Origin of the sequence: Geomonas oryzisoli (genome assembly GCF_018986915.1) — a bacterium.
In the GTDB taxonomy this organism is placed as follows: Bacteria; Desulfobacterota; Desulfuromonadia; order Geobacterales; family Geobacteraceae; genus Geomonas; species Geomonas oryzisoli.
In genome coordinates, this window is sequence record NZ_CP076723.1 from 3,018,414 (window position 1) to 3,076,084 (window position 57,671).

A 57,671-nucleotide genomic window follows, 5' to 3' on the forward strand; every position below is an offset into this window, starting at 1 on the left:
AGGCACAGCTGCAATCGGGAGAGTACCGGGTCGATTCCCGGCAGGTGGCGGAGAAGATGCTTTCGACAGGGAGCGGCGTCTGAACGGCAGCCTCCCCTGAAACGCTGGAACGCCAAACGGCGCGTCACCCAACCGGTGACGCGCCGTTGTAATTTGCACAGCCAGGCGTCGACGCCCCGGGCGCTACGGCCCGGAGAGGAGCCTTCCCAGGTCGTATTCGAGGTGCTGGTAATCGGGGAAGCGCCAGCTCCCCCCCCAGGTGAAGCCGCGCTGGCGGAAGGGGGCGACGAGCGGATCCCCCGGCTGCAGCATGCCCGGGCGCTGCTCCTGACGGTCGAGGTGATCGACGGATGAGGCCGGAAGCACGCGGCACAGGGCGGGGTTCCCCAGGCAGAAGTCGCGGGCGGCGGCGCCCCCGGCGATCCCGGCGGCTTTCGGCCGGGCGTCCTCGGTCAGCATCAGGTACGGGTTCTGCCGCGGGTTGATGTCGATTGCGGCGCCGTAGCTGTGCCTGGAGAAGACACCGGGCCTGCCGGGAACCTCGCGGCAGTTGAAGGCGGAGCTGTTGTTGGCATCCATGGAACGGAAGTCGTCGCCGTCATAGGCGTCGATGAGTTCCATCCTCTCGATGGGGAAGCGGCCGTTGTAGGCATGGTGCAGGGAATCCATGAAGAAGGCGGCCAGCGCCTCGTGCACCACCAGTTCGCCGTAGTGCGGTTTACCGTCGAAGCCCCAGAAGGTGGTGACCAGGTAGGCGAGCCGGTCCAGGGGGACCGGGCATTCCGGGCGCCAGGACTTTTTCTCCTGCATCAAGCGCCCCACGCTTTCCGGCAGCGTCACTGCAGCCGCGAAGAAAGCGCCGCTGCCGTGTCTAAGCGCCAAAAGGCGCCCCTCGGTGAGCCTCCCCTTCAGCCCGGCCGGCAGGTCGGCGGGAAGCTGCCCCGCGATGCCGGCGGCTGCGGCCGCGACCGCGGAGGCGCTGCCGATCACCGCCTGCGGGCGCTGCTCCGGGTCGAGCCAGCCGATCAGCTGCACCAACTCCTTTTCCGGCAGCGAGACGCAGCCGGCGGTGCCGGTGTCGGGCCCGCGCTCGACATGAATGAAGATGGCGCTCCCCAGGTCGCGCACCACCGGGTCGCTGTTGTAATCGAGCACCAGGGCGTACCTGTAGAGCGGGTCGGGACGCAGCAGCTCCTCGAAGGAGGCGGCCCTGGTCTCGCCGCGCCAGACCCAGCGGTTGTAGTCGGGGGATTGCGGGTCATCCACCCAGAGGTCCTGGCTGTCGACCCGGCGGTAGGGAAATCTGCCGGGAGAGTCGGCCGGATAGCCGAAGGCGGTGCGCAGCGGGAAGATGCCTGCGGGGGTGCGCCCGTCCCCTTCCCGCTTCTCGAAGGGGGGCGCGACGCCGTTGCGCCCGAGATTCACCGGGACCGGCGGGAAGGCGAGCTCCCACCCCAAAAGGGAGCGCCGTACCGGGTAGAGGGTCGCCTGCGGCTGCCCCGGAGTGCCGGGGTCGACGTAGAGGAACTGGCCGCTTTCGGAGTTGCGGGCGAGGCCGTCCAGGCTCTCGCCGATGCGCCGCGGCAGTTCCCCGCCGGAGCTGCACCCCGCAACGATGCCGATGGTTAGAAGCACAAAGCCCCCGAAGATGGATCGCCACGTCCTTTTCATGCGCCGCTCCTGGTCGTCAGATTAGAGAGGTCTATACGATTTTGGAGCGGGAAAGGCAAGAAAAACTTCCTAAAAAGGCTGCAACCCCACGATCTTCCTCAAGAGCACCAGCAGATCCCCGACGTCGATGACCCCATCCGGGCGGGACACCCCGTTCACCACCGGGGCCAGGTCCCCGTGGGCGAGCGCCGCGGCGTCGGCCGTTTCCGCCCCCAGTGAGATCCGCATCAGCTGCCAGGCATCCCGGATATCGACGCTGCCGTTGCCGTCCAGGTCACCGCCGATCCGCTCGATGCGCACCAGGTTTCTGTGCGCCACGCTGGTGGTCCCGTCGCTTGAGCTGGCGCTTACCGTGATCCGGTTCTCCCCCAGGGCGAGCGGCAGCTGCTGCCGGAACACGCCGGCGACGACCTCGGGGGTGAACACGGTGCCTCCGGCTTCCACCTGCACCGTCCCCGCCGCCGTGTTCCCCGCCGCGCCGCGTATGGTGACCGACACCGCCTCGGTCCTCACATCCTGCACGGGATCGGTCACGGACAAGGCCGGAGCACGCGGGGTGAAGGTGACGCTGCGCTTCACCCGTGAGCTGCGCCCGTCCAGTTCCGCGCTGAGTTCGATGGTATTCACCCCCTCGGCGAGAATGGCGCTCGCCGTGAAGCTCCCGGCGCCGGCCGCCAGGTCCCGCAGCGCCGCGCCGTTTACCGCCATGGTCACCGCGCTCCCCGGGGTCACCGTCCCCGAGACGGCGCAGTCGGCCGCGTCGGTGACGCTGTCGTCCGCAGGAGCCTGCACCGCCAGGGCCGGCGCCAGCGCGTCCAGGGTGACGCTGAAGCTGTGCGTGGTCACGTTTCCGGCACCGTCACGCGCCCTCACCTCAATGGGGTTTTCCCCCTCGGAGAGGACGACCGCCGCACTGAACAGTGCCGCATCGGCGATGCGGTCGCTGCCTGCCACGGTGAGGCCGGCGATGCCCGAGGTGTCGGTCGCCCGCCCCATGATGTTGAGGACGGGATTGGAGGTGCTCGCTCCGGCGTTGAGCGTCGAAAGAAAGAGTAGCGGCGGGATGCCCTCCTGGGCCACGGCGAGGGTCCGCGACACCGGCAGGGCGGCGAGGTAGTCGCCGTTTCCCTCCTGCAGCGCGGTGAGCACCGTGGTCCCGGCGCCGACGATGGTCACCGTGCTCCCCGCCACCGTCGCCACGGCGGCATCGGAGCTGCGGTAGCTGACCGCGAGGCCGCTCGTCGCGCTGCCTGCAAGTTCGAAGGGTGGATCACCCACCACCTTCTGGGCCGGCGACGTGAAGCTCACCTGCTGCCCCCCGCGCAGCACTACGAAGGGCTGCGACTTGTCCGGTGCCCCCTCCAGGTCGCCGCTGCCCTGCTGGCTCGCTGTGATCACGGTGCTCCCCGCCCCGACTATGGTGATGACGTCCCCCTCCACCCGGGCGACGTCCGGGTTGGAGCTCCTGAAGCTAAGCGGGAGGCCGCTGCAGGCGGAGGCGATGATCTCGAAGGGGGGATCGCCGAAGGTCCGCTCCGGGATGGCCGGGAAGGTGATCTCCTGACAGGACCTGTACACGGTGAGCGTGCCGTTGACCGGAACGAGGTCGTAGTTGGCGGCACGCAGGGTTCCCGCCGCGGCGATGATGGGGTAGCTTCCCACGGCGCTGTCAAGGGTCGCCACGGTGGCGAGGAGCGGGGCACCGGTGACGACCGAGACCCCGTCGCCGTAGACGAAGCCCTGGAAGTTCGCGGTGAGCTCGGGGTTCGGTGTCAGGTAGGCGCGGCTTTTGTCATCGGCTACCACCCGCAACGCCGCCCGGGCAACATCCAGGGTCACCCGGACCTCGGGAGCCGGGTCCCAGAACGCGTCTCCCCCCTGCGAGGCGGTAATGACGGTGCTCCCTGTCCCCGCTATGCGGATCTCACCGTTAACCACGACGGCCGCCCCCGGGTTGGAGCTCGCGTAGCTGACCGGCAGACCGCTGTCCGCTCTCGCTCCCGCAGCGAAGGGGGGATCGCCATAGTTCTTGCGCGGAGGCTCTCCGAAGGTGATGAACTGCGGCCGGCCGGTGACGGCGAAGGTGCCGTCGGCGAAGCTGTAGCGATAGTTGGTGCTGGCAATCCCCCCCAGGGCGATGAGGATAGGGTAGCTCCCCCGCCCGGTGCCTGCATCGACGGCGGTGGTGAGCAAGGGGGCTCCGCCCAAGCTGTCCGGCGTGTCCCAGGGTGCGAGAGCGGTGTACCTGGCGGTAAGCGGCGGGTTGGCAGTGCCTGCCGTCTTGGTCTGATCTACGGCGCTGACAAGCAGGTCCGCCGGCGTGATGGTCAGGTTGGCGCCTCGATAGACGATGTCATAGCCGTTGCCAAGGGCGAGGCTTCCCAGGGTGATGGCGTACTCTCCCACGTCCCTGCCGGGGACCCGGGCCAGCCCCCCGGTGAACTGGTCGCCCCCGTTCAGTGGCGGAGAGAAGGTGTAGGTAAGCGGCGGGTCGTCCTGCCCGTACACCTTGCTGCGGGCATCGGCGCTGACCGTGATGGTGATGGTCGGCGGCTTTAGGTAATAAAGGCGCACCGACTCGACCAGGGAGCCGAGGGTGCCGCGCTCGGAGGCCACGTATCCCCTGGCACGGACGTAGCGGTTCACGCCGGTGCCCAGGTGCGCCAGGTCGAGACCATCCAGTTCCCACCTCCCCGCGACCCAGCGCGCGTTCCCCAGCGGGACCCAGACCGGCACGGCCGCGCCGGGGTTCTCCGAATACTCGAAGCTCACCCGCCACAGCTGCGGCGATGTCCCGGTACGCAGCCAGCTCACCCTGTCGCCGGCATCGGACACGGTGAGCTCCTCGGAACTCCAGCCGTTGGAGAATCGGATCAGCTTCTTCCTCCCGTTCACGCCGGTGAAATCGCCGCCTATGATCAACTTGCCGTCCCCCTGCAGGTTGGCGGTCTCGATCTGGCTGACGGGGGTCCCGCTGACAAAGGGGAAGGTGCCAAGGTCGAAGTCCGGGTCGAGGTGCCCGTCCGGCGTTACCCGGGCGGCGTAGTCGCGGTGCATGACGGCGCCGAAGCCGTCCCGGATCTCGTCGAAAACGCCGTAGATGATGACGCTGCCGTCGGATTGCAGGGTGGCGCCGACGACATGGCTGTCGAAGGTGGCGTCATAGGTGTACCGCCCCGCGATCACGAACCCTTCGTCGACGGTACCGTCGCTGCTGAGGCGCAGCAGGTTCCTCGTTACCGGGACCGTCGCCCCGCTCACCGCATCGACCACGCTCCCGGGACGCAGGGTGAACCCCGAAACAAGGATCCGCCCGTCCGGCAGCAGCACCAGATGGTCGACCTTCCCCCCCAGTTGTAAGGGGGTACCGCCATGCCAGGCCGGATCGAGGAGGCCGCCCGGCGTGATCCGCAGCACTTTCCCCGTGTCGGTGGTGACGAGGAGCAGACCGTCGGGCTGGATGGCGAGGGCAGTAACCATGCCATCCACCTCGGCTGGCGCAACGAAGCCCAGATCGAGCTCCCCGGTGCTCGAGAGCCGGGACAGGTAACGATAGGGGGTCGGGTCGAGGTTGTCCCCCCCGAGGTAGATCATGCCGTCCGCGGCAAGGGTTACTGCGTTGAGAACCCCGAATATCTGCCGGTACCCGCTGACCAGGGTGTTGAAGGTGGCAGGGCCCGGGACCCCGGCGCCGTCGAGGCGCACCATTTGAAACTGGAAGGACCAGTTGACGGTCAGGAATTCCCCAGCCATGAGGAGTGCGTCATCGGGTAGGGGCACCAAGCTGAAGCAGGACTGCCCAAGGGCGAGGTTGGGATCGTAGCCGGGGTCCAAGGACCAGTCCCCCCTGAGCCGTGCGATGTGCTGCCGCCCCGCCCCCAGCACCTGCTCGAAGAGGCCGGTCATCGTGATCCGGCCATCCGGGAGGAAGGAAAGCCTGTTGACCAACCCGGTGCCCCCGACAACCTGCGGCAGGTCGTCGTCCAGGGCTCCGTGCGGGTAGAAGCGGGCAAGGGAGGTGCGAGTCGCGCTACCGACGCTGCCAAAACCGCCGCCGGCAATGAGGCCGCCGTCGCCTTGCCGGGCCAGCACCCGGACCGGGGCGTCGGCGGCGGGAAAAACGGTTTCGGCGAGGGCCCCGTCGATCCTGAAGCGGGCCAGGTTGATGCGCTGTGCGGGGGGGGAGGCGGCAGTGAAGCCCCCCCCCGCGACGATGCCCCCGTCCGGCTCGACGACGAGTGCGAAAACCCCTGCACCGGGGGCGGTGGCCAAACCCGGATCGAAAGAGTCGAGAGTCCCGTCCCGGTTCAGCCGCGCCAGGTAGTTACGGGACAGCCCTCCGCCGGAGAACTCCCCCCCGAGGAGGATCTTGCCATCGGCCTGCACGGCCAGGGCGCGCACGGCACCATTTGGGGAGACCGGCCTGAAGCTCGCGTCGTAGGTGCCCGCGGCCGAGAACCGGGCGATGTTGGCCGACCAGGCGGTGGCGAATTCCCCCCCGACCACGACGGCGCCCTGCTGCAGCGCTATGGCGTGGACCGCCACGTTGCCGCCGTCGTCGTTGAGCCCGCCGGTGTAGGTCCAGTTCAGGGCTCCGCTGGCCGCCCCGGCCACCGCGAGCCCGGCCAGGTTCCTGGTGGGGACCCCCGCCTTGATCTCCGGGAATTCCCCTCCCACCAGGATGCCGGCGTCTGCCGGCAGCAGGACGAGCGAGCGCACGGTCACCGGCGCGAGGGTGCTGGTGACCGGGTCGAGCGGGTCGAGCGCACCGGCGGCACCCATGAGCCGCGCGAGCCCCTTGCGGTTGGTCCCCCCGACGCGGGTAAAGCTCCCGCCGATCCAGATATGATCGGGGTTTCCGGGCGTGACCGGGTCGGGCTGGAGCGCCATGGCATAGACCGGGCCGTCGGGCGGCGGCGGCTGGAATGAGTCGTCCAGGGTGCCGTCGTGGTTGAGCCTGGCCAGGTTGGTCCGCGTCGACACGGGGCTGCCGCCGGTCAAGGTGAAATCCCCGGCGATCAGGATCTTCGCGTCCAGGCGCTGCACCGCGACGGCATGCACGACCCCGGTGATAGCCACGCTCCCGCCGGGATAAATGTCGAAACCGTCCAGGGTCCAGGCCGCAGCCTGCGCCCGCGGGGCCATGGCGCACAGCACCAGGAGCAGGATTGCTGCTGCCGCCAGAACGACGCTCCGTCCTGCTGCCGGGTCGATCCGTCTCATGCCTTAGCGCTCCTGTATGTGGATGATCTTCCGCAACGGCTTTAGTCCGCTGTTGGTGACCAGTCGGGGCTTCACCCCCTTTCCGGTCCGGGGAGGGCTGCGCCGGTTGTCGCGGTCGCTCAGCCCCCCCGCGTCCAAGGTAGGGATGCCGCCGTTGGAGAGCGGCATCAGGGCCTGGGCAGACACCGACCTAGCCGGACCGCCGGTGCTGTAATGCACCCCCCACAGGTAGGATAGCCCTTCCTGGCAGGGCTCCAGGGAAGGCCGGTAGGTGGTGAAGAAGACGACACCCCCGGTGAGGGTGCTCGGGCTGTCAACAGAGCGCTCGCTGCCAAGGGTGCCCGAGGCCGCATCGAGGTCGATGCGCCATCCCCGGTAGTTACTCCCCTGGTCCCTGGGCTGCACCACCCGCACAACGTCGGTGACGTCGACCAAATCGGACCGGAGCACCGGCTGGCCGCTGCAGGAAGCCACTTCTTCGTCGTCCTTGCGGAAGGTATTGCGCTCGGCGTCGTAGCATGGCTCGCGGACACCGTAGAGCGAACGCGCAGCCGAGAGGTCGTCCTGCCTGTTGAAGTACCTCCCCGCTCCGAAATAGAGCCACAGGCGCTTGTACTGCCGGTCCTGGAGTTTGCCGATGGCACCGGTGACCGGACCGGTGTCGTCTATGACTATGCTCGCCTTCCATTTGGCGGGGTCTGGGTCCTCCCCGGTAAACAGCCTCAGGACCCCGCCGGTCCACCCTCCCCCCGCAGCCGCCCTGGTATAACCGACGTACAGCGCATCGTCCTCGTAATTCCCCGCCGATGATGGGCTCCACTTGTCGGCATCGATCCCCGCGCCGGCCATGCTGCCGCCGAAGGCGTTGGGAATGCCGGTGTCGATGACCCAGTAGTTGCCCCCCTGGGTGAGCGGCGGCACGGCGTTCAGGTCCACCACGAACAGCTTCAGGTTCTGATCGGAGACCGCGGTGAACTGGCGCGTTTTCCTGTCGACGGCTCCGGTTGGCCCCGAGGCGAAAACGGCGAACCAGCGCCCGTTCTTGTCGCGATCGGAAATCTGCTGATTTTGAGCGTTGATGGTGCGCGCGTTGACGCGGATTATGGCAGCGCCGGAGGTGGCAAAGCCCAAGTTCGGGTGGGAGAACTCCCACAGGAACCTGGGGGTACCGGTGCCATCGGCCGCCTGGGTAGTGACATCCAGTGCGAAGTAGGAGGAGAGACCACCGACGCCGGCAGCCGGGGCCTTGACGCAGGTCGCCGAGGCGCCCTCGTCGCAGGCGGGGCCGTCGGGGAGCCTGCTGGCGCCACCAAGTCCCATGCCGCCGATCAGGACCGTACGCCAGTTGCTCCCGGTGCTGTTGTCCCTGGTGCAGTTCCAGTACCCATCGCGGCTGCAGAGGGCGGGGTCGCCGATGCTTGCGTCGAGCAGGGTGACGGCGCCGTCGACGTAGTAAAGGTGCAGGTAGAGGGGCTCCTTCAGGTACCTGAGGTAAGGAAGCGCGTTCTTGGGGACGAAGCCCCACTCCTCCTTGCCGAGATCGGTCCCGTCCAGAACAGCCTTCCGGGTGCCGGGCCAGACCTCCTGGTCGACCGGGTGCACCCGGCTTTGTCCCAGCCTGAAGGCATGCAGCATCCCGTCGTTTGCCCCGGCATACACGGTGCCGCGGCCGGCGTACGCCCCACGGACATCGACGAATTTGCGGTACGAGGGGTCGCCGTAGCCGACCGGCGCCGAGAGGTGATAGCTCCCCAGGGGGGCAGCCGACTGCAGTGCCGGTGTCGAGGAGATGATGTCGCCGAGCTTCCAGACCTTTTTCTCCGACCCGCCATAGGCCGTGAGGCTGCGATCCCTGGTGGCGCCACCGCTGCCGCCGTGGGTGTCGTCGCTGCCTTTCACGAAGGCCACGATCTGGTTCGCCTCCGCCTGGTCCCGCGCCAGGAGCAACTGGCGGTTCACCGCAGTGGAGGTGTCGAGGAGGGGAACCAGGGACGTGCCGCCGGTCTGGGTGTAGATGGTCCTGGTAACGGGGGATCGTTCCCAGAGCTGGCGCCCCGCTCGCCACAGGCTGTGCACCGCCTCCGGCAGGACCGTCAGCGGGTATCCCGCCGGCTGGACCGAGTCTGCGTTGCCGTCGCCATCCGCATCGACGAGGAGCCTGGCGCGACTTTCCTGCAAGACAGGATCCTCCACGACGAACTCCACCACCCGGTCCAGTTCCAGATCCAGGGTCTTTCTCTGCTGGGTATCCTCCCTGATGCGGCTTGCCGACCCGCTGCCGCCGCCCATGAAGTTGTCGATGTAGTACCAGAGCGCCTGCAATTCTCCCATCCAGATCCCGGACGTTTTGCCGCCGTCGAAACTCTTGTGCGGATAAAACTGCGGCTGCAGGAACAGGGCACCGTTTCCCTCCCCGGTTGCCAGTAACGAACTGCTGGTGCCGGTGTTGAAGCCTCCGGCGATCTGGAGGAAGACCTTGGCGAGGGCCCCCTGCAGGCCGGCGGGGTTGTAGACACTGTTGATGCTGCCTCCCCCTTTGGCCGCGGCCAACTGCATCAGCTTCTCCGGTTTTCCCTCGTCCGAGGTGGTGCAACTCCCTTCGCTGTCGTAGCCTGCCCGGCTGCCGGGATCGCCGCAGGGGGGACCGGTATAGATGACATGGGTGGTGATGTAATCCTTGTGCCGCGCTACGGGCTGGGCAGGATCGAAGATGTTCTTGTGCCGGGCGATCCAGGCCAGGTCGTCCAGGTTGTAACTACCCAGGTTCACGGGGGGAGAGCCGACGGGGGTGCTCGCGGTGGTGATGAGGCCGGCGGGCATGCCGTCGACGGGATTCACCCAGGCTGCTGCCGCCGCTGCCACATAACTGTTAACCGCAGGGGCACGGTCCGCCGTAGACATGCCGTCGGTGAGGACGAGGACGTTGTTTCTTTGGCAGGTGTACCTCGACGGTGGGTAGGCGGGATCGAAGTCGGCGGACTGGAAACGGAAGGATGGTTTTTCGCCAAAGTACCCGATCGCCTCGTAGAAAGCCTCGGCCAGCGGCGTCCAGGACGTCCCCCTGATGGCGTCGACGGCTGCGATGAGTCCCTTGTCATGGTTGCCGATCTCCCCGTAGTTGAGGTAAGAGATGATCCTGCCGCCGTCGTTGCGGGTGTCCTCGCTGCAGGTCCCCGAGCCGCAGTCGCCGTCGACGTAGCACTCCCTGCGGGGGACGGGATCGCTGCTGCAGTGCTTCACGCAGGGGATGACAGCACCGCACTCGGAGCCGGCCCCGTTGTCGTTGAAGACCATGGCGCCGAAGTTGATGTCGTCGGCGAACTGCTGGATCAGCCCCGTCGGTGCCGCGGCCGATGCGACGCGTACCTGGAGCGTTGCCGCGACCTTGCCGAGGTTGGTGATCCCCGCGTCCAGGATGAAGGACGGGAGGCTTGAGTTGGTGGCCGCCTGGGCGGCGTTGGCCGAGGGATCGATCAGCCACGGCTTCTCCACCTCTGCACAAAAATCCTTGGTCTGGTTGACCGAGCATCCCTCCGGGAACCCCTGGGCGTAGCATTGCCCGAGATAGCCTTGGATGGTCGGGGCGCCGTCATGAAACAGCAGGTTGTGGAAAAGCTCTTTGCCGCAGACGTCGTCCCCCACGTTTTTGGGTATCTTGCTTGCGTCACCACTGTAGAAAAAGAGGGTGCGTTTGCGGCAGTCGAGCAGCAGGTCCTTGGACAGGTCGGTGTAAAGGATCTCGGTGCCGGCCAGGTACTTGTAGCAGTAGCTCATGATCTCCGCGAAGACCTTTCCGGCGGTCGGTACTCCGACCGGGTCCTCCAGTTTCCCCATGCAGCTGGCAGCGGCGTTGGCCACCTCGCTGGCAGGTGCCCCCTCCTGCCACTTCCGCACCGCCAAGAGGCACTCACTGGTGTTGTATCTGGCAGGATAGACGTCGATCCTGCTCGGGCCGCCGTGGTTCGCCTGCTGAACGTAACCGGACTCGGAAGGGATCGGGCCGCGCACCCCGAAGGTGACCGGGAGAGGGGTACCGCTGGCGTCGTTGACGATCTTCACGTAGCGCTTCCCCTGGCAACCGCGCGATTCCGCCTGCAGGAAGCCGGTGTCGGGGTTGCCGCTGGGAGGGATGATGTACTTGCCGCCGGTCAGGGCCAGCTTTTCCAGGTCCTGCTTGCTCATGGCGAGCCAGTTGAGGAACTTGCCGGTGGCGAGGAAGTTGTCGAGTTTCTTGCTGTTGTTGTTGAGGTTGACACAGAGATAGGCGGCCCTCGCCTGGTTGCAGGTGCTGCTCTCGATGCTGGCCCCGGGCGCGGCCACGAAGCGGTCGGTGACCGTGGAATATTGATAGACCGTGGCCGCCTCGAAATAACCCGGGTATTCGGCTGCGGGGTTGAAACTGTCGTCAAGACAGAAGGTCTGTGGGTTGGTGTAGGCAAGGTCGTACATGCTGGCGGAGTTATCCAGCAAAAGAAGCAGGTTGGGCTTCACCCCGGTAAGCGGAGGGACACTGCAGTAGGCCTGCATCTCCGCGGCCGCGTCGGCTTGGGCCTGGTGCGCTGCAGTAAACACGATGAAGACTATCAGGCAAAAAACAAGGACGCCGGCGTGCACGGAGGCCGGCACTCTAAACGTTCCCATGTTGGCTCCTCTCACATTAAGTTCCGACAGCACAGGCGGGTTTATAGGAGAAAATATTAGAAAGTTTCAATAAAAGAGTATAGCCTGGCAATCGTGAAAAAAAAGTCCCTTTTGGGATTGAGGAGTTTGGGGCTCTTTAGCAAGCTTCGGGTTCATTGACATCAATTCTGGCGATGCTAATGTTTTCCTGACACTTCATTGGAAAGGACCGGCGGCGCCACCAATGTGCCGAGGCAGTTCTCTCTCACACGTCCTCCCTCCCCGAGGGAAGGGAAAGGAGCCGGAGAACGGAGATGAAAGATCCCCAGGAAGGTGGCTGGACAAGCGGTGAAACGTTCGAGGAGTTCCTGACCAGGCGCGGCGTCACCCGGCGCGAGTTTCTCTCCTTTTGCAGCAGGGTGGCGGCCTGCTTCGCCGCCGCGACCCTGCCGGGCGCCTCCGGCGCACTGGCACAGGAGATGGCGCAGAAGCTCTCCGGCGCCGGACGCCCCAGCGTCATCTACCTGCAGCTGCAGGAATGCACCGGCTGCCTGGAAAGCCTGCTCCGTTCCGGGAGCAGCCCGATCGACCGGCTGATCCTGGAACACGTCTCGCTGGACTACAACGAGCTGCTGATGGCCCCCTCGGGGAGCGCCGCCGAGGAGGTCCTGCAGAAAGCGGCCGCGAGTCCGCACCTGCTCTTGGTGAACGGCTCGGTCCCCCTCAGGGACGACGGCGCCTACTGCACCATCGGCGGCGACTCCGCCGCGAACCTCCTGAAGCGCGCGGCACAAAAGGCGAGCGCCATCATGGCCGTCGGAGCCTGCGCCGAATACGGCTGCGTCCAGGCCGCCTCCCCCAACCTCACCGGCGCCGTCGGCGTCTCCGACGTCATCACCGACCGCCCCGTGGTCAACATCAGCGGCTGCCCCCCCATCGCGGAAACCATCACCGCCACCCTCACCTACTACCTCGCCTACGGACATCCCCCGCCCCTGGACGGCATGGGGCGTCCACTCTTCGCCTACGGCCAACGGATCCACGACAAGTGTCCGCGCCGGGCCAGCTTCGATGCCGGCCAGTTCGCCGAGCGTTTCGACGACGAGAACGCCCGCCGGGGATACTGCCTGTACCGCCTCGGCTGCAAGGGGCCCGCTACCTTCGCCCCCTGCGCGACCGTGGAATGGAACCTCGGGCAGAGCTTTCCCATCAAGGCGGGGCATCCCTGTCTGGGGTGCACCGAGCGCCACTTCTACGACCGGATGACCCCCTTCTACCGCAGGCTCCCCGGTTTCGTGGTCCCGGGCCTCGGGGTGGAGGCTACCGCCAACACCGTCGGCGCCGCCGCCGTGGCGGCCTCGGTGGGGGGCGTGGTGGTCCATTCGGCCGCCACCGTGATCGCGCGAAAGAGGTCGAAAAAGGCCCAGCCGGAGACCCTCCCGCTCGCGGTACTCGGGGACACCGAACCGCCGACGCGGGACGAAGATCAAAAGACGTAATGCGAAGACGCGGTGGCGCCAAGGCGCAAAGAAAAGCGCGAACAGAAGGGAAAAACCATTTGCCCTGTTTGCTTTTCCTAGCGTCCCAGCGCCTTTGCGCCTTTGCGTTAAAGGTTTGGGAGTTTAAAGGAGGTCACCATGGCAGGCGAGCGAATCGTCATCGACCCCATCACCCGGATCGAGGGGCACCTGCGCATCGAGCTGGAGACCGAGGGAGGGAGGGTCGCCAATGCCTGGGCCTGCGCCACCCAGTTCAGGGGGATCGAGAGGGTACTGCAGGGGCGCGACCCGCGCGACGCCTGGGCCTTCGCCCAGCGCATCTGCGGCGTCTGCACCGGCGTGCATGCCATCGCCTCCGTGCGCGCCGTCGAGGATGCCGTGAAGTGCAGGATCCCACCCTGCGCCGAACTGATCCGCAGCCTGGTTTCGGGCATGGCCACCCTGCAGGACCACGTCATGCACTTCTACCACCTGCATGCACTGGACTGGGTCGACGTGATGAGCGCGCTGAAGGCCGACCCCGCCGCCACCGCCCGCCTGGCCGCCTCGCTCTCCCCCTGGCCCAACAACTCCGCCACCTGGTACCGGGAGGTGCAAAAACGGGTGGCCGATTCGGCCGGCGGGGGGCTCGGCATCTTCGCGGGCGGCTACTGGGGCCACCCCGCCTACCGGCTTCCCCCCGAGGCCAACCTGATGGCGCTCGCCCACTACCTGGAGGCGCTCTCCTGGCAGCGCGAGATCATCCGCCTGCACACCATCTTCGCCGGCAAGAACCCGCACCCGAACTACCTGGTGGGGGGGATGGCCTGCTCCATCAACCTCGACAACCAGATCGCCATCAACCGGGTGCGCCTGGACGAGATCGCCGGGATGATCGACCAGGCCCGGCGCTTCGTGCTGGAGGTCTACTACCCGGACGTCCTCGCCATCGCCTCCTTCTACCCGGAGTACGCGGCCATCGGCGCTTCCTCCCCCACCCTGTTCGCCACCGGGGAGAGTGCCTACTCCTGCTCCGGCGACCCGGCCGGGGGCGTGGTCCCCGCGGGAGTGGTGCTGGACGGCGACTACGGCACGGCGCACCCGTTCGATCCCCGGAAGGTCGCCGAGTTCATCTCCTCGGCCTGGTACAGCCAGCCCGAGGGGGACCGACAGGGTCTGCATCCCTGGCAGGGGCGCACCGACCCGCACTACACCGGACCAAAGCCCCCCTTCAAACAGCTCTCCGACCAGGCCAAGTACACCTGGTGCAAGGCACCTCGCTACGACGGCCGTGCCGTGCAGGTGGGCCCCAACGCCCGCATCATGCTCGCCCTGGCGCAGGGGCATGCCGAGACGGCCCAGCTCGCCGGGGAGGGGCTGGGGAGACTGAACGCCGGGGTCGGCGCGCTCAACTCGACGCTTGGGCGCACCTACTGCCGTGCACTGGAATCGGTGCTCCTGGCCCGGCGCATGGACCAGTGGTTCGGCCAGTTGAACGAGAGGATCCGCGCAGGTGACGTCGCCACCTTCAACCCGGAGCTGTGGGAGCCCTCGAGCTGGCCCAGGCAGGCCCAGGGGATGGGGTTCATGGAGGCGGCCCGCGGCACCCTGTCGCACTGGGTCGAGATCGAAAACGGGCGCATCTCGCGCTACCAGGCCGTGGTCCCCAGCACCTGGAACAGCTCCGGCCGCGACCCCGGCGGCCAGATGGGCCCCTTCGAGCAGGCCCTGGCCGGCGACGGTAAGCATCCGCTCTCCGACCCCAAGCGCCCCATCGAGGTGCTGCGCACCATCCATTCCTTCGACCCGTGCGAATCCTGCGCCGTCCACCTCCTGGTACCCGGTGGCGGCGGCGTGGAGGTGAAGGTGCAATGAGCCTGTACCAGATTCCGGAATCCGAGATCCGCATCGAGCTGGGGGACCCGGTCCCCTTTGCCGGAAGGAAGCGGCGCGAACTGCTGATCGCCGCCGCCCTGGGAGCTCCCTTCGGGACCAGGGACCCGGTCGACCTGGCGCTTTTGAGCGCCGCGTCCCGGAAGGAGGACCTGCGCCACTACGAACAGACCGGCTTCACCCCGCTGGAGCCGCGCCTGGCCCGGAGCGTGGCACGGGTGCGGCGGGTGGACAACAGGGAGGAGGCGCTCATCGCCCGGGGCGAGGTGGACAGCATCCTCTACCTTTGCCATCCGGACGAGGCGACCCGTTATCGTGCCGAGCTTCAGGCGGAGATGCAGATGACCCACGGCTTCCGGGCGCTGGGCGTGGGGAGGGGGAGCATAGGGGCGGACGGCGGCGAGCGATGGGAGTTCCTGGGGTACATCCCGGTTCGGGCCACCAGGCAGAAGAGCCGGCGCAGCGACGAGCCGGGGGATTTCTACTATGTGCCGGTGTGGGACTGGCAGCTGCGCGTGCTGCACTGGCTGGCGGTAGTGCTGATCGTCGTCCTCTCCCTGACCGGCCTGCTTATGGGGAGCAGCCGGTTCATCTACGGGGTGACCGACGGATACTCCAACTACTTGAGCTGGCTGAGGCTTACCCACTTCGTGGCCGGGTGGCTCCTTTTGTGCGCCGCCATCCTGCGCATCGCCGGCCTTTTCCTCGCATCGAACCGGTTCCAGCGCTGGGACGCCCTGTTCCCGGTGCGGCTGCGCGACCTGAAGAACCTGCTCCAGGTGGCGCAGAACTATCTCTTCTGCCGTTTCGACCGCCCGCCGCACTACATCGGGCACAACCCGCTGCAGCAGGTCGCCTACACCGCCATCTTCGCGGTGGGACTGCTGGCGCTGCTCACCGGTTTCGCCCTGTACGCGCTCTACGATCCCGAGAACTGGTTTTTCGGCTACCTGGTCCGGTTGGACGAGCTCATCGGGGTGCAGTACCTGCGCCTGGCCCATCAGCTGGTGATGTGGATCTTCCTCGCCTTCATACCGATCCACGTCTACCTTTCGGTCCGCGCCGACACGGTCGAACGCGAAGGCGCCCTCTCCTCCATCGTGAGCGGCGGCCGCTGGTGCAGGAAGGGGACCCGGTTCGAGGACGGGGAGGCAATCGACAATTGACAATGGACAATTGACAACGGCGCCGTCCATGCCCGCGTCCTTCCCTTTGCAAAAAAGAGGGGAACGCGGGTTCACCTGCAGCGCTTCGCGGGCTACGAACCACCTTCCGCAAAATCCTCCGATCAACAAACAAAAAGGCCGCGCCTGTTGAGGGCGCGGCCTTTATTGCGTGCATCTTTTGGTCGTGTCAGCGCCAGTGGATGCAGCTCACGGGGCAGACATCGATGGCGTTACGTTGAATCTCGTCCTCGGATGCGCCGGCCGGATCGTAGGCTTCCGCCTTGCCGTTGTCGGCGAACCGGAACACCTCCGGCACGTTGTCGGTGCAAAGACCGCAGCTGATGCAGACGTCTTGGTCGACCCAGGGTTCTTTTGCCATGGTAATACCTCCAGTTTTTGTGTTGGGAAGCGTCGAACGTTAGATGCTATCGGCAAGCCTTTTCCTTTGCTCTTCCAGTTTTTCCTGTGCCTTCTCCAGCGCGGCCAGCAACATCTTCTTGGACTCCTTGGTGAGCCCTTCCTTTTCCTTGAGGAAGTCGGAGGCACGGTCGCTGGCCCGGTCCACGAACTCGGAAACCGTTTCCGCGAAGTCACTGACGGCCTCGTTGGCCTTGTCGCCCACCTCTCCAGCCAGCGACGCAAGGTACTTGCGCGTCTTCTTGCCGGCCTGGGGAGCGAGTAACAGAGCGAGCCCGGCTCCGATCAGTCCGCCCACCACGAGCTTCACCATACACCCTCCTTCGCAGCACTCTTTGTGTCCCATACCGTCTCCTCCGTCTGCTGGTTTTGACAACAGCCGTAATACTACCAATAAAATTAGCTTCGTCCAATTTACAAAAAAAACATTGGGATAAGGACTGACATAAATGCAGATCCCCCTGTCCCCGTTCGCAAAGGCAGCGGAAGGGACTGGCTCCGTCAGGTGCCTGTCCCCTCCTTCGGTGCAAGGAGTATCCAGCCGGATTTTCTCCGTGGCCAATGGTTTTAATTTTGTGTAAGATGGCGAATCGACACAGTTACAACGGCAAGGAAGGACGCGACATGAACGTGGAGCAGATGAAAATCGTGGTGAAGGAGATCCTCTCCAAGACCGACCTCACCCCCTGCGTGGTGGGACACCGCGGCGTGGGCAAGAGTGCGGGCATCCTCCAGGCCTGCCGCGAGCTGGACCGGCGCTACGTTTCGCTGCGCCTGGGACAGATGGAGGTGGGCGACCTGGTCGGCATCCCGTTCCGAAGCGGCGAGGTGATGCAGTGGTCGCGCCCTTCGTGGCTCCCCGGCGAGGAGGACGCTCCCACCGTGATCCACTGCGACGAGCTGAACCGGGCCCAGCAGGAGGACACGCTGCAGGCGATCTTCCAGTTCGTGGAGCCGCCGGCCGATGGGGTGCTGCGCGCCATCCACACCCATACCCTTTCCCGCCGCCACAAGGTGGTGGTCAGCATCAACCCTCCCGACGGGAGCTACCAGGTGGCAACCCTGGACCGCGCACTCATCGACCGCATGGTGATGCTCTTCGTCGAGACCGATTACCAGTGCTGGGCCCGCTACGCCCAAAAGCGCGAGTTCGCCGGCGAGGTGCGCCAGTTCCTGGCCGGAAACCACGGTTTGCTCGCCAAGCAGGGGATGCCGATGGAGATGCAGGTGGAGCCGAGCGAGCGCGCCTGGGAGATGGTGAGCGTGCTCAAGAAGAACTGCCGCTTCCCGGCCGAACTGGAGATGGAGGTCTACTCCGGGATCGTCGGCAAGGAGGCCGCCATCGCCTTCATGCGCTGGCTCTCGGACCGCAAGGGACGGCCGGTGACGGCGGACGAGGTGCTGAACGACTGGCCGAGCGTGGCCGGGCGGGCCGAGGCGCAGCGCGACGACGTGCAGGCGGCGACCATCAACGACCTCTCGGCGCTGCTCCAGGTATCCCCCGAGCTCAGCCAGGATCAGGAGGACAACCTGGTCTCGTACATCGCCGTGCTGCCGCGCGACCTCCGCTTCGGCTTCGTGAAGTCGCTGCTGAAGATCCCCCATGTCGCCCTTTTGCTGGTGAAAGACAAGCACGACGCGGTCATCTTCGACGCCATGCAGGCGATCAGCGAGCAGGCGGGGTAAGCGGTGTCACCGGGGACGCTGCAAAACGCGGTGGTGCGGCTTTTAAAGGAGCGCCCCTTCTACGGCCACTTCCTGCTCAACCTGCGCCGGGAGGAGCGCCCCCTCTCCGGTAAGCCGGCCGGCGTCACCATCCGTAACGGCACTCCGACCCTCGCCGTCGATCCCGCTTCATTTTCCCTCCTCGCCGCCGTCGAGCAGCAGGCGCTGCTCGAGCACCTGGTGAAGCACCTTCTGCACCTGCACATGCTGCGCGGCAAGGGGAAGAACTCGCACGACTGGGACCTCTGCTGCGACCTGGCCATCAATCCCGACACCCCGGGCCTCCCCGAGGATGCGATCTACCCGAACCAGTTCGACCTCCCCGACGGGCTCGCCGCCGAAGAGTATTACCGGCTGCTGGTGCGCCCCTTCGATGTCGGCAACCTCGCCGGGAGCGGTTTCGGTGACGAGGCGCAGGAGGCACAAGGTGCCTCGGGAGCGGGGAGGGACCCGGCTGCGGCCTCCACGCTCGACGATCACGCCATCTGGAGCGACGCCGACAGCACCCCGCTGCCACTGGCCGAGGAGATGTTGCGCGCGGTGACCCGGGAGAGTCTGCGCGGCAGCGACGGCGAGGCCCCCGCCGAGGTGAGGGCGGTGGTCGACGCCATCCTGCGCCCCTCACCCATCCCCTGGCGCCAGGTGCTCCGGCAGTTCGTCGCCACCGCGGGCAGAATCGGCAAGAAGAGCACCTGGATGCGGGAGCACCGCCGCTTCGAGCACGACACGCCGGGGTCGCGCAAGCGGCACCGCCTGACGCTTCTGGTCGGCATCGACGTAAGCGACTCCACCAACATCGTGGAGCTGAGGGAGGCTTTCGCCACGGAGTTGCTGCAGATCGCACGCGGCCGCGATGCCGCCATCACCGTGCTCTACGCCAACAGCAGGATCCAGCAGGTGGAGGCGTTCAAGGGAAGCGCCTTCGTGCCGGAGCGTTACGACGGCGGCGGGTTCACCGACCTGCGCCCCGTCTTCGAGTACGCAAAGACCATGCATCCCCCGCCCGCCGCCGTGATCTACCTCACCGACGGCATCGGGCCGGTACCGGAGCAGATGGAACTGCCGACCCTGTGGGTCCTGACCGCGGAGGGGGAGAAGCCGGCCCCGTGGGGCATCGAACTGAGACTGGAGGTTTGAACAATATGGAAGAAACGACTTCGACGCCGATGACGGCCGAATCGGTGGGAGAGATATTGAGGGAAGCGGGCGCCCAGGTGATGGTCCGCTCCGGGCGCAGCGAGAACTACAGCGCCCCCAGGGAATTTTCCTTCGAGGTGAAGGCGATTTTCGAAAACGGGATGGGTCTGCACGTGGTCGCGCGCCAGTTCAACTACCGCGACCCGTGGGAGGCCGAGGGGAGGGTCAACGACCTGGTGGACGTGATGCTTTTGCGCGACGGCGCGCTTACCCCGCTCCCCAAGGGGTTCCCCTACTTCCAGGGGATCGACGAGGAGTGCGGCCTGAACGAGGCGATGCTGCGCGAGGTGATCGATTGCGTGCGCAAGGTGAACCCGAAGTTGTACCTGTTGCAGGAGATGACGGGCGACCTCTGAAACCTCACCATTACCGGCAAAGACCGATCAGCCCCATTGATTACTGAAGTTGTGCTGCTAAACTTCCGATAATGTTTCGGGAAGTATCAGCATCTTCTGTCAAAGCTCGTGTGTTGTTCACTATCGGAGCGGGCCCAGATTCATGGCGTCAAACGGCAGGTCCAGTAGAAGATAGCAGGAGGCACGTGATGAAAATGTTGGTAGTCATTGTCGCCCTGGTCTACCCTCTTCTGGGTGCAGGCCTGACAGCATCGTCTGCCGAGGAGTTGAAGTTCGGCGTCGCGGCCATGATATCACCGCAGGAAACCATCAAGTACTACCGGCAGACCATCGATTACGTCGGCAAGAAACTGGGGCGGCCGGTCGAAATGGTGCAAAAGCACAGCTACGACGAGACGGACAAGTTGCTGGAGAAGGGGGAGCTGAAGGTCGCCTTCGTCTGCTCCGGTCCGTACGTCGTCGACAAGGAGAAGTTCGGCGCCGAGCTCCTGGTCGCCCCCCAGTCCTACGGGGAGCCCTTTTACTACGCCTACATCATCGCGCACAAAAACAGCGGCGTCACCGACCTCTCCCAGCTCAAGGGAAAAAGCTTCGCTTTCACCGATCCCAAGTCCAACACCGGCAGACTCGTCCCCGCCTACATGATCGGCAAAAGGTTCAACACCACGCCGGAGAAGTTCTTCGGCCGGATCATCTACACAAAGACCCACGACAAGGCCATCGAAGCCGTCGCCAAAAAGATCGTCGATGGAGCCAGCGTCGACAGCCTGATCTACAACTACGCCGCCAGCAAGGATCCCCGTTTCACCAGCCAGACCAGGATCATCGCGAAGTCACCTCGTTACGGCATCCCCCCCATCGTCACCCGCAAGGACCTCGACCCGACCCTGAAAGCGCGCCTGCGCGACATCTTCCTGAACATGCACAAGGATCCCGAAGGCAGGGCGATCCTGGCAGGCATCAAGGTAGACCGGTTCATCGTCCCGAAAGACTCGGACTACGACTCGGTGCGGGAGATGGAGAAGTGGCTCAGGATGAACATCAAGTAGGCATGCGCCCGCGAGGGAACCCGCTCCGCGAACCGCGTGGGCGCCGCCAGGGGAAGGCAGGTATTCATGGGCAGGTGGCAGATCCAAAATCTGAGTCTGCAGCGGAGGTTTTTCCTCCTCTCCTTCAGCATCATCCTCATCTTTTCCGTCGCGGTGACGGCAACCTTGTTCGTCGCCCAGAAGAACAAGCTGGAACAGTCGCTGCTGAACAAGGGGGCAGGGTTCGCGAGGTATGTCTCGTCGGTCTGCACGGACGCCCTGATCTTGAAGGATACCCTGCAGCTTGATGCCCTGGTCGCCGAGGTGCACGACGAAGAGATCATCTACACCGTAATCGAGGATGACCAGGGAAACGCCCTCACCACCACCGTCGCCAGCCTGAACAGCTCCAAAGCAAAACTCAAGCCTTACCTGGACAAACTCCCGCCCGACGCTCCCGTGGGCACCGTGATCCAGGCCCTGAAAAAGGAGCTGGATGTCGTCGAGGTCTCCCAGAGGATCACGGTCGACTCATCGGTCCAGGGGGCGGTGCGTGTCGGGCTGAGCAAGCACAACATCCGCACGCAACTGCTGCGGCAGATGGCGATCATCCTGGTGGGGATGCTCTTCATGTCGCTCACCCTCGCCATCACCCTGAACATCGCCACCAACCGGCTGGTGCTGCGCCCGGTCAGCGAACTGGCCCGGGTCGCCGACCAGCTCACGGCGGGGAACATGGCCGCCCGGGTTACCTCCTCCTCGATCGGCGAGATCGAGACCGTGTGCAGGAGCTTCAACCTGATGGCGCAGCGCCTTGAGGGGGACATCGCCGAGCTAAAGCAAGCCGAGGCGAGCGTGCGCCTCGCCCAGGAGTCCCAGGAGGCGATCCTCAACTCGATGCCGGACCTCATGTTCCGGACCGACCGGGACGGCGTCATCGTCGAATTTCACTCTTCGCAGATGAGCCTGCTGTACCTCCCGCCTGAGCGGTTCATGGGGAAGAGAATTCCCGAGGTTCTGCCCGAAGAGCCGGCACGGATTATCATGGAGGCCTTGGCAGAGGCGGAGAAAACCGGCGCGCACAGGGGTGCGGTGTATTCCCTTGCCATGCCGCAGGGAGAGATGTGGTTCGAACTGGCGGTGACCGCGATGGGGCAGCCCTGCACGGGCTTCATCCTGCTGGTCCGCGACATCACCCAGCGCAAAGAGCTGGAGGAAGAACGGCAGCGATTCGAAAAGCAACTGCTGCATGCCCAGAAGCTGGAAAGCCTCGGGGTGCTGGCGGGGGGCATCGCCCACGACTTCAACAACATCCTGATGGCCATCATGGGGAACGCCGAACTGGCCCTGATGCGCATCAACAAGGAATCACCGGCGATCGTGAACCTGCGCAGCATAGAGCAGGCCTCCGCCCGGGCCGCAGATCTCGCGGCACAGATGCTCGCCTATTCGGGCAAGGGGAAGTTCATCATCGAAAACCTGGACCTCAATCGCCTGCTGCAAGAGATGCTGCACATGCTCGAGGTTTCCATATCGAAGAAAGCGCAGCTCAGCTTCAAACTCGCCGAGTCGCTCCCGCTTATAGAGGGCGACGCGACCCAGATGCGCCAGGTCGTCATGAACCTGGTCATCAACGCTTCCGAAGCGTTGGGAGAACGCAACGGGACCATCTCGATCAAGACCGGCAGCATGGAGTGCGACCGCAGCTATCTGAACAATGTATGGCAGAACGAGGAACTTGCAGAGGGGCACTATGTCTATCTGGAAATAGCCGACACCGGCTGTGGCATGGATCAGGACACGCTGGCGAGGATGTTCGATCCCTTTTTCACCACCAAGTTCACCGGCCGCGGCTTGGGGATGGCGGCGGTACTCGGCATCATCAGGGGGCACAACGGGGCCCTGGTCGTGGACAGCGAACCGGGCGTAGGGACCACCATCAAGATACTCATTCCGGCGAGCGAACAGCAACCCGATGTCCAACAGCCCCCCTCCCCGCCCGAGCGGGAGGATTGGGAAGGCGCGGGATACGTCCTTCTCGTCGACGATGAGGAGACTGTGCGCAACATCGGCGCCGAGATGCTCAGAGAGCTCGGTTTTTCGCCGATGACCGCCAGCGAGGGGAGCGAAGCTCTCGAGCTGTACAAGGCCGTCCCCGGTATCCGGGTGGTGATCCTGGACCTGACCATGCCGCACATGGATGGTGACCAGTGCCTGAGCGAGCTGAAGAAGATCGATCCCCACGTGCAGGTCGTCATGTCCAGCGGCTACAGCGAACTCGAGTTACAGCGGAAATTTTCCGGCCGGCAAGTCGCGGGGTTCATCCAGAAGCCCTACACCCTCTCGGCCCTCAGGCAGGTAATGAGAGGCATCAATCCAGACACCTGAACACCCCCGAACTCCACAGGCAGCTGCCGCAGGGCTCGGCGTTGACGTAGCAGTCCTGGTCGAAACACTCCGCCTGCACGAGGTCGCAGGGCGAGGTGTTGCACTCGGCGCAGGACGGGTAATCGTGACGCACGACGTTCTGCCGGTAACCGCGGAACTTGGGACTGTTCCAGATATCCAGCACGCCGCGGTCCTTCACGTTGCCGAACACCCACGGTGTCACCGGGTGCAGCCAGCCGTTGGCGTAGGAGCGGCAGCTGTGCCACAGGTGGTAGCAGGGATGCATGCCGCCATCCCAGGAGATGAAGGCGCTTCCCTTCTCGACGAAGCTGCAGCCGCGCTTCTCGCGCCGGGCGATCTCCGGCAACCGCAGGTCGATCCCCGTCCGGCGCGCCACCTGCGCCGCCTCCTCGAAGATATCCTGGCTGTGATGGATCTTCGGCATGTCCAGCGCGAAAAGCCTCTTCAGGTCCAGAGTTATCCCACGCTGCTGCGCATCGGACTTCATGGCCGCCACGAAATCGATGATCTGCCGGTCCTTGTCGGTCTTGTGGTAATTCCAGAGCACCTGGAAATAGCGGCGGATATCGACCCCTTTGAGGTCGGCCTTGCTCTTCCAGCTCTGGAACAGGGTGATCGCCTCGTCGGTGCAGATGTCGTAACTGCACTGCTGCAGGTGCGGCTCGTCGAAGGGGTGCAGATGGGAGACCAGCGCGAAGCTGACGCCGAACTCGGCCGCCCAGGAGAGCGCCGCGGGGAGCTGACTCAGGTTGTCGCGCATCACCACGAACTCGACGCCGATCTCCATCTCGGGACGGTGGCAGGCGATCTTGGCGGCGCCCAGGGCGTTCAGGGCGTGCTCCAGGTCGACCAGCTGGCTTCCGGAGCGGATGGAGCTGAAGGTGGTGGCGTCGACACCGTCCATCGACAGGCAGATCCGGTCCACGCCCGCGTTCAGCAGCGACACCGCGCGCAGGTGCGACAGGAGCAGGCCGTTACTCTGGAAGCCGACCCAGCTCCCGGCGGGCATGAGCTTCTTGGCGCGGCTGACGAAGTGCTCCAGGCGGGTGTTCAGTAACGGCTCGCCCACGCCGTTCAGCACCAGCGCTTCCAGGTTGGGCAACGCCGGTTCCAGTTCGCTGAAGGTGGCGAGGTCGAGGTCGCCGTCCTTGGTCCGGCTGCCGTCCGCGTTCTGCTTCATGCACATGACGCAGTTCAGATTGCAGCGGCTGGTGGTTTCCACGAACAGCTTGGAAGGGTATTCCAGGAAGGCCGGTTCGTTGACCGGCATGAATTCGGACAGCGCCGCTGCATTGCTTTGCATCTTTCGGTCCTCGTTTTTGGCGTGCGTCGTTCCCGCGAAGCGGGAGGAGGTTCACTACCCCCTCGCCCCCGGGAGCCGGCCGGACAGGGGAGGTGCCGCCCCAATCAAGACGTCCCGTCCGTCCGTTCCCGGGAGGCGAAGAGTTCCTATGGAGCCGGCACCGGCCCCTAGTCCCTGCCTTTCAGCCCCTCGGCCACCAGCTCGGCGATGTCCTTCACGTTGGTGCCGCCGCTGGAGCGATCCTTCAGGCCGTCTTCCATCATGGTCATGCAGTAGGGGCAGGTGGTGCAGATGGTGCCGGGCTTGCCAGCGAGCGCCTCGTTGACCCGGTTCAGGTTGATCCTCTCGCCGAGATGCTCCTCCATCCACATGCGTCCGCCGCCGGCCCCGCAGCAGAACGAATTCTGACGGTTTCTCTCCATCTCCGCCGGAGCGCTCCCGGTCGCCTGCGCGATGACGGTGCGCGGCGCCTGGTAGACCCCGTTGTGGCGCCCAAGGTAGCAGGAATCGTGGAAAACGATGTTGCCGCCCTTCTTCTCGTGGTGGTCGAGCTTCAGCTTCCCCTGGGCCAGCAGCGACTCGATGAACTCGGCGTGCGGAATCACCTCCAGCTCGAGGCCGTACTGCCGGTAATCGTTCTTCAGCGTCGTGAAGCAGTGCGGGCACTGGGTGACCACCTTGGTGACCCCCTTCTCCTGGAACATGGCCACGTTCTCCCTGGCCATCTTGTCGAAGAGGTATTCGTTCCCCAGCCGGCGCAGGCTGTCGCCGCAGCACTTCTCCTCCTTGCCGAGGATGCCGTAGGAAACGCCCGCGGCCTCCATGATCCGGGTCATGGCCAGGGTCACCTGCTTGCTGCGCGAATCGAAGGAGCCCGCGCACCCCACGAAGTAAAGGTACTCCGTCTTGCCCGCCTCGAACTGCTGCACGTCGCGGCCGCCGGCCCACTTGCCGCGCTCGCCCGGAGCGATGCCCCAGGGGTTGGAGCGCTGCTCCATGTTCTCGAAAAGGTTCAGGAGCTCCTCGGGGAAATCGGCTTCCATCTGCACCAGGTGCCGGCGCATCTTGGTGATCTTGGGCATCTGCTCGATGAAGACCGGGCAGGCGGCCAGGCAGGCGCCGCAGCTGGTGCAGGACCAGAGGGCGTCGGGCTTGATGCTCCCCTCCGCCTCGCCGATGACCGGCACGGTGGGCTCGCCGCCGCGCTGCAGGAGATCGCCGTTGGCCAGCAGGTTCATCTTGATGTCGTGCATCACCAGGCGCGGGTTGAGCGGTTTGCCGGTGGCGGCGGCCGGGCAGGACTTCTCGCAGCGGCCGCACTCGGTGCAGGAGAAGGAGTCGAAGAGGTCTTTCCAGGTGAAGCGGTCGATGCTCCCGGCGCCGTACACGTTCCCCTCGACGAACTCCTCGCGCGGTTGCGTGTTGGGCGTGTCGAGCCCCTTGAAGAAGCAGTTCGGGATGGCGGCCAGGATGTGCATGTGCTTGCTGTACGGGAGGTAGTTCAGGAAGAACAGGAGCACCCCGGCGTGCAGCCACCAGGAAACCTGTGCCACGCTCTCAAGCGTTGCGCTCCCCTGCCCTGCCAGCAGCGACGAAAGCGCCAGGGAAACCGGCATGGACTGGGCGGCGCCTTCAGCTCCCAGGGCGATCTCCGCCGCATGGAGCCCAAAGTAGGCGACCATCAGCGTGCCGATCATGGAGAGGATGCCGAAGGCTTCGCCGGTGCGAGCACCCTGGTAGGGAGGCGCCACGGCCCTTCTCACCAGGGCGATCACCACCGCGGTCAGGGCACACAGGGAAACGACGTCGAACACGAAGACCAGCGGCAGGTAGAGCGCCTGCGGCAGGAGCCGCGACAGCTTCGCCGCCGGGAATACCCCGGCCACCAGGAACTCGGTGTTGGCGACGGCCAGGATCAGGAACGACCAGAAGATGAAGAGATGGTTGATACCGAAGGGACGGCTCACCACCCTCTTCTGGAGGAAGGCGAACTCGAACATCCCCTGCAGCCGTTCCGGCAGGCTCGAGAAACGGTCCTCGGACGCGCCGACGGCGACGAGGCTGAAACGGCGGTAGCAGCTCCAGGCGAAGATAAGGCAGGCTGCCGCCAGAAGCGGTGCGAAGATGACAGGATCAGGTTGCATAGTAAGTGCTCCGGTTCCTTCGCCCTGCGGGAGAGGGAGAGGATGAGGGCGTTTCCTCAACCCCACGTTGACGCGCTCCTCAATAAGCAGCGCCCCCAGCCCGACCCTCTCCCGGAGGGCGAAGGAAGAAGTATGATGCTAAGTCGAATCGCTCCTGCCGGTGACCCGGGGAACGGATGTTTCGGAGATCACAGCGTCCAGCGTGGAGCCCCCGGCTCCCCTTACGCCGCCTTGCTGTCCTTGACCTCGGCGCTCCCCTTGCACGCCTTCATCTCGCGCAGGGCGGCGATGAGGGCCGGGACCACGTCGAAGAGGTCGCCCACGATGCCGTAGTTGGCCACCTCGAAGATGGGGGCTTCCTTGTCGCGGTTGATGGCGACGATCAGGTCGGAGTCCTGCATGCCGACCAGGTGCTGAATGGCGCCGGAGATGCCGCAGGCGATGTAGATCTTGGGACGCACGGTCTTGCCGGTCTGGCCGACCTGGCGGTCGCCCGGCATCCACCCGGCGTCGACGGCGCTGCGCGAAGCCCCCACGACGCCGCCCAATTCATCCGCGAGTTCCTGCAGGATGGCGAAGTTCTCCTTGGCCATCATGCCGCGGCCGCCCGAAACGATGAACTCCGCGCCGGCGATGTCCACGTCACCCGCCTTCTTGTCGCGGATCACCTGGAGCACCTTGGTGAAGATGTCCGCCTCGGAGATGGGGAGGCTGACCGGGACGATCTTGCCGGTCCGACCCGGCATCTGCGCCGGCATCGGCATCACGTGGGAGCGCACCGTCGCCATCTGGGGGCGGAACCGGTCGCACATGATGGTCGCCATGATGTTGCCGCCGAAGGCCGGGCGGGTCTGCATCAGGTTGCGCTTCGCGTCGATATCCAGCCCGGTGCAGTCCGCGGTGAGACCGGTCTTGACGCGCGTCGCCACGGCTCCGGCCAGGTCACGGCCCATGCCGGTTGCGCCCATGAGGACGATCTCCGGCTTGAACTTGTCGATCAGGTGGCACAGGGCATCCAGGTACGGGTAGGTACGGTAGTGCTGCAGCACCGGCTGATCCATGAGGTACGCCTTGTCCGCGCCGTAGCTGAACGCCTCGTGGCACAGGTGCTCCACCTGGTCCCCCATCACCACCGCGCAGAGCTCGACGCCCAGCTTGGCGGCGAGTTCCTTCCCCTTACCCATGAGCTCCCAGGATACGCGGGCCGCCTCACCCTCGGTCTGCTCCACGAAGACCCAGACCCCGCGGTAGGCCGCCACCAGCTCGCGGCGCGCCAGCTCCTCCGGGTCGGCATCCTCGTCCGCCAGGTCCTGCTGTCCGGCAAGCTGCGCCAGGATCTCCAGTTCCTCCGGCGTATAGAAGATCTCCAGGGCCGAGCCAGGGCAGGCCTTCACGCACTTGAGGCAGCCTATGCACTTGGAGAGCTCGATGTGCGGCTCACCCGCATCGCTCATCTGGATGCCGTCCACCGGGCAGCTGCTCTGGCAGCGTGCGCCGCAGGCGATGCACTTCCCCTCGATGAGCCTCACCTTCCCCCGCGGCTTTTTCAGTTTGGTTGTAGCTTCAGCCATCCGCTCCGTCCTCTCGTTATTAAATTGCACAAGCTCCGACAGATCATGGTTCCCTCCCCCGGAGGGGGAGGGTTAGGGAGGGGGCATCCGTTGTTCCGATAGCCCCCCTCCCAACCTCCCCCCTCCGGGGGGAGGAGCTAGTCTTGCGTCCCCCCCGGAGGGGGGAGTGGTTGCTCCTCCGGCTGGTTATGTGGACTACACCGCCAGCATGTCGCTCGCCACCAGCTTCTCCAAGAGCAGCCGTGCGGTGCCCGCCGGGTCGCCCATGCCGTCGCCGATGATCTCGCCCGCGGCACGTTGCGGCGAGAAGATCCTGCTCACCCAGGTGGGCGAGCCCTTCAGACCGACGCTGTTCGGGTCCAGTTGGAGTTCCTTGTTGTCCCAGACCTTCACCTCGGTCTTGGCCGCCTTGAGCCGCATGGGGACTGTCGGGTAGCGCGGGCGGTTCAACTCCCGCACCACGGTGATCATGGCCGGCAGCTTCGCCTCCACGATCTCGTAGCGCCCTTCCAACTTGCGCCGGACCCGAATCTTCTTGGCCAGGAAGTCCAGGTGTTCGATGCGGTCCACCAGCGTAAGCTGCGAGAAACCGAGGCGGATGGCGATGCCGGGTCCCACCTGGGCCGTGTCGCCGTCGATGGTCTGCTTGCCGCAGAACACGATGCCGACCTCGTCCTCCTGGGCCAGTTTCCTGATCGCCGCGGCCAATACGTTACTGGTGGAGAGCGTGTCCGCCCCGCCGAAGGCGCGGTCCGAGCAGAGGATCGCTTCATCGACTCCCAGCGCCAGCGCCTTTCTCAGGGTCGCCTCCGTGTTGGGCGGTCCCATGGAGAGGGCGGCCGCCTTGAATCCGTAGCGGGCCTTCATGCGCAGGCTTTCCTCGAGGGCATGAGTGTCGTAAGGGTTGACGATGAAGGGAATGCCATCGCGCACCAGCGTATTGGTGACCGGGTCGATCTGCACCTGCGTCGTATCCGGCACCTGTTTAATGCAAGCCACCACGTACATATATAAGGTCCTTTCCTGTACCAGCAGTTTCAAGCTTTCAGCCACAGTCCATCGGGTCCACCAAGGTTTTGGTGGCTTTGGTGGCTAATGGCTCGCCCTGGACAGCTCCCACTGCTCCCTGAACAGAGCGAACGCCTCGCGCATGATGAAGGAAGCCTTCTTCCCCCTCTTGTCCATCAGCTTCTGGATTGCGTCGCGCTCGTCGTCGCTCATACGGATCGAGATGATGTTCACTTTTTTCTGGCTTCTGTCCTTCATGACTTCTCCCCTTCTATCTGTCCTGAAAATATGCTGCGTTTAAAGCAGCTCGATCTCATCGTCGGGGCGCACCACCCCACCACTTACCACCGTGGCAAAGACACCTTCTTTGGGCATGACGCAGTCGCCGGCCTGGTAGTAGATGGCGCAGCGGGTGTGGCACTCCTTGCCGATCTGGGAGATCTCCAGTACCACCGGGCCGATGCCGAGCCGCGCGCCGACCGGGAGGTGCATGAGGTCGATGCCCCGCGTCGTGATGTTTTCGGCAAAGTCCCCGGCGCCTACCGAGAGCCCCAGCTGCACCATCTTATCTATGCTCTCCTGGGCTAAGAGGCTCACCTGGCGGTGCCAGTCCCCCGCGTGCCCGTCACCGATGATGCCGAAGTTCTCCCTCAGGTGCACCTCCGGCGCCGCCTTCTTCCTCTCGCCCTTATTGCGGCTTATGTTGACCGCCACTACCGATGCGCTCATGAAATCCTCCGTTAGGGTTACAGCTCCGTTAGGGGGACAGGCACCTGCGGAGCCAGTCCCCTTGTCGGCTTTCCTCGCCGGTGTTAGGGGGACAGGCACCTGGCGGAGCCAGTCCCCTATCCGCCGATCCTCGACATGTTCACCACCGCCTGCTCGGCCCCTTCCTCGGCGATGTGGTGCCTGCCAGGCTTCTGGGTCACGATCCGGCGCAGGGTCTGCTCCAGCGCCTCGGGGTCCTCTGAGGCCAAAAGCGGCTTCAGGTCCGTCCCCTGGTCCGAGAAGAGGCAGCCGCGCACCCGGCCGGTCGCCGTGATCCTGATCCTGTTGCAGCTTTCGCAGAAGTGGCCGGAGACCGGGGTGATGATCCCGATGGCGCCCGCCGCTCCCTGTATCTTATAGTTCCTGGCCGGTCCCGCCATCTCCGAGCTGACCAGCGGCAGCAGCGGATAACGCTCGCCGATGGCAGCGAGGATCTCGCTCCCCGGCATGCTCTGCGCGCCCCATCCCTCGTCCTGCAAGGTCGGCATGTACTCTATGAAACGGACCGTGTACGGCTTTTCCAGGGTGAGCGCAGCGAAGTCCAGGATCTCCTGGTCGTTCACCCCGCGCATCACCACCATGTTGATCTTGAGCGGACCGAAGCCCGCCTTCTGTGCTGCATCTATCCCCGCCAGCACCCTTTTCAGGTCGGCGCCTCGGGTGACCCGGGCGAAGGTTTCCGGCTGCAGGGAGTCGAGGCTGATGTTGAGCCTGGCCACCCCGGCATCCTTAAGGGGCCGGGCCAGCTCCTCGAGCAGCAGGCCGTTGGTGGTCAGCACCAGCTCCTTCAGCCCCGGCAGGGCCGAAAGACGCCCCAGGAAATCGACCAGCCCCCTGCGCACCAGCGGTTCCCCGCCGGTCACCCTGATCTTCTCTATCCCCTGCGCCACGCACGCGGCGGAGACCCGGTACAGCTCCTCGTAGCTGAGCATCTCTTTATGCTCGAGCTTCGCCACCCCCTGCGCCGGCATGCAGTAACAGCAGCGCATGTTGCAGCGGTCGGTGACCGAGAGTCTTAAGTAGTTGATCCGCCTGCCGTAGGTATCGATCAGTGCCATGTCTTACTCCCTTCGGAAACACGCCTCGCCGTATACAAAGGCAATATCGATACCAATTGTCCCGATTCGGAGCAAAAAGCCGGATCAGCCACTAATGAGGGAGGAACTAAGCTGGTGAATACATGGGAAACGAACCGATTTTTGTCTTTCTGAATTCAACAAACGTGCGGGGAGCGTGACGGCGGTTGGCAGAGCAAAACGGCCGTTCCACAAAGGAGCAAATGTTCCATTGTGGAACGTCGCAACTGTTCGATTTGAGGACGCAACCTTGGAGGGGGGTGAGCGGGAGGTAAACACAGCGATTGTTAAGTATACGGTATCCTGTGAATATTATTCGATATCCCGAAAAATTGTGTTTACGGCAAATTCTGGTACGGCCTTTGCGAGAGCGTAGAAAACCGTTTTAGGAAAGTGTATGCAGCATCGCACCACTATCTTAAAAACAAAAAGAACCGGGGCAAGCCCGGAAAATCAACAGGGGGAAATGAAAATGGCATTAGGAGAGCAGACTTACGGTTTCTTCATCCCGACGGTATCGCTGATGGGCGTTGGTTCCGCTAAGGAAACCGGCGAGCAGGTCAAGGCACTGGGCGCATCCAAAGCGCTGATCGTCACCGACAAAGGCCTCTCGGCCATGGGCGTTGCCGACAAGATCAAGGAGCAGGTTGAAGCTGCCGGCGTTAAAGCCGTTATCTTCGACGGCGCCGAGCCGAACCCGACCGACATCAACGTACACGACGGCGTGAAGGTATACCAGGAAAACGGTTGCGACGCGATCATCTCCCTGGGCGGCGGTTCCTCCCACGACTGCGGTAAGGGCATCGGCCTGGTCATCGGCAACGGCGGCCACATCCGCGACTTCGAAGGCGTGAACAAGTCCACCAAATCCATGCCGGCATTCGTTGCTATCAACACCACCGCCGGTACCGCTTCCGAAATGACCCGCTTCTGCATCATCACCAACACCGACACCCACGTAAAGATGGCTATCGTCGACTGGCGCTGCACTCCGAACATCGCCATCAACGACCCGCTGCTCATGGTCGGCAAGCCGGCAGCTCTGACCGCTGCCACCGGTATGGACGCCCTGACCCACGCGGTTGAGGCATACGTCTCCACCATCGCCACCCCGATCACCGACGCCTGTGCCATCAAAGCCATCGAGCTGATCGCCGAGTTCCTCTCCAAGGCTGTCGCCAACGGCGAAGACCTCGAGGCACGCGACAGGATGGCTTACGCCGAGTACCTGGCCGGCATGGCGTTCAACAACGCATCGCTTGGCTACGTTCACTCCATGGCTCACCAGCTGGGCGGCTTCTACAACCTGCCGCACGGCGTCTGCAACGCCATCCTGCTGCCGGCCGTCAGCCAGTACAACCTGATCGCCTGCCCGAAGCGTTTCGCTGACATCGCCAAGGCTCTGGGCGAGAACGTCGACGGCCTCTCCGTGACCGAAGCCGGCCAGAAGGCGATCGACAGGATCCGCACCCTCTCCGCTTCCATCGGCATCCCGACCGGCCTCAAGGCCCTCAATGTCAAGGAAGAGGATCTGGCCATCATGGCAGAGAACGCGAAGAAGGACGCTTGCCAGTTCACCAACCCGCGCAAAGCGACCCTCGAGCAGGTCATCCAGATCTTCAAGGATGCAATGTAGTAGTCACTCGCCCCAACGTCCCCTCCCCCCTTGCGGGGGAGGGACAGGGTGAGGGGGAAGACGCCACCGAATTGGTGATGGCAACTTCACCCACTGCAGCATAATCCCCTCCCCCGGAGGGGGAGGGTTAGGGAGGGGGGGCCTTGTTCACAGACTGCGGCATCCCCCCTCCCAACCTCCCCCCTCCGGGGGGAGGAGCATAATGAAGCCTTTCCTCCTTTGCGAAAGGGGGAAGCTTAAGGCCGTAGCGCCCCGCAGTACCCCAGCACACGCAACAGATGCGTAAGCGGTGTCGGGTCAGTCACGCATCAAAAATCTCCGAGCCGTCGCAGCCTAAAAGGGATCATCCCTCATGGCTCCAGGCCAACGGGTTTCGCTGGAAACGGCGGAGCCTCCCTCTTGGAAAGGAGTCCCGGCGGTAGCTACTGCCGGTAGAACTAAATAAAAACAGGGAGCTTGAAAAGCATGGATAAGATTTTTCGCGTCAACATGACCGACCTCACCACCAAGATCGAAGAAGTTCCGGCAGCATGGGCAGGCCTGGGTGGCCGTGGCCTCACCTCCACCATCGTGGCCGCCGAAGTACCGCCGACTTGCCACGCGCTTTCCCCCGAGAACAAGCTCGTCTTCGCACCGGGCCTGCTGACCGGCACCGCGGCAGCCAACTCCGGCCGTCTCTCCGCAGGCGCCAAGAGCCCGCTCACCGGCGGCATCAAAGAGTCCAACGCAGGCGGCACCGCAGCTCAGATGCTGGCCAAACTGGGCATCAAAGCGATCATCATCGAAGGCGCACCGAAAACCGGCGCCTGGTACAACCTGGCCGTGAGCGCGAACGGCGTCACCATCAACGAGGAGAAAGAACTGCTCGGTCTTGGTAACTTCGCCGTCATCGACGCAGTCGAGACCCGCCTGGGCAAGAAGACCGGCGTACTCACCATCGGCCCGGCCGGCGAGCTGAAAATGACCGCCGCCAACATCTCCGTCAAGGACCCGGACAGCAAGATCCGCAGCCACGGCCGTGGCGGCCTGGGCGCGGTCATGGGCTCCAAGCAGATTAAGTTCATCTCCATCGACAGCGAAGGCGCGAAAGCCGTGACCATCGCGGATCCGGAGAAATTCAAGACCGCAGCAAGGGCGTTCTCCAAGGCGCTGCTCGACCACCCGGTCTCCGGCGAAGGCCTGCCGACCTACGGCACCAACGTCCTGGTCAACATCCTCAACGAAGCAGGCGGCCTGCCGACCAAGAACTTCACCGTCGGCCAGTTCGAAGGGCACGACAAGATTTCCGGTGAGACCATGCACGACACCATCGTGGCGCGCGGCGGCAAGCCGAAACACGGCTGCCACGCCGGCTGCATCATCCAGTGCTCGCAGGTCTACCACGACAAGGAAGGCAAGTACGTCACCTCCGGCTTCGAGTATGAGACCATCTGGGGCCTGGGCGCCGACTGCTGCATCGACAACCTGGACGACATCGCCCGCGCCGACAACCTGATGGACGACATCGGGATCGACTCCATCGAGACCGCCGTCATGTTCGGCGTGGCCATGGAGGCCGGCATCCTCAAGTGGGGCGACTCCAAGGAAATGCTTCGCCTGCTGACCGACGAAATCGCCAAGGGCACCGCTTTGGGCCGCGTGCTGGGCGGCGGCGCCGCATCCGTTGGCCGCACCTACGGCGTGACCCGCGTACCGGTGGTCAAGAACCAGGGCATCCCGGCGTACGACCCGCGCTCCGTCAAGGGCATCGGCATCACCTACGCCACCTCCACCATGGGCGCCGACCACACCTCCGGCTACACCATCGCCACCAACATCCTGAACGTCGGCGGCTACGTCGATCCGCTCAAGAAGGACGGCCAGGTCGAGCTCTCCCGTAACCTGCAGATCGCGACCGCCGCGGTTGACTCCACCGGTATGTGCATCTTCGTCGCCTTCCCGGCGCTGGACATCCCGGAGTGCCTGCCGGCCCTCATCGACATGATCAATGCCCGCTTCGGCATCGCCCTCACCGGCGACGACGTCAACAACCTGGGCAAGTACATCCTGAAGACCGAGCGCGAGTTCAACCAGAAAGCCGGTCTCACCAACGTCCACGACCGCCTGCCGGACTTCTTCAAGACCGAGCCGGTCGCACCGCACAACGCGGTGTGGGACTTCACCGACGAGGAAATCGACGAGTTCTGGAACTTCTAGGAACCACCTCTACCCGGCGTGACGGAAGTCACGCCGGGTTTTTCCGTTTAAGCCAAACACGCAGGTGCCGTTATGCAGATCACACTCAAGCTTTTCGCCACATTCAGAAACGGCAGGTTCAAGGTCGCCGAGCAGGAGCTCGCCGAGGGGTGCGACGTGCGCCAGGTGGTGCTCTCCCTCGGACTCACCGAAGAGGAGATCGGCATCGTCATGCTGAACGGCCGGCACGGCGAACTCGACAGCAAACTGAGCCACGGCGACACGCTTTCACTCTTTCCCCTGGTCGGAGGAGGCTGATATGCGCAAGGTCATCACTTTTCTGAAAGATCAGACCAAGGACGGACTGCTTTCCTGGAGCGCCCAGGACGCCACCGCGAAGCAATTCAAGCTGAGCCACGCGGCGGTCGAGCTCATCGCCCTGCAAAACGGCCTCTTCCCGGCGCGCTACCAGCGCAACCGGAACATGATCCAGGTCGATGAGCAGCTGCGCCTGTTCCAAAGCCGCGTCGCCGTGATCGGCTGCGGCGGCCTGGGCGGCTACGTCCTGGAAGAGCTGGCGCGCCTCGGGGTCGGACAGATTATCGCCGTCGACCCGGACATCTTCGAGGAGCACAACCTGAACCGGCAGATTCTCTCCTCGCCCGCCCTGCTCGGACAACCCAAGGCGGCGGTAGCTGCGGAGCGGCTGGCACAGGTGAATCCCGCCGTCACGGTCACCGCCATCCAGGACTACTTCTGCCTGGCCAACGGCTTCGAGCTGCTGGCGGGAGCGCAGGTCGCGGTGGACGCGCTGGACAGCATCTCGTACCGGCTGCAGCTGGCCGAGTATTGCAACCTGGCCGGCATCCCCATGGTGCACGGCGCCATCGGCGGCTGGTACGGCCACGTCGCCTCCCAGTTCCCCGGCGAGACCACCGTGCAGCAGATCTACCGCCACTGGGTGGCGGGCAAGGGGATCGAGCAGCAGCTCGGCAACCCCTCTTTCACCCCGGCCGTCGTGGCGAGCCTGGAAGTCGCCGAGGTCTGCAAGATCCTGCTCGGCAAGGGTGAGCCGCTCAGAAACCGCAAGCTCGCCATCGACCTCCTGGAAATGGAGATGCAGGAGATCTCCTACGCTCCGGTCCCGGTCACCCTGGTCGACGCGGCTTAGCTCTTCCCCTTGCTGCATGGGGCGAGGAAAGCGCTGTAAAGCGGCAACGCTGCCGCTAAAAAAACAAGCGACGCCGTCGACGACGCCGCAGAGAGCACCGAGGTGCATCATGCCAAGCTTTGAAGAAGCTCGAGGCATCATACTGGGCCACGTCGCCCCGCTTGGAGAGGAAAACGTACTGCTGTCCGACGCACTGGGGCGCGTGGTGAGCAGGGACATCATGGCCCCGTGGGACCTGCCCCAATACGACAATTCGGCCATGGACGGCTATGCCGTGCACGCCGCCGATTGCACCTCGGTCCCCAGCCGGCTCCTCATCACCGGATTTCTCCCGGCCGGCGGCGAAGAGTGCGCCGCCGTAACCGTCGGCTGTGCGGTGCGCATCATGACCGGCGCCCCCATTCCCCCCGGATGCAACGCGGTGGTCCCCATCGAGGACACGGAACAGGACGGGGACCAGGTCGTCATCAACCAGAGGGTGCTCCCCAAGCAGCACGTACGGGTCAAGGGAAGCGACGTTGCCTCGGGCACCCAGGTCCTTCCTGCCGGCAGCCAGGTCCGCCCCGCCGAGATCGGCATGCTGGCCGCCATGGGGCAGGCGCTGGTACCGGTGCACCGCAAGGTGCGGGTGGCCATCCTCTCCACAGGAGACGAGCTCATCGAACTGGGCGAAAGCCCGAGGGCCGGCAAGGTGATCAACTCCAACGCCCTGTCACTCGCCGCCGCGGTGCGCGAGGCGGGAGCGGAACCGGTGCTGCTCGGCATCGCGCGGGACAACCTGGAAAGTCACCGGGATAAGATGCAGGAAGGCCTTTGCTGCGACGCCCTGATCACCTCGGCCGGCGTCTCCGCCGGTGACCGCGACCTGGTCCGGGAGGTTGCCGCGAGCCTCGGCGCCGACGAGCTGTTCTGGAAGATAGGGATGAAGCCGGGCGGCCCCACCGCCTTCTCGGTCTGGCAGGGAAAGCCGATCTTCTCGCTTCCCGGTAACCCCGTCTCCACCATGGTGACCTTCGAGCTGCTGGTGAAGCCCGCCCTTCTGAAGATGATGGGGCACCACCGGGTGCTCCCCCCCTTCGTCAAAGGGATACTGGCCGAAGATGCACACAAGAAGGCCGGCAAGCTGCACTTCATCCGGGTCACGGTGAAGAAGCGCCACGGCAGGCACGTCGCCTACTGTGCCGGTGAGCAGCACACCGCGATACTCAGCACCATGACCAGGTGCGATGCCCTGGCCGCCCTCCCCTGTGACGCCACCTTCATCCCCGCCGGGAGCGAAGTCGATCTGGCGCTGATGAGGGAAGTGGATCTGCTGAGCGAGGCCGAAGTCGGCATAAGGTGCTGTGCCTGAAGCAGAATCAAAGCTGAACGGGTCATAATAATAATTAATTTGGTATATTTTCTTTCCCGAATATGCGATAAAGCGGATGGTAGGATTCGGGAGGTGAAATATGCAAGAGATGTTGATTTTAGGTGGGATCGTCGTGGGGTGGATCGTGTTGCAGCGCTTCATCCTGCCCAGCATGGGGATCGAGACTTGAATGTCTCCCGCATGCACCTCCGGTCGGGGGAAGAAGAAAGAAGCAGAGAAAGAGCAGCAAGGATAAGAAAGGGCGCCGCTAAAAGCAGGCGCCCTTTCTTTTTGTTGCGATGATAGTCCTTTCGTACCAACCGTGATCTCGTTCCCAAGGTCCGCCTTGGGAACGCAAAGCCTCTCCGAAGCTCCAACTTCCCTCGGATGCAAAGCTGGAGCTTTGCGCCGAATGGGGTTCCCAAGCTGGAGCTTGGGAACCAGGAAGTTCGCACCAACCGTATGGGCGAATAATCATTCGCCCTCACCCCCGCCCCTCTCCCGGAGGGAGGGGGGGGATGGATGAAAGGTTGAAACGTAGAACCTAGAACATAGAACCTAGAACCTAGAACGGCCGTTCGCCGTTTAGTACCTGTAATGCTCCGACTTGTACGGCCCTTCCTTCTTGACGCCGATGTACGCCGCCTGGGCGTCGGTCAGCTCGGTCAGCATGGCGCCCAGGGTCTTCAGCTGCAGGCGCGCCACCTTCTCGTCCAGTTCCTTGGGGAGAATGTAGACGCCCACCGGATACTTGCCGGGGTTGCAGAAGATCTCCATCTGCGCCAGGGTCTGGTTGGCGAAGGAGGAGGACATGACGTAGGAGGGGTGACCGGTGGCGCAGCCCAGGTTAACCAGACGCCCTTCCGCCAGCAGGATGATGCGCTTGCCGTCCGGGAAGATGACGTGGTCGACCTGCGGCTTGATGTTCTCCCACTTGTACTGCTTGAGTTTCGCCACCTCGATCTCGTTGTCGAAATGCCCGATGTTGCAGACGATGGCGTTGTGCTTCATCGCCTTCATGTGATCGTGGGTGATGACGTCGATGTTGCCGGTGGTGGTGACGAAGATGTCCGCCTTGTCCGCCGCCCACTCCATGGTGACCACCTTGTACCCTTCCATGGCCGCCTGCAGCGCGCAGATCGGGTCGACCTCGGTGACCCAGACCTGGGCCTGAAGCCCGCGCATCGCCTGGGCGCACCCCTTGCCCACGTCGCCGTAACCGCAGATGACCGCCACCTTGCCGGCCACCATGACATCGGTGGCGCGCTTGATGCCGTCCATGAGGGACTCGCGGCAGCCGTAGATGTTGTCGAACTTGGACTTGGTGACCGAGTCGTTAACGTTGATGGCCGGGAACTTGAGCGTCCCCTTCTCGTACATCTGGTACAGGCGGTGCACGCCGGTGGTGGTCTCCTCGGTCACGCCCTTGATGCAGGCCGCCGTCTTGGAGTACCAGTCCGGCTGCTCGGCGAGGCGCTTCTTGATGGCCGCGAACAGGAACTGCTCCTCCTCGCAGGTCGGGTTGGCGATGACAGAGGGATCCTTCTCCGCGTCGGAGCCCAGGTGCAGCAGCAGGGTCGCATCGCCGCCGTCGTCGAGGATCATGTTCGGGGCGCCGCCGTCGTGCCACTCGAAGATCTTGTGGGTGTAGTCCCAGTACTCCGCCAGCGTCTCGCCCTTGTGTGCGAAGACCGGGATGCCTGCGGCGGCGATGGCCGCGGCGGCGTGGTCCTGGGTGGAGAATATGTTGCAGGACGCCCAACGGACCTCGGCGCCCAGGGCGGTCAGCGTCTCGATGAGCATGGCGGTCTGGATGGTCATGTGCAGCGAGCCCGCGATGCGCGCCCCCTTGAGCGGCTGGGCCGCGGCGTACTCCTCGCGGATCGCCATGAGACCCGGCATTTCGGTTTCCGCGATGATCATCTCTTTACGGCCCCAATCGGCCAGCGACATATCCTTTACGATGTAATCCTTGGTCACGTTGTTTCTCCTTTTGATGAGTTAACTTACACGCTTAGTGTTGTTTTTTCAGACTCCCCTCGCCCTCCGGGAGAGGGGCAGGGGTGAGGGCGTTGTAACCAGCGGTAGAGCCGCCATCTCCCTCACCCGCCCTGTCGGGCACCCTCTCCCGGAGGGAGAGGGACTAACGTTTCACGGCTTTCACCAGCAGCACATCTTCCACACCGTTCGGGGCGGTGACGCGCTCTATGGTGACCTCGGAAAGCCCCGCCCCTTCCAACCACACCTTGAGTTCATCTTCTTCGAACCCCAACCACTGGTCTGCCAGTTGCTCACGGGCCCACTCACGCTCGTGGCGCGCCAGGTCGGCCAGCACCAACGTCCCCTGTAGCTGCAGCACCCGAACGATCTCGGTCAGCACCGCCTGCGGATCGGGGGCATGATGCAGCACCATGTTGGCCACGACGCATCCCGCTCCCCCATTGGCGATGGGAAGATGGGTCATCTCGCCGAGCCGCAGTTCGGCACCCGGGACATCGTCCTGAACCAGGCGCCGCCGCGCCTCCACCAGCATGGCAGGAGAATGGTCGACACCGATCACCTGCTTTGCCTTTCTGGCCAGTTCAGCCAGCAGGATCCCGGTGCCCACCCCGATTTCCAGCAGCACGGCGACCTCAGGAACCAGCGCCAGCAGGGCATCCTGGTACTCCGGCACCGGCAGCAGGGTACGTGACAGATCGTCCCACTGGGCCGCGTGCTGGTCGAAGAACTCCTGGCTGCGCTTGCGACGTGCTTCCAGCGCCTGCGCCACGGCAGCAAGATCGTTGCGGCGCTCGGGAAGCTGCTCCAGTGCGCGCTCGAACTCCGGCCTTATGGCAGTGAAAAAGGTGTTTTGCTCACCCGCGCGGTAGTAGCTCCAGGTCCCCTGACGCTTTACCGAGAGCACACCCGCCTCCGCGAGGATCTTCAGGTGTCGGGAGATGCGCGACTGCCCCATCCCCATGATCTGGGTGAGTTCCTGGACGGTGAGCTCCGATTTGAGCAGCACGGCCAGCAACCGCAGCCGGCACGGATCGGCCAGCGCTTTGAAAAGTTCCAGCATAGGTATATCAACCTTGGTGATTATCTTAAATCAAGTTTTCTTGATATACCATGAGCCGCGGCTGCTGGCAAGTCGAAAAGCATATTATTTCCGGCTCATTGGGGACCGGCTCCGCCAGGTGCCTATCCCCTTAGTGCAGGAGGGGACTGGCTCCGTAGGTGCCTGTCCCCTTTGCTTCGAAAAGCTGGTTGAGCTGAAAGGAGCGTTCCGCTAAAGGGACAGGCACCTGACGGAGCCTGTCCCTTCTGCAGCGCCCCCTCTCTCGTTTTCAAAACGAAAATCCCCCTGCAGCTAAGCCACAGGGGGATGGAAAATCAGGTGTAATGATGTGCTGTCAGGCCGCCCGGTCCTCGGCGACGGCCCCGGTCTCGGCGAAGATTTCGTCGAAGATCTCCTGCACCGTCTCGATGCGAGTCGCTTTCCAGGCGTTGGTGCCGCAGAAGATGAGACCCGAGTCGACCTCGCCGCGCTGGGCGCGGTCCAGCGACTTCACGATGCAGAAGCGCTCGCCGCTCTCCTTGTAGGAGCACTTCTTCAGGCAACCATGCGAGCAGACCGAGGCATGGTCGCGGTCGTAGGCCATGATCCCTTCCTGGTTGGTGAGGATGGCGCGGCCGGGCAGACCGGCAGGACTCATGATCAGGCCAATGTCCTCTTTCTTGCAATTGAGATAGGCCTGCTTGAAGGCGTCATCGGCGTCGCACTCGACGGTGGTGACGAAACGGCTCGCCATCTGCACCCCGTCGGCACCTTCGGCCAGGGCGTGGAGCACGTCGGCGCGGTCCCAGATGCCACCGGCTGCGATCACAGGAATATCGAGGCCGTACTCGCTGCGGAAGAACTCCTTCACGCCGCGCACGGTCTCGTACTGGTCGTATTCGCCGGTGCCGATGTTCTCCATCTTTTCACCGAGGTGTCCGCCTGCGGTGTCCGGGTCCTCGACCACGACGGCATCGGGGAGACGGTTGTAGGCCTTGTCCCACTTCTTGGCGATCAGCTGTGCGGCACGCACGGAAGAGACGATGGGCACCAGCGCGACATCGGGCGCGTGAGCGGTCAGGCCGGGCAGGGTCATGGGGAGCCCCGCGCCGCAGACCAGCACCTTGGCTCCCGCCTCGACCGAAGCGACCACCAGCTCCTCGAAATCGGACAGGGCGACCATCACGTTGACCCCGATGATGCCGTCCGGGGCGATCTCGTACGCCTTGCGGATCTCTTCTTTAAGCGCCAGACAGTTGCTTTTCAGGTAGTTCTTGCCGTTGAAAAACTCGCTGTTCAAGGTTATGCCGGGGGAAGCCACCAGCCCGACGCCGCCGCACTTTGCAACGTGCCCTGCCAGAGATCCTGCGGAAATCCTCACCCCCATGCCGCCCTGGATCAGCGGGTAACGTGCCTCGTGTTTGCCAATGCGCAACGGTTTGAACATATGCTCCTCCTGACTGTCTGACTGCACCGTAAACACATTAACAGAGAACCTCAAACTCTTTTGTAATAGTACTGTAAAACAAAGGGGCCTATGTTCCGCAGATACCCCTTGCAAAAAGCCGGCGGCGGTGCTACCAGTGGGGCATGAAAATGAACCGGAAACTATCCAACCCGTTGATTGCACTGATAGGGATCCAGCTGATCTGGGTGGTCATGGTCATCTCCTGGATCTACTGGTTCATCGGCAGGAGCAAAGAGTTCCGCAACCTGGCTCTGCGTTACAAACCGGAGCTGCTCACCCAGGGGATGGAGTGGATCGTCCTGGTCGAGGGTCTGTTGATGGCAATCGCCATCCTCGCCGGCGTCTATGTCATCTTTCTCTACTGGCGCCGCCAGGCCAAGCTCTACCTGCAGCAGCGCACCTACATCTCCCAGTTGACCCATGAGCTCAAGTCGCCGCTCACCTCCATCCAGTTGCACCTGGAGACGGTGAAGATGAGGGACCTCCCCAAGGAAAAACTGGACGGATTCATCGACACCATGCTCTCGGATACCGACCGGCTCAACATCCTGACCAGCAACCTGCTCATGGCCACCAGGATCGAGTTCCGGCAACTGGGCGAAAAGGCCAAGAAGATCGATTTCTCCGAGTTCGTCACCAACTATTTGCAGGGCAAGAGCAGCGACCTCCCCGAAGGAGGAAAGCTCACCCTGGAGATCGAACCCAACATCAACGCGACCATCGACGTCGAGGGTATGGAGATGGCGCTCAGGAACCTCTTCGAGAACGCCCTGCTCTATTCACCGGTTTCGCCCGAGATCAGGGTCTCGCTCAAACGCAGCATAAGCGGCAGACAGTGCCTGCTGGAGTTCCAGGACAACGGCAAGGGGCTCAAGAAGAACGAGCTGGAGAAGATCTTCGAGATGTTCTACCGCGTGCGCACACCGGGTGAGAACATCAGGGGGACCGGCCTGGGGCTCTACATCGTCAGGTCCGTGGTGAACGCGCACGGCGGCAAGATTTCCGTCGAGAGCCCGGGACTGGGCAAAGGCTGCACCTTCCACATCACCCTGCCGCTTCAGGGCAGGCAGCAAAGAGGTTAGGCATGTCCGGTGAAAGACCGCACATACTGCTTGTCGAGGACGAGATGCATCTCGCGCGCGGCATCACCTTCAACCTGGAACAGGAAGGGTACCTGGTGAGCCACGTGGAGAGCGGCGAGGAGGCGCTCGACAAGGTAACCATGGAGAAATTCGACCTCATCATCCTGGACGTGATGCTCCCGGGCATCGGCGGCTTCGAGGTCTGCCAGAAGATCCGGGGGCTCGACTCGAGGGTACCGGTGCTGATGCTCACCGCGCGCTCCGCCGAGAGCGACCGGATCTCCGGGCTCGCCGCCGGCGCCGATGATTACCTGGTCAAGCCTTTCAACCTGAAGGAGTTCCTGCTCAGGGTTTCCGGGATGTTGCGGCGCAGCGCGTGGTATCGGCCGGAACCGGTGGAGGAGGGATATCGCTTCGGGGACAACGAGGTGTTCCTGCTTTCCTATCGCGCCAGGACCAGGCAGGGGGAAATCGACCTCACCGACCTGGAAGTGCGCATGCTGTCGCTGTTCTTCCATCGCGAAGGAGAGGCCATACCGCGCGGCGAGATCCTGGAGAGCGTCTGGGGCTACGCCACCGATGCCGAAACAAGGACGCTGGACAACTTCATCGTGCGGCTCAGGAAGTACTTCGAGCCCGAGCCCTCGCGCCCCGTGTTCTTCCAGACCGTGCGCGGGGTTGGGTATCGGTTCAGCAGGAAAAGCTAACAGCCGTTCAACGTTCAACGTTCAACGTTCAACGTTCAAGGTTGGAAACGGGTTTACCTGCATGTGGCGCCATATAGCTACGGCCACATTGGCAACAATAAGAAAAGGCCTTCTGGATCACCAGAAGGCCTTTTGCTTTTAACATCGAACGTTGAACGTTGAACGGGTTTCTTAGAGTCCCGCCTTCTCCCTGATGAGGGCGGCCTTGTCGGTGCGCTCCCAGGTGAACTCGGGGAGCTCGCGGCCGAAGTGGCCGTAAGCTGCGGTCTTCTTGTAGATCGGACGCAGCAGGTCAAGCTGCTCGATGATGGCGCGCGGACGCAGGTCGAACACCTCGCGCACGATCTCGGAGATGCGCTTGCTCGGGATCTTGCCGGTGCCGTTGCAGTCGACCATGACCGAGACCGGCTCGGCGACGCCGATGGCATAGGCCACCTGCACTTCGCAACGCTCGCAGATGCCGGAAGCAACCAGGTTCTTCGCTACGTAGCGCCCCATGTAGGCCGCGGAACGGTCCACCTTGGAGGGGTCTTTGCCGGAGAACGCGCCGCCGCCGTGGGCACCGTGCCCGCCGTAGCTGTCCACGATGATCTTGCGGCCGGTGAGACCGCAGTCGCCCATCGGCCCGCCGATGACGAAACGACCGGTCGGGTTGATCAGGAACTTGGTCTTGGCGTCCATCAGGTTGGCCGGGATGATCTTCTTGATGACTTCCTCGATGATCCCTTCCTTGATCATCTCGTAGGAGACCTCGGGGGTGTGCTGCGAGGAGATGACGATGGTGTCGACGTGGACCGGCTTGTCATCGATGTACTGGATGGAAACCTGGGACTTGGAGTCCGGACGGAGGAAGTCGAGCACGCCGGTCTTTCTCACGTCGGCAAGCCTGGAAACCAGCTTGTGCGCCATGAGGATCGACATCGGCATCAGCTCCGGGGTCTCGTTGCAGGCGAAGCCGAACATGAGCCCCTGGTCGCCGGCGCCCTGCTCCTTGAACATCCCCTCGCCTTCGGTGACGCCCTGGGCGATGTCGGGGGACTGCTTGTCGATGGAGGTCAGCACCGCGCAGGTCTCCCAGTCGAAGCCCATGGCGGAATCATGGTAGCCGATTTCGCGGATGGTCTCGCGGGCGATCTTCGGATAATCGATGATGGCGTTGGTGGTGATTTCACCGGCGATGACCGCCATACCGGTGGTCACCAGCGTTTCACAGGCCACGCGGGATTTGGGATCCTGGGCCAGGATCGCATCGAGGATCGCATCGGATATCTGGTCGGCAACCTTGTCCGGATGCCCCTCAGAAACAGACTCGGACGTAAAGATAAAGTCCTTCATTTCCATAAGGTAAAACCCCCTAACGAAGTGTGTAGCAGGTAGCGTAAAGCTTGCAGATTGTATAGTTGGCGATCACCTTTGTCAATAATTAAATGCGACCAATATCAAACAGTTCCGCCACCGCACACCCCAATACCTAAGCTGCATGCGGATAATTAGTTGATTCAAATAAAATGCCCGATACACTCTTTTCCGTCGCATCACGTGCCACCCTGAGCGCCGGGATCACAGGTCACCTGAAGCAGGTTCACGATGTCCTTTCAGAGGAGGAGCACAATGAGATTGCTTTGGTTGGCAATGTTGTGCCTGCTTCTTGCCGCTTGCGGCGGAGGCTCCGGCTCGAGCGGCGCTCCCGGCGACGACGGCAACGTACTGACACCGGAACCCGCCGCAGGTACAGCGCGACTCACCGTCGGCACCCAGGGACCTGCCGCGGACTCCGTCTTTTATGCCGCACAGTTCACTCTGCGTCTCCCCGCGGGGGCATCGCTCCCGGTCGCCACCGGCAGCACCCTGCTCCCTGAAGGGGCGCTGGTCCCTGCCGTCAGCGGCAGTTACAGCGGAGCCAATATCCTGGAGCCCGCCGGCACGGCTTCGGGACCGCTACTGTTGGTAAACATCGCCCATCCCGGCGGGCTCACCGTCGGTCCCCTGGCCACCCTCACCTGTCAGGTCGCGGCGGGCGTGACACCTGCGGCCGCAGCCTTCACCCTGGACGGCTTCTCCGCCCGCGACGCCAACGGCGCCGTAATACCAGGCATCACCGCGCGTCTTACCCTGCAAACGCAATGAGCGGTTGACGGATACTCCGCCAACCGCTCACCTGTTCGCATTCCCCCGTCGGGGGAACAACCTTTCTTCCTACTCGACCAGCTTGACGGAGTTGATGAAGACCGGCTCCACCGGGACATCCTGGTGGCCTGCCTTGTTGCCGGTTTTTACGTCACGGATGGCGTCGACCACATCCATGCCTTCTATCACCTGCCCGAAAACCGCATAGCCGAAACGATCCGGGGTCTTGCCGGCGTGGTCGAGGAACGCGTTGTCCACGACGTTGATGAAGAACTGGGAGGTGGCGCTGTCCACCACGGCGGTACGTGCCATGGCGAGGGTGCCGCGCACGTTCTTCAGGCCGTTGGTGGCTTCGTTCTTGATGGCGAACTTGGTCTTCTTCGGCTGCATGTTCTCATCCAGCCCGCCCCCCTGGACCATGAAATTCTTGATGACACGGTGGAAGATGGTGCCGTCGTAGTAGGCATCCTTGACGTAGGAAAGGAAGTTGCGCACGGAGATGGGAGCCTTGTCCTTGAAGAGCTCGATCTTAACGGTGCCCATCGAGGTCTCCATGACGACTACAGGATTTTTTTCTTCAGTCATTATGTTGCTCCTTTATATTGGTCTTGATACACCTTTTCGGGTTGCAGCGGTCTTCAATACCACACAAACAACTGTCTGGGAAGTTTTTACTGGTTGCAGCCGTGCAGCTACGGTATCATGTACAGCCAGTGATTGTACCAGAAACGGCTTTGTAATGCAGCCATGCATTAGATTATTCACAGGAGAGCACGCATGAAAGTATCAACCATCACCCTGCTGGCGGCACTGACACTCTCAACTTTCACCACTGCCCTGCCCGTAGCGGCATCGGACGTGCAGCAGGTCGCCAAGGTAGGAGAACCCGCCCCCAACTTCAGGCTCGACGCCTGGGTCAGCACCGCATCCGGCAAGGAGTTCAAGCAGATCTCCCTCGACGACTATCGCGGCAAGTGGGTACTGCTCTTTTTCTACCCGATGGACTTCACCTTCGTCTGCCCCACCGAGATCAAGGGGTTCAACCAGGCGCTCCCCGAATTCCAGAAGCTTAACACCGTCGTTCTCGGCGCCTCCACCGACAGCAAGTACTCGCACCTGGCCTGGGTGCAGCGCGGCGACCTGGGCAACCTGCAGTATCCCCTGCTTTCCGACATCAAGAAGGAGGTGGCCGAGAAATACGGCGCCCTGGACGAGAAGGAAGGGGTGGCCCTGCGGGCCCTTTTCATCATCGACCCGGACGGCGTGCTCCAGTACCAGGTGGTGCACAACCTCGACGTGGGCAGGAGCGTCGAGGAGACCCTGCGCGTCCTCGAGGCGCTGCAGACCGGCTCGCTCTGCCCCCTGGGGTGGAAGCCGGGCCAGAAGACCCTGGGCAAACCGTAATTGCACAAACACCAAGCGGGAAGCACTAAGGGGACAGGCACCTGGCGGAGCCAGTCCCCTACCCCCTACCCCATCATCGCCTTCATCTTGGCGAAGAAATCCTCCGCTGTCTTTTCCGCCTCCTCCGGCGTCACTTCCTTGGCCACCCCGGTTTGCTGCACGTTCAGCACCGTACCCGGGATCTCCTCCAAAAAGCGCGACGGGACCCGTTCCTCCATCTTGCCGTACTTCTTCCGGAACAGCGTGCGCGTCATCACCAGTTGCTGACGCGCCCGGGTGATGCCGACGTAGCACAGGCGCCGCTCCTCGTCGATGCTGTCATCCTCGTAGATCGCCCTCTTGTGCGGCAGGATCTCGTCCTCCATCCCCACCAGGAACACGAAGGGGAACTCGAGCCCCTTGCTGGAGTGCAGCGACATGAGCGTCACAGCGTCCTTGCCGTGATCCTTCTTGTCCTTGCCGGAGAAGCGGTCCTCGTCCATGAGCGACACCTTTTCGATGAAGCCACCGAGCGTCGCCTGCGGCACCCGTTCCTCGTAGGCCGCCATGGAGTTGATGATCTGCTCCACGTTCTCCACCTTGCGCCGCGCGGCCTTCTGATCGTCGATGGTGCGGAAGATCTCCTCCTCGATCTTCAGCTTCTCGAAGAGCGCCTTCCCTTTCTCGGCCAGCCCACCTTCGGCCCGGAACGCGTCGGCGGCGTCGAGCAGGGTGTGGTGAAAGGAAAGCACCTTGTCCCGGATCGCCTCGGAGATCCCTTCGATCTCCCCTACCCGGCTGATTGCCTCGAACAGGGGGATCTCCTTTTCCAGCGACCACTGGTTGATGCGGATCACCGTGCTGTCGCCGATGCCGCGCCTGGGGAAGTTGACGATGCGCAACAGGGCCACCTCGTCCAGGGGGTTGGCGATCACCTTCAGGTAGGAGAGGGAATCCTTGACCTCCTTGCGCTCGAAGAACTGCGTGCCGCCCACCAGTACGTAGGGGATATCCTCGAAGCGGAGCTGCTCCTCGAAGGCGCGGCTCTGCGCGTTGGTGCGGTACAGGATGGCGAAGTCGCTGTAGGGGGTGTCCTTCTTGAAGCGCTCCAACTGGATGCGCTCCACCACGGAGGTTGCCTCCTCCTCGTCGTCCTGCACGATACAGAGATCGATGAGCGCCCCCTGCCCCGACGCGGTCCACAGCCTTTTCGCCTTCCGTATCTTGTTGTTGCCGATGACGCTGTTGGCGGCTTCCAGGATGTTCCCGGTGGAGCGGTAGTTCTGCTCCAGCTTTATGGTGCGGCACCCCTTGAAGTCCTTCTCGAAGTCGAGGATGTTGCCGACGTCCGCGCCGCGCCAGCCGTAGATGGACTGGTCGTCGTCCCCCACTACGCAAAGGTTTTTGCAGCCGGCGGCCAGGTGATTCACCAGGAGATACTGGGACGAGTTGGTGTCCTGGTACTCGTCAACCATGATGTATCTGAAGCGGTCCTGCCAGTGCTTGAGGACCGGCGGGTGGTGCTGCAACAGTTCCGCCGTGAGCATGATGATGTCGTCGAAATCGATGGCGTTGAAGGCTTTCAGAGCGGACTGGTAGCGCGGGTAGACCAAGGCGGCCATCATGTCGATGTCGTCCAGCGGGTTGGGTGCGAAGCGCTCCGGCGGGATCAGCTTGTTCTTGGCGCCTGAGATGCGCCAGATGATGCTCTCCGCGTCATATTTCTTGCTGTCGGTGTTCACCTCACGCACGATCTGGCGCACGAGCCCCACCTGGTCGGCCGTCGAGTAGATGGAGAAGTTCTTCTTGTAGCCCAGGCGCTCGATGTCGCGCTTGAGCACGCGGACCCCCAGGGAATGGAACGTGGAAAGCACGATCCCCTTCGACGCCTTGCGCCCCACCAGGTGCTCCACCCGCTCCTTCATCTCCTTGGCCGCCTTGTTGGTGAAGGTGACGGCGAGAATCTGGTCCGGCGACACCTGCTTATTCAGGATCAGGTGCGCTATGCGATAGGTGATCACCCCGGTCTTGCCGGACCCGGCGCCGGCAAGGACCAGCAGGGGGCCTTCCGTGTGCTTGACGGCGGCGAGTTGTTCGGGATTGAGACGGGACAGGTCGAGCATGAAATCCTCGTGAAGCGGATACTTACGCCGCAGCGGCTGCGAAAGCTTTTGCGCTGCGGGCCAAAAAAGAGCCGCCACCGGAAAGGTGCGGCCGGTTATTGTTACCAGAAGCAAAACGGCAATGCAAGTCGCTATATCCATGCCAGTTCCAAACTGCCGCGCGGTGTGCTATAAAGCACCGTTCAAGACAATCCGCCACGAGGTTCATCATGGAAGCACAAGCCGCCGCCCAGCGCATCGCCTGGCTCTCGAAGGAGATCGAGCGCCACAACCGCCTTTACTACGAGCAGGACATGCCGGAGGTCACCGACGCGGAGTACGACGCGCTGTTCCGCGAGCTCCAGGGGCTGGAAAAAGAGTTCCCGGAACTGGCCCTTCCCGACTCACCCACGGGACGGGTCGGCGGACGGCCGCTCGCGAAGTTCACCCAGGTGCGCCATAGCATGCCGATGCTCTCGCTGGAGAACGCCTTCACCGAAGAGGACATGATCGACTTCGACGACCGGGTGAAGCGCTTCCTGGGTCTTGCCGCCGACACCGGGATCTCCTACGTCTGCGAACCGAAGATGGACGGGGTCGCGGTGGAACTGGTGTACCGCGAGGGACTTCTCGCCATCGGCTCCACCCGCGGTGACGGTGTCGTGGGCGAGGACGTGACCCAGAACCTGAAGACGATAAAGGACGTGCCGCTGCGCCTGGAGACGACCGAGCCGCCGGAACTGCTGACCGTGCGTGGCGAGGTCTACCTCCCCCTGGCGCCCTTTCGCAAGTTCAACCAGGAGCGGGAGGAGGCCGGCGAGGCCCCCTTCGCCAATCCCCGCAATGCTGCGGCGGGATCGCTGCGTCAGCTCGACTCCCGCATCACCGCCAAACGCCCCTTGAGCATCTTCTGCTATGCGCCCGGGGAGCTGGGCGGGGTGGAATTCTCGTCGCAGAGCCATTTCCTCAAGACGATCCCCGGGTGGCGCCTGCCGGTGAACCCGCTGACCCGCGTCGTGAACGGCATCGGCGAAATGCTCGCCTACTACCAGGATATGATGGAGAAGCGCGACGACCTCCCCTACGAGATCGACGGCGTGGTGGTGAAGGTCGACTCCTTCGGGATGCAAAGGGAGCTGGGGGAGAAAAGCCGTTCGCCGCGCTGGGCCATCGCCTGGAAGTTCCCGCCGCGCCAGGCGACCACCGTCGTCGAGAAGATCTTCCACTCGGTCGGCCGCACCGGGGTGATCACACCGGTTGCCTTCCTGAAACCGGTGAACGTGTCCGGGGTCATGGTGTCGCGCGCCACGCTGCACAACTGGGAGGAACTGGAGCGAAAGGACATCCGCGAGGGGGACACCGTCATCGTCGAGCGCGCCGGCGACGTGATCCCGGCCGTGGTGCAGGTCATCCTGGACCAGCGCCCGGAAGGTGCGGTCAAGCCTGAGGTCCCGGAAACCTGTCCGGTATGCGGCGGTGAAGCGGTCCGGTTGCCGGACGAGGTGGCGGTGCGCTGCGTCGCCCTTAACTGTCCGGCGCAGCTTCTGGAGCGCGTGAAGCACTTCGCGGCGCGGCGCGCCATGGACATCGAGGGGCTGGGCGACAAGTTCATCGATCAGCTCTTGAGCCTGAAGCTGATCAAGGACGTGGCCGACATCTATGCGCTCAAGGAAGAGGACTTCATGCAGTTCGAGCGCATGGGGAAAAAGCTCGCCGAGAACCTTTTGAACGCCATCGAGGCAAGCAAGGAGAGGGAACTGTCCCGGCTCATCTTCGCGCTCGGCATCAGGCACGTCGGTGAGCACACCGCCAAACTGCTGGCCGGCGCCTTCGGCAGTATCGAGAACCTGGCCAAGGCAAGCGAAGAGGAGCTCACCAGCGTCCGCGAAGTCGGCCCGCAGGTGGCGACCAGCATCGCCGACTTCTTCAGGAACGAGGAAAACCTGAAGGTGCTGGAACGGCTCAAGGCTGCCGGGGTGAGCCCGAAAGTTGAGGAGAAGCGGCTCGGCGGCCGGTTTACCGGCAAGACCTTCGTATTCACCGGGGCGCTGGAGAGGTTCACCAGGGACGACGCCAAGAAGATGGTGGAGCAGGAAGGTGCCCACGCCGCCGGCAGCGTCTCGAAGAAGACCGACTACGTAGTGGCCGGCGCAGAAGCCGGAAGCAAGCTGGAGAAAGCACGCCAGTTGGGCGTGCGGGTGCTGACCGAAGAGGAGTTTCTGGAGTTGATGCAGTAGCGGCCAGAGTTAGCAGTAGGCAAAGGCGCGGCAGCCGAAACGGCTGCCGCGCCTTTTTTGCAGGTCAGCGGTGTTCCTTACGGTAGTTGTAAAGCCTTTCGGTGAAGCCGCCGTTTTCGGCAAAGTCCGTCTCAAGGCGTTCCATTTGGCGTTTCAGCAGGTAGCTTGCCTGGTGGGACAGGCAAAGCATGATGTTGGCGCTCACCTCCGCGCTGCTCCCGCGTAGCGCATGCAGGGCCGCCAACAGTGGCTCGTCGAAGACGTCTGACCGGTCGGACTTGTCAGACGAGTCGGACAGTCTGACGGACTTGGTCAGTTTTCCAGCAAGTCTCGCGCGCATAGCGCGCACCCTGGTCGACTCCTTGTCCCAGACCGGAAGGTTGTTTTGGCGCAGGAAGTCCTCGTAGTCCCTAATGAGTTCCCCCAGGCTTGCCCGTGCCACCCCGGTCAGCTTCAGCTCAGTCTTCTTCGAGGTGCCCGAGGCCAGAGAGCCTTCCGCAATGTTCTGCACACCGCTGCGCGCCGCCTGTACCATTTGGTCATGGGTGCGTGAGCGTTTGTCGATAAAGCGCTCGCAAAAGATGACCGTGCCGTCGTAGGCAGCCAAAGCCACGGCAAAACTCCGTAGCTTGCGATAACCTCCGTGCGGCAAGATGAGATCGCCCGAGCCGTTCATCGCACCTCCAAAGCAACAGTCAGACCAGTCGGACCAGTCGGACCAGTCGGACCAGTCGGACCTGTCGGACCTGTCGGACCTGTCAGACCTGTCCGACGTCCGATGTCCCCCCAGTCTTACTTCGCCAGTTTTGCGGTCAGTGCCGGCACGAACTGCATCACGTCGGCCACCACCAGCACGTCGGCGACCTCGCCGATGGGGGCGTCCTTGTCCTTGTTGATGGCCACGATGAAGCCCGACTTCTTCATCCCCGCCAAATGCTGAATGGCCCCGCTGATGCCGCAGGCAATATACAGCTTGGGACTCACGGTCTGCCCGGTCACCCCCACCTGCGCCCCCGCCTCCATCCAGCCGCTGTCCACGACCGGGCGGCTCGCCCCGACCTCGCCACCCAGCACCTTGGCCAGCTCCGCGATTACCGGCAAATTCTCCTTCTTGCCGACACCGCGCCCGGCACTGACGATGATCTCCGCCCTGGTAAGATCGACCCCCTTGCGGACCGCCGCCTCATATCCCAGGAACTCGGTCCGCCCCTCACCGTCGACATCAAGCGGCTGCTGCTGCGGCGCCCCCCCCGGCACCAGCGCCGGAAAAGCTCCCCCCTGAAGCGTGAGCACCACCGGGCTGCCGACAGGCTGCACGACCTGCCTCATCTTCTGGCTGCAGCACGGGCGCTCGAAACCTCCCTCCGCCAACGCCACCACCTCGGAAACCTGCGGCGCCTGGAGCAAGGCCGCGACCCGCGGCGCCAGGTCCCACCCGTAGGAGGTGTGCATAAAAACGACGTAATCCGGCTTCTCCCGCTCGACCGCCGCCTGCACCAGCCGCTTGTGCAGATCGGGGTTGTACTCCCCGTATTTGCCGGCATCGGCGAGATAAACGGCACCTCCGTAGCCCGGCAGCGCTCCCTGGTTGCCGATCAGCACCATGGCGGTTTCGGCCCCCAACTGCGCGGCGAAACCGAACAGTTCGTAGCTTGACTCCAGCAGCTTTCCTTCCCGGCATTCGCCAACGAGTAGTGTTTTCATGTTCGCCTCCCTAGCGCAACACCGCCGTCTTGTCCTTGAGTATCCCGATCAACCGGTCGACCTGGTCGGCAACGTCCCCTTCCAGGACCACACCGCCCCCCTTCTTGGCCGGAGCTCGGAACTGGGCCGACACCAGTCGTGCGTCCTGCTTGAGCAGCTGTTCAACCGGGATGACCGTCACCTCTTTCTTCTTCGCCTTCATGATGTTGGGGAGCGTCGGGTAACGCGGCTGGTTCAGGCCGAGCTGGCAGGTAACCACGGCCGGCGACTTGAGCCGCACCGTCCCTTTCACCCCTCCCTCGAGCTCACGCTTCACGGTCACCGTGCCGTCGGCATACTCGAACCCGACCACGGTCGTGGCGCAGGGATACCCCAACATCTCGGCGATGGCCACCCCCACCTGGCTCGAGCCGCGATCCAGGGACTGCATGCCGGTGAAGATGACATCGAACGCCTCCCCCTTGGCGTAGGCGGCGATGATCGATGCGATCTGGAAAGGGTCCTTCAGATGGGAGGCCGGGTCCTGCACGTGCACGGCACGGTCCGCCCCCATGGCGAGCCCCTTCTTGATCGCTTCCACCACACGGTCCGGCCCCACGGAGATAAGTGTGATCTCCGGTTCGCCCCCCAACTGCTCCTTGAGCAGCACCGCCTGCTCGATGGCGTACTCGTCATATTCGTTGACGCGGAAGGCGAGATCGGTCTCCGCATACCAGACGCCTGCGGCGTCGGGGCGGAAGCGCGATTCCATGTCAGGCACCTGCTTGACGCATACCAGTATCTTCATAATGAACCTCCTCCGGCATTACGGGCGGCAGCACCTAGCTGCGCCGCCGGCCCTTCCTGCGGGGAATAATATCGCTTACTTAGAGAATAAAGGAGGAAGCAGAAGTGTCAAACTTTTTCATGAGGTGGTGAGGCCGCCATGGCAGGTAAGTGGGCGGCCTGCCGGAACTTGCGGGGATATTGCAGATGTTGCGCAGGGGAACTAGAGCCAGTAGGCCAGTTCCTCGCGGCAACCGGGGAGCGCCTTGTTCTTGAGACCCTGCTCCAACTCGCACAGCAACTGGGTGAGTTGACGAAAGATCTGGTTCTTCTCGGCAATGTCGTCGGTCTTGTCCAGCTTTGCGAGCAGCTTCAAGTAGTTGGCGTAAGCGGTGTCAAAGGTGTCCATACCAGGTTCCTCCCGTGTTAGTGCCATGAGGCGTAAAGCAGGAGGATACTTTTACCTTCAAATTAAAAAATTTTCAATATATTTTTCTTAAATTTTATTAACTAACCCAACAGGTCAGGCCGGCATCGTTTCCACCCTGTTGCGGCCGTTTTGCTTGGCGCGGTAGAGCGCTTCGTCTGCCTGGCGGAACAGCGAGTCGATGTTGTCGATGAGTGGGGATGGATAGGTGGCGACCCCGGCGCTGATGGTCACCGTGAGGTCCTGCAGGGGGGGCGGGAAGGTAAAATCGAGCACCGCCTGCCGCAGGCGATCGGCGGCGGCAGCCCCACCCTCCAGCGAGGTGCCGGGGTAGACGACGACGAACTCCTCGCCGCCGTAGCGTGCGGCGCTGTCATACGCCCGCAAGTGCTGCTGCACCACGTTGGCCACCGAAGCGAGGACGACGTCGCCGTTTTGGTGACCGTAGGTGTCGTTGACCTGCTTGAAGAAGTCGATATCGACGATGACCAGGGAAAGACTCTCGCGGTTGCGCTTGGCCCGGAAGAACTCGGCTTCCAGTATCTCGGCCAGGTAGCGCCGGTTGAAGAGACCGGTGAGATGATCGATGTTGGTGAGGCGCTTTAGTTGCTCATTGGCTTGTTTCAGCTCGTCTTGCAGGGACTTGATCTTCAGCTGCACCTTGACGCGCGCCACCAGCTCTCCCGAGTCGAAGGGTTTGGTGAGGTAATCGCTGGCCCCCTGCTCGAGCCCCTTAATCTTGGAGTTGAAGTCCTGCTTGCCGGTCAACATGATGATAGGAAGCCCCTGCAGGTCGGGGCGCGAGGCTACCAGCTGCAGAAACTTATAGCCGTCCATGCGCGGCATCTCGACATCACAGATGACCAGGTCAGCCTTGGACTCGATGAGGGTCTTGAAGCCTTCCATCCCGTCCTTCGCTTCCCGATACTCACCGAAAAGCCCGACATCCTTCAGGGTCCGCACTACCTGGTCACGAATGGCAGCCGAGTCATCGATAACGAGCACACAACCGGACATGATCTCTCCCATCGGAACAACCCTGAAACAGCAACCGGCAGCGCCGGCCGCGCCACATCGTTCGCCCACCAGCGCCGCCCGGCAAGCCTGATAGGCGGCGCGAAGGCTGCCGCGTTTCTGGATTATGAATTGCGGTATGGCTTGATGAAAAAGTAGATAATCAGCAGGAACGGGAAGGAAGAAAAAGCCGCCTCGAAGTTCCCCTTGAACAGTTGCCAGGTACCGAAGCTGATCACGGCGACGGTAAACAAAATAATAAATAGGGCTGCGATCTTGTTCATGGCGGGATAGTAACTGAAATTTCAAGAACTTGTCCAGAGATTTCAGATCGGCAATGACAGAAACGGGTGCGGTGACAAGTAGAGATCACGGTGTGTTCCAATCCCAGCAGAACTTCAGTTCATCCTCCGTGACAAAGAGTTCGCAGCAGGTCTTCTTGAAGGCGGCCTGGTTGGCGGCGTTGTCGACCTCCTCCTGCACGGTCGTCTCGATCACCGAGTCTGGAAGATCGAGGTTTTTCTCGAATGCCCCTTCCACGAGCCCCGGGCGCCACCCCGCCTCTTTGAGCCGGATCTTGAACAGCCCGATATGGATGCTGTTGTTAACGCCGTAGTCGACCAGCAGGAGCACATTCTTGGCCATGTCACACCTCCCTTGAGTCAGCTATGCCAGAGGGTCCGCGAACTGTTCTAGATTACCACAAAAGGTTTCTATCAGACTGGAACTCCTGCCACTTCCCGCTGATGGGATCCTTGAAACGCAGCCGCTGTGCCAGAAGCTGCAGCGGCCGGTCGAAGTCATCGGGCTGCCGCGGCTGCAGTCGAGGGTAGAGCCTGTCGTTGAGGATCGGCATTCCCAGCGAGCTCAGGTGCACCCGCAGCTGGTGGGTTTTGCCCGTCAGCGGGCTGAGCGCGAACAGGGCGCGCCCGTCCCGCTCTTCGAGCAGCTGAATCTGCGAGCGTGCGTTGGGTATTCCCGGTTCGGTCCCCATCACGAACCACGGGTCCCCCGGCACCAGCCTGCTCTCCACCAGCCAACTCCCGCGGCCGTCGGGCACCCGCCCCACGCTCACGGCCCGATACTCCTTCTCGATGCAGCCGTCCCTGAACAGCCCGCCGTAACGGCCGCGGGTTTTCGGGTTTACCGAGAACAGCACGAGCCCGGCAGTCTCCCGGTCGATCCGGTGCAGCGGCACCAAGTGGTGGATCCCGGTCCGCTCCCTTAGCCGGTGCAAGAGGCTTTGGTTCAGGTAGGCGCCGCCGGGAGTCACCGGCAGGAAATGGGGCTTACACGCCACCAGCAGTTCGTCGTTTTGAAACAGAATCTCTTCCGGGAATGGGATCTCCCGTTCCGCCACCAGTTCCCGGAAGTAGAAGACCCGTTTCTGCGGGGCGTATGGGGTGTCCATACCGACCGGCGCGCCGTCCTCGCCGAGCACCTTGCCCTGGGCGATGCGGCTTTCCCAAACCTCGCGCGGAATCTTGGGGAAACGCTCCACCAGGAAGGCGAACACCGTCGGGTAGGGGTGTCCGAGCTGGGGCATGGTGACCTTGGCGGGGTACTGGGAGATGGACATCGCGAGCACCTTTGGTTAGGGGGATAGCGGCCTTGCAGGGCGGCAACGACCGCTGCCGGGAAACTGGCGCGTGGGCAGGATAGCATGGAGCGGCTGCACAGGCAATGGCACCGCGGGGGCAAGAAGAAGCAAAATAAAATCCCCTCTGCCCCCCCCTTTAACAAGGGGGGAACGTAAGGGCTCCTGCAGCGCTTCGGGTGTGGCGGAACGCTCCATTCCGCTCAGCCAGCTTATTACCCCCAGGGGGACAGGCACCTGGCGGAGCCAGTCCCCTCCTTCAGTCGAGGGCAAAAAAAGAGGGGCAACCCGTCGATTGCCCCTAGTGTTGGACGGCCGGCAGAAAGGGCCGATCACAGACCGGTGCAGGCGCTCACCACCCCAGCTACACAATGAGCACCTGTTTTATTTTCTAATCCACCCGCAAATCACAAGACAGCGCGAGGCATGCTGCGGGCCATACGTGAGGCACCGGAAGCCACTGTTTCACCTGCCTGCTTCTTTACTGATATTCTATCCGATACACCAAAAACATCGTTTTGTAAACAACCATTTCGTATGACACGGTTTCCCATCGTATGGGGTATCCTCGCGGGAAAGCGATTGACACTCACAACGCCATGTTCTAGATTAGCTGGGAATTTATCTACCAC

General features: G+C 63.4%; 45 protein-coding genes and 1 riboswitch (1 of these 46 only partly in view). Of the genes, 19 read left to right on the forward strand and 26 right to left on the reverse strand.

Annotation, left to right across the window (positions count from 1 at the left end; genetic code table 11):
* A protein-coding gene (gene flgM / locus KP004_RS13185; protein ID WP_216798994.1) for a flagellar biosynthesis anti-sigma factor FlgM crosses the window boundary here: on the forward strand, positions 1–83 show its final stretch. Its footprint begins 202 nt before the window's first position; the window shows 83 of its 285 coding nt (coding positions 203–285); its start codon lies off the left edge, out of view; it ends in the stop codon at positions 81–83.
* A gap of 100 nt (positions 84–183) precedes the next feature.
* Here the strand turns inward: flgM and KP004_RS13190 are convergent, their stop codons facing one another.
* The 3 genes from KP004_RS13190 to KP004_RS13200 form a co-directional block, all read right to left on the reverse strand.
* Complete coding sequence (locus tag KP004_RS13190; RefSeq protein WP_216798995.1) at positions 184–1,671, reverse strand: M15 family metallopeptidase; 1,488 nt, start codon at positions 1,669–1,671, stop codon at positions 184–186.
* Positions 1,672–1,740: 69 nt separating this feature from the next.
* Positions 1,741–6,894 carry an MBG domain-containing protein gene (locus tag KP004_RS13195; protein WP_216798996.1) on the reverse strand — a complete coding sequence of 1,718 codons (5,154 nt, stop codon included), beginning with the start codon at positions 6,892–6,894 and terminating at the stop codon, positions 1,741–1,743.
* A 3-nt stretch (positions 6,895–6,897) separates the two neighbouring features.
* On the reverse strand, positions 6,898–11,535 hold the full coding sequence (locus KP004_RS13200) for a pilus assembly protein (RefSeq protein ID WP_216798997.1): 4,638 nt from the start codon (positions 11,533–11,535) through the stop codon (positions 6,898–6,900).
* A 293-nt stretch (positions 11,536–11,828) separates the two neighbouring features.
* Between KP004_RS13200 and KP004_RS13205 the strand changes: the two genes are divergently transcribed.
* The 3 genes from KP004_RS13205 to KP004_RS13215 all read left to right on the forward strand — a co-directional run bounded on the left by KP004_RS13205 (position 11,829) and on the right by KP004_RS13215 (position 16,051).
* Positions 11,829–13,013 carry a hydrogenase small subunit gene (locus KP004_RS13205; protein WP_216798998.1) on the forward strand — a complete coding sequence of 395 codons (1,185 nt, stop codon included), beginning with the start codon at positions 11,829–11,831 and terminating at the stop codon, positions 13,011–13,013.
* A 138-nt stretch (positions 13,014–13,151) separates the two neighbouring features.
* A complete protein-coding gene (locus tag KP004_RS13210; protein ID WP_216798999.1) occupies positions 13,152–14,867 on the forward strand; it encodes a nickel-dependent hydrogenase large subunit in 1,716 nt (571 codons plus the stop codon).
* Positions 14,864–16,051: a cytochrome b/b6 domain-containing protein gene (locus KP004_RS13215; protein ID WP_216799000.1), complete on the forward strand. Its 1,188-nt coding sequence runs from the start codon at positions 14,864–14,866 to the stop codon at positions 16,049–16,051. Before KP004_RS13210 ends, KP004_RS13215 begins: the two co-directional genes overlap by 4 nt.
* A gap of 187 nt (positions 16,052–16,238) precedes the next feature.
* On the opposite strand, the gene KP004_RS13220 is transcribed toward KP004_RS13215, so the two are convergent.
* Complete coding sequence (locus tag KP004_RS13220) at positions 16,239–16,430, reverse strand: ferredoxin (RefSeq protein WP_183346885.1); 192 nt, start codon at positions 16,428–16,430, stop codon at positions 16,239–16,241.
* Positions 16,431–16,469: 39 nt separating this feature from the next.
* On the reverse strand, positions 16,470–16,814 hold the full coding sequence (locus KP004_RS13225; protein ID WP_216799001.1) for a YtxH domain-containing protein: 345 nt from the start codon (positions 16,812–16,814) through the stop codon (positions 16,470–16,472).
* A gap of 278 nt (positions 16,815–17,092) precedes the next feature.
* Between KP004_RS13225 and KP004_RS13230 the strand changes: the two genes are divergently transcribed.
* The 5 genes from KP004_RS13230 (at position 17,093) to KP004_RS13250 (ending at position 23,162) form a co-directional block, all read left to right on the forward strand.
* On the forward strand, positions 17,093–18,154 hold the full coding sequence (locus KP004_RS13230; RefSeq protein ID WP_216802558.1) for a hypothetical protein: 1,062 nt from the start codon (positions 17,093–17,095) through the stop codon (positions 18,152–18,154).
* A 3-nt stretch (positions 18,155–18,157) separates the two neighbouring features.
* A complete protein-coding gene (locus KP004_RS13235) occupies positions 18,158–19,330 on the forward strand; it encodes a vWA domain-containing protein (RefSeq protein WP_216799002.1) in 1,173 nt (390 codons plus the stop codon).
* A gap of 5 nt (positions 19,331–19,335) precedes the next feature.
* Positions 19,336–19,746 carry a hypothetical protein gene (locus KP004_RS13240; protein ID WP_216799003.1) on the forward strand — a complete coding sequence of 137 codons (411 nt, stop codon included), beginning with the start codon at positions 19,336–19,338 and terminating at the stop codon, positions 19,744–19,746.
* A gap of 188 nt (positions 19,747–19,934) precedes the next feature.
* Positions 19,935–20,795: a substrate-binding domain-containing protein gene (locus KP004_RS13245; RefSeq protein ID WP_216799004.1), complete on the forward strand. Its 861-nt coding sequence runs from the start codon at positions 19,935–19,937 to the stop codon at positions 20,793–20,795.
* 66 nt (positions 20,796–20,861) lie between these two features.
* Positions 20,862–23,162, forward strand: coding sequence for a response regulator (locus tag KP004_RS13250; RefSeq protein WP_216799005.1), 2,301 nt, complete (start codon positions 20,862–20,864; stop codon positions 23,160–23,162).
* Here KP004_RS13250 and KP004_RS13255 read toward each other — a convergent pair.
* The 7 genes from KP004_RS13255 to moaA form a co-directional block, all read right to left on the reverse strand.
* On the reverse strand, positions 23,146–24,486 hold the full coding sequence (locus KP004_RS13255; protein WP_216799006.1) for a radical SAM/SPASM family putative metalloenzyme maturase: 1,341 nt from the start codon (positions 24,484–24,486) through the stop codon (positions 23,146–23,148). The genes KP004_RS13250 and KP004_RS13255 overlap by 17 nt on opposite strands.
* Before the next feature lie 167 nt (positions 24,487–24,653).
* Positions 24,654–26,630, reverse strand: a complete 1,977-nt coding sequence (locus tag KP004_RS13260; RefSeq protein WP_216799007.1) for a heterodisulfide reductase-related iron-sulfur binding cluster — start codon at positions 26,628–26,630, stop codon at positions 24,654–24,656.
* A 221-nt stretch (positions 26,631–26,851) separates the two neighbouring features.
* A complete protein-coding gene (locus KP004_RS13265; RefSeq protein WP_216799008.1) occupies positions 26,852–28,201 on the reverse strand; it encodes an electron transfer flavoprotein subunit alpha in 1,350 nt (449 codons plus the stop codon).
* A 195-nt stretch (positions 28,202–28,396) separates the two neighbouring features.
* On the reverse strand, positions 28,397–29,209 hold the full coding sequence (locus KP004_RS13270) for an electron transfer flavoprotein subunit beta/FixA family protein (RefSeq protein WP_216802561.1): 813 nt from the start codon (positions 29,207–29,209) through the stop codon (positions 28,397–28,399).
* An 84-nt stretch (positions 29,210–29,293) separates the two neighbouring features.
* Complete coding sequence (locus KP004_RS13275; protein WP_183349134.1) at positions 29,294–29,467, reverse strand: hypothetical protein; 174 nt, start codon at positions 29,465–29,467, stop codon at positions 29,294–29,296.
* Positions 29,468–29,506: 39 nt separating this feature from the next.
* The gene (locus KP004_RS13280; RefSeq protein WP_216799009.1) at positions 29,507–29,938 is read right to left on the reverse strand and encodes an MOSC domain-containing protein; all 432 of its coding nucleotides are present in this window, start codon (positions 29,936–29,938) and stop codon (positions 29,507–29,509) included.
* A gap of 116 nt (positions 29,939–30,054) precedes the next feature.
* Entirely contained in the window at positions 30,055–31,035 is a 981-nt protein-coding gene (gene moaA, locus KP004_RS13285; RefSeq protein WP_216799010.1) for a GTP 3',8-cyclase MoaA, read from the reverse strand.
* 484 nt (positions 31,036–31,519) lie between these two features.
* Between moaA and KP004_RS13290 the strand changes: the two genes are divergently transcribed.
* From KP004_RS13290 to KP004_RS13310, 5 genes are all read left to right on the forward strand, one after another.
* Positions 31,520–32,689 carry an iron-containing alcohol dehydrogenase gene (locus KP004_RS13290; RefSeq protein WP_302467672.1) on the forward strand — a complete coding sequence of 390 codons (1,170 nt, stop codon included), beginning with the start codon at positions 31,520–31,522 and terminating at the stop codon, positions 32,687–32,689.
* A gap of 304 nt (positions 32,690–32,993) precedes the next feature.
* Positions 32,994–33,114, forward strand: a riboswitch (molybdenum cofactor riboswitch).
* Positions 33,115–33,154: 40 nt separating this feature from the next.
* Positions 33,155–34,885: an aldehyde ferredoxin oxidoreductase family protein gene (locus tag KP004_RS13295; RefSeq protein ID WP_216799011.1), complete on the forward strand. Its 1,731-nt coding sequence runs from the start codon at positions 33,155–33,157 to the stop codon at positions 34,883–34,885.
* A 72-nt stretch (positions 34,886–34,957) separates the two neighbouring features.
* Complete coding sequence (locus KP004_RS13300; protein ID WP_216799012.1) at positions 34,958–35,182, forward strand: MoaD/ThiS family protein; 225 nt, start codon at positions 34,958–34,960, stop codon at positions 35,180–35,182.
* A 1-nt stretch (position 35,183) separates the two neighbouring features.
* Positions 35,184–36,035, forward strand: a complete 852-nt coding sequence (locus tag KP004_RS13305; RefSeq protein WP_216799013.1) for a HesA/MoeB/ThiF family protein — start codon at positions 35,184–35,186, stop codon at positions 36,033–36,035.
* A 109-nt stretch (positions 36,036–36,144) separates the two neighbouring features.
* Positions 36,145–37,386, forward strand: coding sequence for a molybdopterin molybdotransferase MoeA (locus KP004_RS13310; protein WP_216799014.1), 1,242 nt, complete (start codon positions 36,145–36,147; stop codon positions 37,384–37,386).
* A gap of 585 nt (positions 37,387–37,971) precedes the next feature.
* Here the strand turns inward: KP004_RS13310 and ahcY are convergent.
* From ahcY to KP004_RS13325, 3 genes are all read right to left on the reverse strand, one after another.
* Positions 37,972–39,339, reverse strand: coding sequence for an adenosylhomocysteinase (gene ahcY, locus KP004_RS13315; protein ID WP_215907286.1), 1,368 nt, complete (start codon positions 39,337–39,339; stop codon positions 37,972–37,974).
* A 190-nt stretch (positions 39,340–39,529) separates the two neighbouring features.
* Positions 39,530–40,447 (reverse strand): ArsR/SmtB family transcription factor, encoded by a 918-nt coding sequence (locus KP004_RS13320; RefSeq protein WP_216799015.1) that lies wholly within the window; start codon positions 40,445–40,447, stop codon positions 39,530–39,532.
* Positions 40,448–40,781: 334 nt separating this feature from the next.
* Positions 40,782–41,873 (reverse strand): NAD(P)H-dependent flavin oxidoreductase, encoded by a 1,092-nt coding sequence (locus tag KP004_RS13325; RefSeq protein ID WP_216799016.1) that lies wholly within the window; start codon positions 41,871–41,873, stop codon positions 40,782–40,784.
* Between the two features lie 143 nt (positions 41,874–42,016).
* On the opposite strand from KP004_RS13325, the gene KP004_RS13330 reads away from it, so the two are divergent.
* Entirely contained in the window at positions 42,017–42,976 is a 960-nt protein-coding gene (locus KP004_RS13330) for a sensor histidine kinase (protein ID WP_216799017.1), read from the forward strand.
* 2 nt (positions 42,977–42,978) lie between these two features.
* On the forward strand, positions 42,979–43,683 hold the full coding sequence (locus KP004_RS13335) for a response regulator transcription factor (protein WP_216799018.1): 705 nt from the start codon (positions 42,979–42,981) through the stop codon (positions 43,681–43,683).
* Positions 43,684–43,854: 171 nt separating this feature from the next.
* Here KP004_RS13335 and metK read toward each other — a convergent pair whose 3' ends face one another.
* The gene (metK, locus tag KP004_RS13340) at positions 43,855–45,024 is read right to left on the reverse strand and encodes a methionine adenosyltransferase (RefSeq protein WP_216799019.1); all 1,170 of its coding nucleotides are present in this window, start codon (positions 45,022–45,024) and stop codon (positions 43,855–43,857) included.
* 270 nt (positions 45,025–45,294) lie between these two features.
* Here metK and KP004_RS13345 point away from each other — a divergent pair, with 270 nt between their 5' ends.
* On the forward strand, positions 45,295–45,810 hold the full coding sequence (locus KP004_RS13345) for a hypothetical protein (RefSeq protein WP_216799020.1): 516 nt from the start codon (positions 45,295–45,297) through the stop codon (positions 45,808–45,810).
* Between the two features lie 69 nt (positions 45,811–45,879).
* Here KP004_RS13345 and KP004_RS13350 read toward each other — a convergent pair whose 3' ends face one another.
* Positions 45,880–46,395 carry a peptidylprolyl isomerase gene (locus KP004_RS13350; protein WP_216799021.1) on the reverse strand — a complete coding sequence of 172 codons (516 nt, stop codon included), beginning with the start codon at positions 46,393–46,395 and terminating at the stop codon, positions 45,880–45,882.
* A gap of 192 nt (positions 46,396–46,587) precedes the next feature.
* Here KP004_RS13350 and KP004_RS13355 point away from each other — a divergent pair, with 192 nt between their 5' ends.
* Positions 46,588–47,214, forward strand: a complete 627-nt coding sequence (locus KP004_RS13355) for a peroxiredoxin (protein ID WP_239026805.1) — start codon at positions 46,588–46,590, stop codon at positions 47,212–47,214.
* Between the two features lie 65 nt (positions 47,215–47,279).
* Here the strand turns inward: KP004_RS13355 and KP004_RS13360 are convergent, their stop codons facing one another.
* Entirely contained in the window at positions 47,280–49,316 is a 2,037-nt protein-coding gene (locus tag KP004_RS13360) for an ATP-dependent helicase (RefSeq protein WP_216799022.1), read from the reverse strand.
* Between the two features lie 209 nt (positions 49,317–49,525).
* On the opposite strand from KP004_RS13360, the gene ligA reads away from it, so the two are divergent.
* Positions 49,526–51,532 (forward strand): NAD-dependent DNA ligase LigA, encoded by a 2,007-nt coding sequence (gene ligA, locus KP004_RS13365; RefSeq protein ID WP_216799023.1) that lies wholly within the window; start codon positions 49,526–49,528, stop codon positions 51,530–51,532.
* A gap of 64 nt (positions 51,533–51,596) precedes the next feature.
* Here the strand turns inward: ligA and KP004_RS13370 are convergent, their stop codons facing one another.
* From KP004_RS13370 to KP004_RS13405, 8 genes are all read right to left on the reverse strand, one after another.
* Positions 51,597–52,208 carry a four helix bundle suffix domain-containing protein gene (locus KP004_RS13370; protein ID WP_216799024.1) on the reverse strand — a complete coding sequence of 204 codons (612 nt, stop codon included), beginning with the start codon at positions 52,206–52,208 and terminating at the stop codon, positions 51,597–51,599.
* A 116-nt stretch (positions 52,209–52,324) separates the two neighbouring features.
* Positions 52,325–53,236 carry an electron transfer flavoprotein subunit alpha/FixB family protein gene (locus tag KP004_RS13375; RefSeq protein WP_216799025.1) on the reverse strand — a complete coding sequence of 304 codons (912 nt, stop codon included), beginning with the start codon at positions 53,234–53,236 and terminating at the stop codon, positions 52,325–52,327.
* Between the two features lie 10 nt (positions 53,237–53,246).
* Entirely contained in the window at positions 53,247–54,023 is a 777-nt protein-coding gene (locus KP004_RS13380) for an electron transfer flavoprotein subunit beta/FixA family protein (RefSeq protein ID WP_216799026.1), read from the reverse strand.
* A 201-nt stretch (positions 54,024–54,224) separates the two neighbouring features.
* Entirely contained in the window at positions 54,225–54,410 is a 186-nt protein-coding gene (locus KP004_RS13385; protein ID WP_183349089.1) for a hypothetical protein, read from the reverse strand.
* A 114-nt stretch (positions 54,411–54,524) separates the two neighbouring features.
* Positions 54,525–55,445 carry a diguanylate cyclase gene (locus tag KP004_RS13390; RefSeq protein WP_216799027.1) on the reverse strand — a complete coding sequence of 307 codons (921 nt, stop codon included), beginning with the start codon at positions 55,443–55,445 and terminating at the stop codon, positions 54,525–54,527.
* Positions 55,446–55,567: 122 nt separating this feature from the next.
* The gene (locus KP004_RS13395) at positions 55,568–55,726 is read right to left on the reverse strand and encodes a hypothetical protein (protein WP_216799028.1); all 159 of its coding nucleotides are present in this window, start codon (positions 55,724–55,726) and stop codon (positions 55,568–55,570) included.
* A gap of 85 nt (positions 55,727–55,811) precedes the next feature.
* Positions 55,812–56,087, reverse strand: coding sequence for a hypothetical protein (locus tag KP004_RS13400; protein ID WP_216799029.1), 276 nt, complete (start codon positions 56,085–56,087; stop codon positions 55,812–55,814).
* A 52-nt stretch (positions 56,088–56,139) separates the two neighbouring features.
* The gene (locus tag KP004_RS13405; protein ID WP_216799030.1) at positions 56,140–57,021 is read right to left on the reverse strand and encodes a pseudouridine synthase; all 882 of its coding nucleotides are present in this window, start codon (positions 57,019–57,021) and stop codon (positions 56,140–56,142) included.
* Positions 57,022–57,671 lie beyond the last annotated feature (650 nt).

Bases quoted from the DNA above. Each gene is read 5' to 3' on its own strand.
- KP004_RS13195 (WP_216798996.1), bottom strand. From the start codon at position 6,894: ATGAGACGGATCGACCCGGCAGCAGGACGGAGCGTCGTTCTGGCGGCA.
- metK (WP_216799019.1), bottom strand. From the start codon at position 45,024: ATGGAAATGAAGGACTTTATCTTTACGTCCGAGTCTGTTTCTGAGGGG.
- KP004_RS13240 (WP_216799003.1), top strand. From the start codon at position 19,336: ATGGAAGAAACGACTTCGACGCCGATGACGGCCGAATCGGTGGGAGAG.
- KP004_RS13270 (WP_216802561.1), bottom strand. From the start codon at position 29,209: ATGTACGTGGTGGCTTGCATTAAACAGGTGCCGGATACGACGCAGGTG.
- KP004_RS13255 (WP_216799006.1), bottom strand. From the start codon at position 24,486: ATGCAAAGCAATGCAGCGGCGCTGTCCGAATTCATGCCGGTCAACGAA.
- KP004_RS13320 (WP_216799015.1), bottom strand. From the start codon at position 40,447: ATGCTGGAACTTTTCAAAGCGCTGGCCGATCCGTGCCGGCTGCGGTTG.
- KP004_RS13375 (WP_216799025.1), bottom strand. From the start codon at position 53,236: ATGAAAACACTACTCGTTGGCGAATGCCGGGAAGGAAAGCTGCTGGAG.
- KP004_RS13355 (WP_239026805.1), top strand. From the start codon at position 46,588: ATGAAAGTATCAACCATCACCCTGCTGGCGGCACTGACACTCTCAACT.
- KP004_RS13230 (WP_216802558.1), top strand. From the start codon at position 17,093: ATGAACGTGGAGCAGATGAAAATCGTGGTGAAGGAGATCCTCTCCAAG.
- KP004_RS13350 (WP_216799021.1), bottom strand. From the start codon at position 46,395: ATGACTGAAGAAAAAAATCCTGTAGTCGTCATGGAGACCTCGATGGGC.
- KP004_RS13260 (WP_216799007.1), bottom strand. From the start codon at position 26,630: ATGCAACCTGATCCTGTCATCTTCGCACCGCTTCTGGCGGCAGCCTGC.
- KP004_RS13380 (WP_216799026.1), bottom strand. From the start codon at position 54,023: ATGAAGATACTGGTATGCGTCAAGCAGGTGCCTGACATGGAATCGCGC.
- KP004_RS13360 (WP_216799022.1), bottom strand. From the start codon at position 49,316: ATGCTCGACCTGTCCCGTCTCAATCCCGAACAACTCGCCGCCGTCAAG.
- KP004_RS13280 (WP_216799009.1), bottom strand. From the start codon at position 29,938: ATGAGCGCATCGGTAGTGGCGGTCAACATAAGCCGCAATAAGGGCGAG.
- KP004_RS13250 (WP_216799005.1), top strand. From the start codon at position 20,862: ATGGGCAGGTGGCAGATCCAAAATCTGAGTCTGCAGCGGAGGTTTTTC.
- ahcY (WP_215907286.1), bottom strand. From the start codon at position 39,339: ATGTCGCTGGCCGATTGGGGCCGTAAAGAGATGATCATCGCGGAAACC.
- moaA (WP_216799010.1), bottom strand. From the start codon at position 31,035: ATGGCACTGATCGATACCTACGGCAGGCGGATCAACTACTTAAGACTC.
- KP004_RS13220 (WP_183346885.1), bottom strand. From the start codon at position 16,430: ATGGCAAAAGAACCCTGGGTCGACCAAGACGTCTGCATCAGCTGCGGT.
- KP004_RS13345 (WP_216799020.1), top strand. From the start codon at position 45,295: ATGAGATTGCTTTGGTTGGCAATGTTGTGCCTGCTTCTTGCCGCTTGC.
- KP004_RS13215 (WP_216799000.1), top strand. From the start codon at position 14,864: ATGAGCCTGTACCAGATTCCGGAATCCGAGATCCGCATCGAGCTGGGG.
- KP004_RS13310 (WP_216799014.1), top strand. From the start codon at position 36,145: ATGCCAAGCTTTGAAGAAGCTCGAGGCATCATACTGGGCCACGTCGCC.
- ligA (WP_216799023.1), top strand. From the start codon at position 49,526: ATGGAAGCACAAGCCGCCGCCCAGCGCATCGCCTGGCTCTCGAAGGAG.
- KP004_RS13305 (WP_216799013.1), top strand. From the start codon at position 35,184: ATGCGCAAGGTCATCACTTTTCTGAAAGATCAGACCAAGGACGGACTG.
- KP004_RS13385 (WP_183349089.1), bottom strand. From the start codon at position 54,410: ATGGACACCTTTGACACCGCTTACGCCAACTACTTGAAGCTGCTCGCA.
- KP004_RS13205 (WP_216798998.1), top strand. From the start codon at position 11,829: ATGAAAGATCCCCAGGAAGGTGGCTGGACAAGCGGTGAAACGTTCGAG.
- KP004_RS13200 (WP_216798997.1), bottom strand. From the start codon at position 11,535: ATGGGAACGTTTAGAGTGCCGGCCTCCGTGCACGCCGGCGTCCTTGTT.
- KP004_RS13400 (WP_216799029.1), bottom strand. From the start codon at position 56,087: ATGGCCAAGAATGTGCTCCTGCTGGTCGACTACGGCGTTAACAACAGC.
- KP004_RS13300 (WP_216799012.1), top strand. From the start codon at position 34,958: ATGCAGATCACACTCAAGCTTTTCGCCACATTCAGAAACGGCAGGTTC.
- KP004_RS13370 (WP_216799024.1), bottom strand. From the start codon at position 52,208: ATGAACGGCTCGGGCGATCTCATCTTGCCGCACGGAGGTTATCGCAAG.
- KP004_RS13290 (WP_302467672.1), top strand. From the start codon at position 31,520: ATGAAAATGGCATTAGGAGAGCAGACTTACGGTTTCTTCATCCCGACG.
- KP004_RS13325 (WP_216799016.1), bottom strand. From the start codon at position 41,873: ATGTTCAAACCGTTGCGCATTGGCAAACACGAGGCACGTTACCCGCTG.
- KP004_RS13210 (WP_216798999.1), top strand. From the start codon at position 13,152: ATGGCAGGCGAGCGAATCGTCATCGACCCCATCACCCGGATCGAGGGG.
- KP004_RS13405 (WP_216799030.1), bottom strand. From the start codon at position 57,021: ATGTCCATCTCCCAGTACCCCGCCAAGGTCACCATGCCCCAGCTCGGA.
- KP004_RS13275 (WP_183349134.1), bottom strand. From the start codon at position 29,467: ATGAAGGACAGAAGCCAGAAAAAAGTGAACATCATCTCGATCCGTATG.
- KP004_RS13225 (WP_216799001.1), bottom strand. From the start codon at position 16,814: ATGGGACACAAAGAGTGCTGCGAAGGAGGGTGTATGGTGAAGCTCGTG.
- KP004_RS13335 (WP_216799018.1), top strand. From the start codon at position 42,979: ATGTCCGGTGAAAGACCGCACATACTGCTTGTCGAGGACGAGATGCAT.
- KP004_RS13330 (WP_216799017.1), top strand. From the start codon at position 42,017: ATGAAAATGAACCGGAAACTATCCAACCCGTTGATTGCACTGATAGGG.
- KP004_RS13245 (WP_216799004.1), top strand. From the start codon at position 19,935: ATGAAAATGTTGGTAGTCATTGTCGCCCTGGTCTACCCTCTTCTGGGT.
- KP004_RS13295 (WP_216799011.1), top strand. From the start codon at position 33,155: ATGGATAAGATTTTTCGCGTCAACATGACCGACCTCACCACCAAGATC.
- KP004_RS13265 (WP_216799008.1), bottom strand. From the start codon at position 28,201: ATGGCTGAAGCTACAACCAAACTGAAAAAGCCGCGGGGGAAGGTGAGG.
- KP004_RS13190 (WP_216798995.1), bottom strand. From the start codon at position 1,671: ATGAAAAGGACGTGGCGATCCATCTTCGGGGGCTTTGTGCTTCTAACC.
- KP004_RS13390 (WP_216799027.1), bottom strand. From the start codon at position 55,445: ATGTCCGGTTGTGTGCTCGTTATCGATGACTCGGCTGCCATTCGTGAC.
- KP004_RS13395 (WP_216799028.1), bottom strand. From the start codon at position 55,726: ATGAACAAGATCGCAGCCCTATTTATTATTTTGTTTACCGTCGCCGTG.